48 protein-coding genes and 1 tRNA gene (2 of these 49 running past the window's edge) are annotated in these 57,671 nt (G+C 54.8%); 24 read left to right on the forward strand and 25 right to left on the reverse strand.

Annotation, left to right across the window (positions count from 1 at the left end; translation table 11 throughout):
• From mglA to A4308_RS19725, 6 genes are all read right to left on the reverse strand, one after another.
• On the reverse strand, positions 1-1,443 hold the 5' portion of the coding sequence (gene mglA / locus A4308_RS19700) for a galactose/methyl galactoside ABC transporter ATP-binding protein MglA (protein WP_014884563.1). Its footprint begins 78 nt before the window's first position; the window shows 1,443 of its 1,521 coding nt (coding positions 1-1,443); its start codon is at positions 1,441-1,443; the stop codon falls past the left edge of the window.
• 79 nt (positions 1,444-1,522) lie between these two features.
• Complete coding sequence (gene mglB, locus A4308_RS19705; RefSeq protein WP_014884564.1) at positions 1,523-2,521, reverse strand: galactose/glucose ABC transporter substrate-binding protein MglB; 999 nt, start codon at positions 2,519-2,521, stop codon at positions 1,523-1,525.
• Positions 2,522-2,816: 295 nt separating this feature from the next.
• Complete coding sequence (galS, locus tag A4308_RS19710) at positions 2,817-3,839, reverse strand: HTH-type transcriptional regulator GalS (protein ID WP_014884565.1); 1,023 nt, start codon at positions 3,837-3,839, stop codon at positions 2,817-2,819.
• Between the two features lie 155 nt (positions 3,840-3,994).
• Positions 3,995-5,152 carry a DUF418 domain-containing protein YeiB gene (gene yeiB, locus A4308_RS19715; RefSeq protein WP_023337545.1) on the reverse strand — a complete coding sequence of 386 codons (1,158 nt, stop codon included), beginning with the start codon at positions 5,150-5,152 and terminating at the stop codon, positions 3,995-3,997.
• An 18-nt stretch (positions 5,153-5,170) separates the two neighbouring features.
• Positions 5,171-5,839, reverse strand: a complete 669-nt coding sequence (folE, locus tag A4308_RS19720; RefSeq protein WP_014884567.1) for a GTP cyclohydrolase I FolE — start codon at positions 5,837-5,839, stop codon at positions 5,171-5,173.
• 102 nt (positions 5,840-5,941) lie between these two features.
• A complete protein-coding gene (locus tag A4308_RS19725) occupies positions 5,942-7,090 on the reverse strand; it encodes a YbfB/YjiJ family MFS transporter (RefSeq protein ID WP_045280981.1) in 1,149 nt (382 codons plus the stop codon).
• Positions 7,091-7,228: 138 nt separating this feature from the next.
• On the opposite strand from A4308_RS19725, the gene fghA reads away from it, so the two are divergent.
• On the forward strand, positions 7,229-8,056 hold the full coding sequence (gene fghA, locus A4308_RS19730; protein WP_045280980.1) for an S-formylglutathione hydrolase: 828 nt from the start codon (positions 7,229-7,231) through the stop codon (positions 8,054-8,056).
• A 259-nt stretch (positions 8,057-8,315) separates the two neighbouring features.
• Complete coding sequence (locus A4308_RS19735; protein WP_045268787.1) at positions 8,316-10,301, forward strand: ligand-gated channel protein; 1,986 nt, start codon at positions 8,316-8,318, stop codon at positions 10,299-10,301.
• Between the two features lie 53 nt (positions 10,302-10,354).
• Here the strand turns inward: A4308_RS19735 and lysP are convergent, their stop codons facing one another.
• Both lysP and yieE read right to left on the reverse strand, forming a co-directional pair.
• Positions 10,355-11,824: a lysine-specific permease gene (gene lysP, locus A4308_RS19740; RefSeq protein ID WP_014884571.1), complete on the reverse strand. Its 1,470-nt coding sequence runs from the start codon at positions 11,822-11,824 to the stop codon at positions 10,355-10,357.
• 169 nt (positions 11,825-11,993) lie between these two features.
• Positions 11,994-12,860, reverse strand: coding sequence for a DNA-binding transcriptional regulator YeiE (gene yieE, locus A4308_RS19745; protein ID WP_014884572.1), 867 nt, complete (start codon positions 12,858-12,860; stop codon positions 11,994-11,996).
• Positions 12,861-12,957: 97 nt separating this feature from the next.
• Here yieE and A4308_RS19750 point away from each other — a divergent pair, with 97 nt between their 5' ends.
• Positions 12,958-14,004: a YeiH family protein gene (locus A4308_RS19750; RefSeq protein WP_014884573.1), complete on the forward strand. Its 1,047-nt coding sequence runs from the start codon at positions 12,958-12,960 to the stop codon at positions 14,002-14,004.
• Positions 14,005-14,068: 64 nt separating this feature from the next.
• Complete coding sequence (gene nfo, locus A4308_RS19755; RefSeq protein WP_063308758.1) at positions 14,069-14,926, forward strand: deoxyribonuclease IV; 858 nt, start codon at positions 14,069-14,071, stop codon at positions 14,924-14,926.
• A 45-nt stretch (positions 14,927-14,971) separates the two neighbouring features.
• Here nfo and fruA read toward each other — a convergent pair whose 3' ends face one another.
• From fruA to fruB, 3 genes are read right to left on the reverse strand one after another with little or no spacing between them, the layout of a single operon-like run.
• Positions 14,972-16,663, reverse strand: a complete 1,692-nt coding sequence (fruA, locus tag A4308_RS19760; RefSeq protein ID WP_045280979.1) for a PTS fructose transporter subunit IIBC — start codon at positions 16,661-16,663, stop codon at positions 14,972-14,974.
• Between the two features lie 16 nt (positions 16,664-16,679).
• Complete coding sequence (gene fruK / locus A4308_RS19765; RefSeq protein WP_008500936.1) at positions 16,680-17,618, reverse strand: 1-phosphofructokinase; 939 nt, start codon at positions 17,616-17,618, stop codon at positions 16,680-16,682.
• The gene (gene fruB, locus A4308_RS19770) at positions 17,618-18,748 is read right to left on the reverse strand and encodes a fused PTS fructose transporter subunit IIA/HPr protein (protein WP_045280978.1); all 1,131 of its coding nucleotides are present in this window, start codon (positions 18,746-18,748) and stop codon (positions 17,618-17,620) included. Before fruB ends, fruK begins: the two co-directional genes overlap by 1 nt.
• Before the next feature lie 361 nt (positions 18,749-19,109).
• Here fruB and setB point away from each other — a divergent pair, with 361 nt between their 5' ends.
• On the forward strand, positions 19,110-20,291 hold the full coding sequence (setB, locus tag A4308_RS19780; RefSeq protein WP_045280977.1) for a sugar efflux transporter SetB: 1,182 nt from the start codon (positions 19,110-19,112) through the stop codon (positions 20,289-20,291).
• On the opposite strand, the gene A4308_RS19785 is transcribed toward setB, so the two are convergent.
• On the reverse strand, positions 20,288-20,542 hold the full coding sequence (locus A4308_RS19785) for a YkgJ family cysteine cluster protein (protein WP_023330932.1): 255 nt from the start codon (positions 20,540-20,542) through the stop codon (positions 20,288-20,290). The genes setB and A4308_RS19785 overlap by 4 nt on opposite strands.
• Before the next feature lie 161 nt (positions 20,543-20,703).
• On the opposite strand from A4308_RS19785, the gene yeiP reads away from it, so the two are divergent.
• Positions 20,704-21,276: an elongation factor P-like protein YeiP gene (yeiP, locus tag A4308_RS19790; protein ID WP_014884579.1), complete on the forward strand. Its 573-nt coding sequence runs from the start codon at positions 20,704-20,706 to the stop codon at positions 21,274-21,276.
• Positions 21,277-21,396: 120 nt separating this feature from the next.
• On the opposite strand, the gene uxuA is transcribed toward yeiP, so the two are convergent.
• A complete protein-coding gene (gene uxuA / locus A4308_RS19795) occupies positions 21,397-22,587 on the reverse strand; it encodes a mannonate dehydratase (protein WP_014884580.1) in 1,191 nt (396 codons plus the stop codon).
• A gap of 205 nt (positions 22,588-22,792) precedes the next feature.
• Between uxuA and A4308_RS19800 the strand changes: the two genes are divergently transcribed.
• The 9 genes from A4308_RS19800 (at position 22,793) to yejF (ending at position 34,385) form a co-directional block, all read left to right on the forward strand.
• Positions 22,793-24,259 carry a mannitol dehydrogenase family protein gene (locus A4308_RS19800; RefSeq protein WP_045281826.1) on the forward strand — a complete coding sequence of 489 codons (1,467 nt, stop codon included), beginning with the start codon at positions 22,793-22,795 and terminating at the stop codon, positions 24,257-24,259.
• Between the two features lie 123 nt (positions 24,260-24,382).
• The gene (locus A4308_RS19805) at positions 24,383-25,369 is read left to right on the forward strand and encodes a CobW family GTP-binding protein (RefSeq protein ID WP_045281825.1); all 987 of its coding nucleotides are present in this window, start codon (positions 24,383-24,385) and stop codon (positions 25,367-25,369) included.
• A 33-nt stretch (positions 25,370-25,402) separates the two neighbouring features.
• Positions 25,403-26,116, forward strand: a complete 714-nt coding sequence (locus A4308_RS19810) for a phosphatase PAP2 family protein (protein ID WP_014884583.1) — start codon at positions 25,403-25,405, stop codon at positions 26,114-26,116.
• Positions 26,117-26,531: 415 nt separating this feature from the next.
• The gene (gene mepS, locus A4308_RS19815; RefSeq protein ID WP_014884584.1) at positions 26,532-27,101 is read left to right on the forward strand and encodes a bifunctional murein DD-endopeptidase/murein LD-carboxypeptidase; all 570 of its coding nucleotides are present in this window, start codon (positions 26,532-26,534) and stop codon (positions 27,099-27,101) included.
• Between the two features lie 127 nt (positions 27,102-27,228).
• Positions 27,229-28,785 (forward strand): cyclic di-GMP phosphodiesterase, encoded by a 1,557-nt coding sequence (locus A4308_RS19820; protein WP_014884585.1) that lies wholly within the window; start codon positions 27,229-27,231, stop codon positions 28,783-28,785.
• Positions 28,786-28,859: 74 nt separating this feature from the next.
• Positions 28,860-30,665: an extracellular solute-binding protein gene (locus A4308_RS19825; protein WP_045281824.1), complete on the forward strand. Its 1,806-nt coding sequence runs from the start codon at positions 28,860-28,862 to the stop codon at positions 30,663-30,665.
• Positions 30,666-30,674: 9 nt separating this feature from the next.
• On the forward strand, positions 30,675-31,769 hold the full coding sequence (locus A4308_RS19830; RefSeq protein ID WP_032636009.1) for a microcin C ABC transporter permease YejB: 1,095 nt from the start codon (positions 30,675-30,677) through the stop codon (positions 31,767-31,769).
• Positions 31,769-32,794, forward strand: a complete 1,026-nt coding sequence (locus A4308_RS19835; protein WP_014884588.1) for an ABC transporter permease — start codon at positions 31,769-31,771, stop codon at positions 32,792-32,794. Before A4308_RS19830 ends, A4308_RS19835 begins: the two co-directional genes overlap by 1 nt.
• A gap of 1 nt (position 32,795) precedes the next feature.
• Entirely contained in the window at positions 32,796-34,385 is a 1,590-nt protein-coding gene (gene yejF, locus A4308_RS19840; protein ID WP_045281823.1) for a microcin C ABC transporter ATP-binding protein YejF, read from the forward strand.
• A gap of 3 nt (positions 34,386-34,388) precedes the next feature.
• On the opposite strand, the gene A4308_RS19845 is transcribed toward yejF, so the two are convergent.
• From A4308_RS19845 to rsuA, 3 genes are all read right to left on the reverse strand, one after another.
• Entirely contained in the window at positions 34,389-34,733 is a 345-nt protein-coding gene (locus A4308_RS19845; protein WP_014884590.1) for a YejG family protein, read from the reverse strand.
• A 279-nt stretch (positions 34,734-35,012) separates the two neighbouring features.
• On the reverse strand, positions 35,013-36,209 hold the full coding sequence (locus tag A4308_RS19850; protein WP_014884591.1) for a Bcr/CflA family multidrug efflux MFS transporter: 1,197 nt from the start codon (positions 36,207-36,209) through the stop codon (positions 35,013-35,015).
• 15 nt (positions 36,210-36,224) lie between these two features.
• Positions 36,225-36,932, reverse strand: a complete 708-nt coding sequence (gene rsuA, locus A4308_RS19855; protein ID WP_045281822.1) for a 16S rRNA pseudouridine(516) synthase RsuA — start codon at positions 36,930-36,932, stop codon at positions 36,225-36,227.
• Positions 36,933-37,083: 151 nt separating this feature from the next.
• On the opposite strand from rsuA, the gene A4308_RS19860 reads away from it, so the two are divergent.
• Together A4308_RS19860 and rplY are read left to right on the forward strand one after the other, a co-directional pair.
• Positions 37,084-38,844, forward strand: a complete 1,761-nt coding sequence (locus A4308_RS19860; RefSeq protein ID WP_045281821.1) for a DEAD/DEAH box helicase — start codon at positions 37,084-37,086, stop codon at positions 38,842-38,844.
• Positions 38,845-38,969: 125 nt separating this feature from the next.
• A complete protein-coding gene (gene rplY, locus A4308_RS19865; protein ID WP_014884594.1) occupies positions 38,970-39,254 on the forward strand; it encodes a 50S ribosomal protein L25 in 285 nt (94 codons plus the stop codon).
• A gap of 51 nt (positions 39,255-39,305) precedes the next feature.
• Here the strand turns inward: rplY and yejK are convergent, their stop codons facing one another.
• Positions 39,306-40,313 (reverse strand): nucleoid-associated protein YejK, encoded by a 1,008-nt coding sequence (yejK, locus tag A4308_RS19870; protein ID WP_014884595.1) that lies wholly within the window; start codon positions 40,311-40,313, stop codon positions 39,306-39,308.
• Positions 40,314-40,446: 133 nt separating this feature from the next.
• On the opposite strand from yejK, the gene A4308_RS19875 reads away from it, so the two are divergent.
• The 3 genes from A4308_RS19875 to A4308_RS19885 all read left to right on the forward strand — a co-directional run bounded on the left by A4308_RS19875 (position 40,447) and on the right by A4308_RS19885 (position 42,602).
• Entirely contained in the window at positions 40,447-40,674 is a 228-nt protein-coding gene (locus A4308_RS19875; RefSeq protein WP_014884596.1) for a YejL family protein, read from the forward strand.
• Positions 40,675-40,693: 19 nt separating this feature from the next.
• The gene (gene yejM, locus A4308_RS19880; protein ID WP_023330941.1) at positions 40,694-42,454 is read left to right on the forward strand and encodes an LPS biosynthesis-modulating metalloenzyme YejM; all 1,761 of its coding nucleotides are present in this window, start codon (positions 40,694-40,696) and stop codon (positions 42,452-42,454) included.
• 71 nt (positions 42,455-42,525) lie between these two features.
• Positions 42,526-42,602, forward strand: a tRNA-Pro gene (locus tag A4308_RS19885).
• Between the two features lie 92 nt (positions 42,603-42,694).
• On the opposite strand, the gene A4308_RS19890 is transcribed toward A4308_RS19885, so the two are convergent.
• Positions 42,695-42,955 (reverse strand): DUF2534 family protein, encoded by a 261-nt coding sequence (locus A4308_RS19890; RefSeq protein WP_008500962.1) that lies wholly within the window; start codon positions 42,953-42,955, stop codon positions 42,695-42,697.
• A 208-nt stretch (positions 42,956-43,163) separates the two neighbouring features.
• Between A4308_RS19890 and eco the strand changes: the two genes are divergently transcribed.
• Positions 43,164-43,664, forward strand: coding sequence for a serine protease inhibitor ecotin (eco, locus tag A4308_RS19895; RefSeq protein ID WP_014884598.1), 501 nt, complete (start codon positions 43,164-43,166; stop codon positions 43,662-43,664).
• Positions 43,665-43,744: 80 nt separating this feature from the next.
• On the opposite strand, the gene mqo is transcribed toward eco, so the two are convergent.
• Positions 43,745-45,394 (reverse strand): malate dehydrogenase (quinone), encoded by a 1,650-nt coding sequence (mqo, locus tag A4308_RS19900; protein ID WP_045281820.1) that lies wholly within the window; start codon positions 45,392-45,394, stop codon positions 43,745-43,747.
• Between the two features lie 187 nt (positions 45,395-45,581).
• Between mqo and A4308_RS19905 the strand changes: the two genes are divergently transcribed.
• Positions 45,582-46,871, forward strand: a complete 1,290-nt coding sequence (locus A4308_RS19905) for a SulP family inorganic anion transporter (RefSeq protein WP_045281819.1) — start codon at positions 45,582-45,584, stop codon at positions 46,869-46,871.
• On the opposite strand, the gene mgtE is transcribed toward A4308_RS19905, so the two are convergent.
• The 6 genes from mgtE to A4308_RS19935 form a co-directional block, all read right to left on the reverse strand.
• Complete coding sequence (gene mgtE, locus A4308_RS19910; RefSeq protein WP_014884601.1) at positions 46,834-48,270, reverse strand: magnesium transporter; 1,437 nt, start codon at positions 48,268-48,270, stop codon at positions 46,834-46,836. The genes A4308_RS19905 and mgtE overlap by 38 nt on opposite strands.
• A 148-nt stretch (positions 48,271-48,418) precedes the next feature.
• Positions 48,419-50,062 (reverse strand): multidrug ABC transporter permease/ATP-binding protein, encoded by a 1,644-nt coding sequence (locus A4308_RS19915; RefSeq protein WP_045281828.1) that lies wholly within the window; start codon positions 50,060-50,062, stop codon positions 48,419-48,421.
• 69 nt (positions 50,063-50,131) lie between these two features.
• Entirely contained in the window at positions 50,132-50,788 is a 657-nt protein-coding gene (gene alkB, locus A4308_RS19920) for a DNA oxidative demethylase AlkB (RefSeq protein ID WP_023330945.1), read from the reverse strand.
• The gene (gene ada, locus A4308_RS19925; protein WP_023330946.1) at positions 50,788-51,846 is read right to left on the reverse strand and encodes a bifunctional DNA-binding transcriptional regulator/O6-methylguanine-DNA methyltransferase Ada; all 1,059 of its coding nucleotides are present in this window, start codon (positions 51,844-51,846) and stop codon (positions 50,788-50,790) included. Before ada ends, alkB begins: the two co-directional genes overlap by 1 nt.
• A gap of 72 nt (positions 51,847-51,918) precedes the next feature.
• The gene (apbE, locus tag A4308_RS19930) at positions 51,919-52,974 is read right to left on the reverse strand and encodes an FAD:protein FMN transferase ApbE (RefSeq protein ID WP_023330947.1); all 1,056 of its coding nucleotides are present in this window, start codon (positions 52,972-52,974) and stop codon (positions 51,919-51,921) included.
• A 115-nt stretch (positions 52,975-53,089) separates the two neighbouring features.
• Entirely contained in the window at positions 53,090-54,205 is a 1,116-nt protein-coding gene (locus tag A4308_RS19935; RefSeq protein ID WP_014884606.1) for a porin OmpC, read from the reverse strand.
• 743 nt (positions 54,206-54,948) lie between these two features.
• Between A4308_RS19935 and rcsD the strand changes: the two genes are divergently transcribed.
• Positions 54,949-57,621, forward strand: a complete 2,673-nt coding sequence (gene rcsD, locus A4308_RS19940; RefSeq protein WP_014884607.1) for a phosphotransferase RcsD — start codon at positions 54,949-54,951, stop codon at positions 57,619-57,621.
• A 16-nt stretch (positions 57,622-57,637) separates the two neighbouring features.
• Positions 57,638-57,671: the 5' portion of a response regulator transcription factor RcsB gene (rcsB, locus tag A4308_RS19945; RefSeq protein ID WP_003859405.1), read on the forward strand. It continues 617 nt past the right edge of the window; the window shows 34 of its 651 coding nt (coding positions 1-34); it begins with the start codon at positions 57,638-57,640; its stop codon lies off the right edge, out of view.

Raw genomic sequence — 57,671 nt, forward strand, 5'->3', positions numbered from 1 at the left:
ATTGCTCATAACCAGAATACGGTCTGTGATCCCTAACAGTTCCGGCATTTCGGAAGAAATAATAATGATCCCTTTATTCTTTTTCGCCAGCTCGGCAATCAGCTGATAAATTTCAAACTTCGCGCCGACGTCAATGCCACGGGTAGGTTCATCCAGCATCAGAATTTCTGGCTGGGTTAATAACCAACGTCCGATAATGACTTTTTGCTGGTTACCCCCCGAAAGCGAACCAATTTGCGTGCGGTGGCCAGGCGTCTTCACGCGCATGGAGTCAATCACCCACTGGGTATCGCTCTTCATGCGGGAGTTATCCAGCAGTCCGACTTTATTTTTGTAATTACGAATATTAGAAATTAACGAGTTAAAGTTAATATCCAGATAAGCATAAATACCCGTAGAACGACGTTCTTCCGTTACCAGCGCAAAACCGTTATTAATGGCTTCGTTGGCATTGTGGTTGTTAATTTTCTTTCCGTGCAGCGTAATGGTGCCCTGGGCCTTCTCACGGATACCAAACAAGGTTTCCACAATGTCGGTACGCTTTGCCCCCACCAGACCGGCAATCCCCAGGATTTCGCCTTTGTGCAGGTCGAAGGAGACATCGCGGATGGACGGCTGACGCAGCGAGGTGAGATTGCGCACTTCAAGAATCACTTCACCCGGCTTGTTCTCTTTGTCCGGGAAGCGCTGGTTAAGGGAGCGGCCAACCATCATGGCGATGATCTTGTCCATATCCAGCCCTTCCAGCGGCTGCGTGGCAATCCACTGGCCGTCGCGCAGGATGGTAATCTCATCGCACAGCTGGAAGATCTCTTCCATTTTGTGAGAGATGTAGACAATGCCGCAGCCGCGTTCTTTCAGCTTACGAATAATGGTAAAAAGGTGATTAACCTCTTTTTCCGTTAATGACGATGTCGGTTCGTCCATGATGACGATTTTCGCATCATAGGAGAACGCTTTGGCAATTTCGATCATCTGCATTTGTGAGACGGATAAGGTTCCCACGCGAGCGCGCGGATCGATATCAATATCCAGCTCATCAAAAATCGCTTTGGTGTCACGATACATTTTGTCCTGATCGACAAAGACACCTTTGGTTGGATAACGCCCCAACCACATGTTATCCATAACGGAACGTTGCAGTACCAGGTTTAATTCCTGGTGAACCATCGAGATACCGTTTTCCAGTGCTTCTTTCGCTGAATGGAAATCGATCTCTTTCCCCTGAAAAAGAATGCTGCCAGAATCTTTTTGATAGATCCCAAAAAGACATTTTAATAATGTTGATTTACCCGCACCGTTCTCCCCCATTAATGCATGAATAGAGTGAGGACGGACTTTTAAATTAACATTATCGAGTGCCTTAACACCGGGAAATGACTTGTTAATACCGTTCATTTCCAACAAGTATTCACCGGTTGACTGAGTAGTTGTGCTGACCATAATTATACCTTGTTGGCCTCGCATATCGCGTTATAAAAGGGCGCAACGAATTGCGCCCAGTGGAGACAGGTTAACTCACTTATTTACCGATAAACTCAGCCAGGTTGGACTGGTCTACGCCCACGTAAGGTACGCGAACGATTTTGTTGTCAATTTTCCAGCTGGTGCCATCTGCCGCGCCTTTACCGTCAGCGAGGTTTTTCGCCAGATCGAAGGTGGCTTTCGCCTGGTTATTGGCATCGTTCAGAACGGTACCGGCCATCGCGCCAGATTTAACCAGCGCCAGCGCTTCTGGCAGGGCATCCACACCGAATACCGGAATGGACGATTTATTGTGGGCTTTCAGCGCTTCTACCGCACCCATTGCCATCGCATCGTTGTTGGCGATAACCACTTCGATTTTGTTCGCGTTAGGGCCGGACAGCCAGGCATCCATCTTATCTTTCGCCTGGGCGGTATCCCACATCGCGGTATCTAATGCCAGCTGCTGGGTTTTCAGGCCCTTATCATTCAGCTCTTTGATAACGTAAGTCGTACGCGCTTCAGCATCCGGGTGACCAGGTTCGCCTTTCAGCAGAACGAACTGGATCTGACCGTCTTTGTTCAGGTCCCAGTTCGGGTTCGCTGCCCAGTGTTTCGCGATCAGATCGCCCTGAATAATGCCGGACTCTTTGGAGTCAGTACCGACGTAATACGCTTTGTCATAGCTATCCAGCGCTTTACGGGAAGGTTCTTTGTTGAAGAAGACGATTGGCACATTCTGGCCGCGCGCTTTTTCAATTACCGTGCCTGCTGCAGCCGGGTCAACCAGGTTGATCGCCAGGGCTTTCACGCCTTTCGCCAGCAGAACGTCGATCTGGTCGTTCTGTTTGGACTGGTCATTCTGGGAGTCATTCATCAGCAGCTGTACGTCTGGCGCTGCTTTCGCATCTTTCTCGATAGCTTTACGTACAACAGACATGAAGTTGTCGTCGTATTTATAAATCGTCACACCAATACGGGTATCTGCAGCGTGCGCTGCTGCACCAAAAAGCATGCTTGCCATTACAGCAGACAGGGTCAACACCTTCTTATTCATGGTATCTCCGGTTTTTTTTATGCAGGGTAGTTCTGGTGAATAACGAGCGGCAGGCAGATGTTAATAAAACGTTACTGACAGCCGACGTTCACTTATAAAATTTCTCTCTTCCGTGGTCGGTAACGCTCCAGAAATGCGTTTTATTCGTTGTTTGCGGCACATTGGCTACTGTTAAAGTGAATAATCACCGTTACATAGCGTTTCAGCTGCTAAAACGCTGACATCATAGTCAGCGCCTTGTTAAGATACTGTGAATTTACTCACAGATTGAAAACGGTTACATCACCTCATGTAATCAGTTAGTGATCGGAGCCACAATTTGCCGCGACGCGACGGAATGTCGACGCACCAGGGTTGGCATGAAGCAATGCGTCGCCCCAGGATCCAGCAGCCCTGCGGCTCCCTGTAACGCCAGTTCAGTAGCCAGTTTTGCCATAGAAGCAATGGGATAGCGCACCGTGGTCAGCTGCGGGTCGGTGTAACGGGCGATCGGAATGTCGTCAAAGCCAATCAACGACAAATGCTGCGGCACCGCAATGCCGTTATCTTTCAGTGCCGTCAGCGCGCCTGCTGCCATGCTGTCGTTATACGCAAACACCGCAGAAAGCTGCAGATTGCGGCCCAGTAGCTCCACCATTGCCGCCTCACCGCCCTGCATGTCAGGCGTACCGGTGCCGATCCAGCTCTCTGATGCGGTAATGCCGTGTTCTTTCAGGGCGTTTTGCCAGCCCTCACGCCGGTACGCGTCATCTTCAATTTGATGGCTGGAGGCAAGATAACCGATCCGCTGATGGCCGTTATTGATAAGCATTTTGGTGGCCATCATGGCGCCGCTGACGTTATCCAGCCCAACACAGCGGTGGGCATAGCCCGGCACAATCCGGTTAATCAGCACCATGCCCGGTATCTGTTCCATAAACCCGGCAAGCTCTTCATCACTTAAGGCTTTGGAGTGAACAATCAGGGCGTTACAGCGCTGGCGAATCAGTACTTCGATGGCATGACGCTCTTTCTCCGCCTCATGATAGCTGTTGCCAATCAGCACATATTTTTGATGCTGCTGGGCAACCACATCGACCGCTTTCACCAGCGCACCGAAAAAGGCGTCTGAGACATCCATCACCACCACGCCGATGGTATCGCTGACCTGCGTGGCAAGCGCCTGCGCGTTGGCATTTGGCCGGTACCCGAGCTGGGTCACGGCTTTCATTACGGTTTCACGGGTTTCAGGGCTCACCAGCGCACTGTTGTTCAGTACGCGGGAGACGGTAGCCACAGAAACGCCCGCCAGACGGGCGACATCACGAATGGTGATCATATTCACCATCCTTCAAAGGATTGCAGCAACTCACAGACACCCCCTGTGTTTAGCAAGGTGGCTATTTTGGCAGCGAGAGAAAAGGGACTACGTGAAGAAGCTCACAGTCATGAAAACGCTTACATCCGTTTTGTTAATGATTGTGATCCAGATCGTTATCTGGATGTATTACTCAATGATACCCCTGAAGCATGTGCGGTTAACTGACGCCACACCCACTCCAGCGGCCCCTGACGGAAATAACGCAGCCAGATAACGGAAAACGCCAGATTAACCGCCCAGATCGGAATAACAAACGCCAGCAGCCCGAGGCGGTCGAATTTCATAAACAGGCCAAAGCGATAGAAAATCGTGGTGCATATCAACGTTTGCAGGAGGTAATTGCTTAACGCCATGCGCCCGACGCAGGCGACTGCGCTGACAAGCCACAGGCGAGAAAGCTGCGGCCAGAAGCCATATATTAGCGCCGCGTAGCCGATGGTCTGGAATGGCGCGCTCAGTTCACGCGGTACCTGGAGCAGGAAAGCGCACCAGCGATAATCCCAGTGAATGTGCCACTGTATCATCACCGACGGGAGGTTTATCAGCACACCGAGCAGAACCAGCCCCGCCCCGGTGCGACGATAATGACGCAGGCTGAACTCCCCTTTCAGCCACCCGGTGCGCATCAATGACGCCCCCATCAGCATCATCCCTGCCAGCTGCCAGCCGTATTGCGCCCCCAGCGCAAGAAGGTTATCCCCCAGCATATCCGCCCGGTTGCTAATGGCTTCCGTACCGCCTTTTAGCTTCCAGAACTGCTCGTACTGGAGGTTTGCAGCATCCGGGATCCAGGAACGGTTGGTCGCTTCGCCAGAGATCATCCCCAGCAGCAGCAGCACCCCAAGCCCCATGAGGTAGAGCATCACGCCGGTGTTAAACAGGCTTTTCACGCTGTGCGCATCACGAATGAGACGCCAGCAGATAAGCCCGACTAACCCATATGCGAGAAGAATATCGCCGTCCCAGAAGAACAGACCGTGGATAAAACCGAGGATCACCAGCAGGGTTAAGCGCGACTGGATCCAGCGGGTGCCGCGTTTAAGCAGAAGCTGTAGTCCTGCGCCAAACAGCAGGGCAAAGAGCGTGAGGAATTTAACCTGGGCAAACAGATCAAGGATTGCCCAGGTCCAGGCATCGCTTCGGGTGATATCGCCGTACCAGGCGGGATTGAGATAAGCGGCCTTCGGCAGACCGAAGGCGCTGATATTCAGCAGCAGGATACCCAGTATGGCGACGCCGCGAACAAAATCGAGCGTGACGTTTCGCTCCATGGTCCCTGCCCTGTGAGATTAGTTGTGGTGACGCACGGCGCGCAGGAACTCCTGGCGGGTGTTCTGGCTCGATTTAAACAGACCGCCCAGCGAAGTGGTGGTGGTTGCACTGGTCGCATCACGTACGCCGCGGGCTTTCACGCAGTAGTGAACGGCATCGATGGAGACCGCCACGTTATTGGTGCCCAGCAGCGTTTGCAGGGCAATCAGGATCTGCTGCGTCAGACGCTCCTGAACCTGAGGACGCTGCGCGAAGAACTGCACAATACGGTTGATCTTCGACAGACCAATCACCGTATCTTTCGGAATGTAAGCCACGGTCGCTTTACCGTCGATAGTAACGAAGTGATGTTCGCAGGTGCTGGTCAGCGTGATATCACGTACCGTGACCATCTCGTCCACCTTCATCTTATTCTCGATAACGGTAATTTTCGGGAAGTTGGCGTAATCCAGGCCAGAGAAAATTTCGTCGACGTACATTTTCGCGATGCGCTTAGGCGTCTCCATCAGACTGTCATCGCTCAGATCGAGATTCAGCAGTTGCATGATCTCGGTCATATGCCCGGAAATCAGACTTTTACGGGTTTCATTGTCCATATCCTCAACGGGCGGACGCAATGGCGTTTCGAGACCGCGCGCAAGCAGGGCTTCATGGACCAGGGCAGCTTCTTTACTGAGTGATGACATTTTCTTCTCCTGCAGGTGTGGCGTCTTTCGCCCTCGTTGTGGCAAAAGTATGCGCTCATTGTGCGTGAGGCGACGCACATAATCCAGTATTCACGACGATAATTATTGCAATTGCTGTTGCCTTTCAGCGTGACGATTCCAGACCAGCGCGCCGCCGATGAACAACGCGACGCCCGCCAGCCCCAGCGCAGGCTCCAGCCGCTGGGTTAGCCAGGTCGATAATGCCGACGTCACCGGGCCAATCAACTGCCCGATGGCATACCCGGTGGTGAGCAGTCCCGCCATATAACGCGTGTGGTTCGGTGCCAGCTCTCGGCCGTATAAAAGAGAGAGCTGCACGGCGCAAAGGAACCCACCACCTACCAGCAGCCCGCCCGTCAGCAAACCGCCGATGCCCGGCAGCAGCCAGGCCGCCAGGACACCCGCGCCCTGAAGCCACAGCACGATAGCCAGCCTGCGGTTAGCCGTGGAGATATGTCGCAAGGCAATGCTGAGCGCAATCCCCACCACAGCGGCGAGACCAAAAATCGGCCAGACAAACTGGGCAAACAGGCTGCCAGGAAAGCGCACGGCGGCCATTTGCGATAAAAAGGTCGCCGGAAGGATATAGCCAAATCCCGCCAGGCTGTAGCTCCAGACCAGGCGCTTTAAATCCGCGGTCAGCCGCAACGGCTCAGGCGCAGTCCCCGGGCGATGAAGCTGGCCCGCACGCGGCAGATAGCGTGCCACCAGCGCAATCAACACGAGCGCCAGCACGCCGTAGATCTGCCACGCCGCACCGGCCGAAAGGGATTTCGCCTGAATATAGACCGCGAGCAGGCCGCTCAGGGCGATACCCGCGCCGGGGCCGGCAAACACCGCAGCACTGAGCCCCGGTTTACCCAGTTGCCCCAGCCGCTCGTTGGTCCAGGCGGCAATGAGTACCATTGACCAGCCACTCATGCAGCCGATCGCAAAGCGCAGCAGGCCATGTACGACGGCGTTATCCGCCGCCGCGGAGAGCAGCGTCAATGCAACCGCACCCGTAATGCCGAGCCAGAGCCGCGTTTCAACAAAGCGGTGCGCGCGCATGGCATCCCATGCTCCCACCAGATAGCCAAGATAATTCATCGCCGCCACCAGGCCTGCGCTGGTGAGCGTGAGTTGCCCGGCGGCAATCATCAGCGGTACCTGAGGCGTAAAGGCAAAGCGCCCTATCCCCATCGCCACCACCAGAACGACAAACCCACTAAGCGCGATACGCAGCGCCATGACCGCTCCAATTGTTAAAGAAAAGTAAATTTATGATGCAACATCTTGCCGTTCCGCGAAAGTGAAAGTTGCTCACAGGTAAATGAAAACGCTGTATTATGATGCCAATGAATAGCTATTCTCATTAAGGAGCCTTGCATGGAACTGCTCGAAGAGCACCGTTGTTTTGAAGGTCGACAGCAGCGCTGGCGGCACGACTCCACCACGCTGAACTGCGCCATGACGTTCAGTATTTTCCTGCCTCCGGCAGACAATCCGCCTGTTCTGTTCTGGCTTTCTGGCCTGACCTGCAACGACGAAAACTTCACAACCAAAGCCGGTGCGCAGCGTATTGCGGCCGAGCTGAGTATCGCGCTGGTGATGCCCGATACCAGCCCCCGTGGGGACGATGTGGCGGATGATGCAGGATACGACCTGGGTAAAGGCGCCGGGTTTTACCTGAATGCGACCGAGCAGCCGTGGGCGAGTCACTATCGTATGTATGACTACATCCGTGACGAGCTGCCTGCGCTGATTCAGGCCGAATTCGCGGTAAACGATCGCTGCGCCATCAGCGGACATTCCATGGGCGGACACGGGGCGCTAATCATGGCGCTGAAAAACCCCGAGAAATATACCAGCGTCTCTGCGTTCGCGCCGATTGTTAACCCAACGCAGGTACCGTGGGGACAAAAAGCCTTCACCCACTATCTGGGCAAAGATGAAACTAAATGGCAGGAATGGGACAGCTGTGCGCTGATGCTGGCGAGCGACTCAGCGAATGCGATCCCGATGCTTATCGATCAGGGCGATGCGGATCAGTTCCTCGCCGGGCAACTCCAGCCCGCCGTTTTAGCTGAAGCGGCACGCCAGAAGGACTGGCCGCTCACGCTGCGCATTCAGCCAGGATATGACCACAGCTATTACTTTATGGCCTCCTTTATTGAGGATCATCTCCGCTTCCACGCGGCGCATTTGTTCGCGTAATTTTCGCTATTTGCCCGATAGCCTCTCGCCTGTCGGGCTTTTACCCTTATTGACATAATCCTATCCGCTTGAATCCAGGCTATTTTCTTGCCAACACATCAAACACAAATGATTTCAATTATCATTTGTGTTTACAATTATACATTCTTTTGTACAATTCCAGACTCTTCTCCATCACAAAGAGTTCTTACAAGACAAATACATACAGTTCTCAGGGTTATCCCGATGGAGTTTTTTTCTTTTTATATGGAATGTACAAATGACAATACCACGCGTTAAATTGCTGGCCGCTGCCATTGGCGCCGCCACACTTTCCTCCTTCGTTCACGCAGCCGATCAGGACACCGTTGTCGTCACTGCGACGGGTTTTGAACAAAAAATCCAGAATGCCCCCGCCTCCATCTCGGTGATTTCAAAACAGCAGATTGAAGATAAAGCCTACCGTGATGTCACGGATGCCCTGAAAGACGTCCCGGGCGTCGTCGTTACTGGCGGCGGGAGCAGCAGTGATATCAGTATTCGCGGCATGGCATCGCAGTACACGCTGTTCCTGGTGAACGGCAAACGCGTGAGTACGCGCAGTACCCGCCCAAACAGCGACAACTCGGGCATTGAACAAGGCTGGCTGCCGCCGCTGGAGTCCATTGAGCGTATCGAGGTTATCCGTGGCCCGATGTCCTCACTTTACGGTTCTGATGCTATGGGTGGAGTCATCAACGTCATTACCAAAAAAGTGTCGAACACCAAGGCCTGGACAGGTTCGTTGCATGGCGATGCAACCTTCCAGGAAAACAATGATTCCGGTGATATCTTTCAGACCAACGCCTACGCTTCAGGTCCCCTGATTGACGGGCTGCTTGGCGCAAAAGTGACGGGGCTTTTGTCACGCCGCGCAGAAGATAAGATTGTAAACGGGTATAACGAGCAGAAAATGCGTAACGGCGGTATTACGTTGAATTTCACGCCGGACGAGCAAAATGATTTCGACCTCGACTTTGCCCGTGAACTTCAGGACAGAAACAGCACGCCGGGGATGTCGAAAGCGACGGAAACCTGCCGTGGAACGACCTGTACGCCAAATACCAAAAGCGAAACCCGCTATGAACATACCACCTACTCATTAACCCACAGCGGTTATTACGACGACTTCAATACCACCAGCTATATCCAACAGGAAGAGACGAATAATCCGGATCGTGAAATGCGCTCGTACAACACCACCTTCAACAACCAGAACCAGATCTTCCTCGCCGATCATACCCTGACTCTCGGCGGGCAATATCGCTATGAGAAACTGCGCGACAACGGCAATCAGCTGGAGGCTGCCGATGGCCTGAACAAACTGACACGCTGGAGTTGGGCACTGTTTGCCGAAGATGAATGGGCAATGACGGAAAGCTTTACGTTAACCGGCGGCCTGCGCATGGACAAAGACCAAAACTATGGTACTAACTGGACGCCACGTGGTTACGGTGTATGGCACCTCGCCGATCAGTGGACATTGAAAGGCGGGGTTTCTGCGGGCTACCGTGCACCGGACCTGCGTCAGTCGTCTGCCAGCTGGGGGCAGGTAACGGGTGGTGGCCGTCTTGACGGTATCATCGTTGGCAACCCGGACCTGAAACCAGAGAAGAGTCTGAGTGAAGAGATCGCCCTGCTCTGGGATAATAACGACAATCTTAATGCCGGTGTGACGCTGTTCAATACCGACTTCAAAGACAAAATTACTGAAGTTCGCCGCTGTAACAGCAGTTCCGATCCCGCCTGTACGATTGGCGATCACAGCTATGATTTCGTGAGCGACCGCGTCAACGTGGACAAAGCCAACATGCGCGGCGTGGAGTCTACCTTCGGCTGGAAAATCACGCGCGATGTGAACTGGACTGCCAACTACACTTATACGGAATCCGAGCAGAAGAGCGGCCAGTTCTCCGGTAAGCCGTTGAACAAAATGCCAAAACATATGTTCAATACCACCCTGGACTGGCAGGCGACACCAGACGTCGGCTTCTGGAGTCGTCTGAACCTGCGCGGTAAAACGTCTGAGTATCTGAGCCGTACATCGATGTCCCAGGGTACACCGTCCTATACCCAGGTGGATGTGGGTCTGCGCTACAACGCGAACAAAAACCTGCTTGTGACTGCCGGTGTGTATAACGTGCTCGATAAGCAAATTGATTACGATACGTATGACACCGTGCTTGATGGACGTCGTTATACCGTGGGCATGACTTACAGCTTCTAACCGCCCATAAAAAAGCCCGCTCAGTTGAGCGGGCTGAAAGAGAGGAATTGCGGTTATTGTTTAAATCGTTCCGGGAATTCCATTTCACTGTAGCGAACGAAGTGTGTTCCTTTCGTCAGTTTGTAACCAAACCAGATGATCAGGAACAGCGGAATACCAATGTAGGTTGCCGTGACGGCGCCCCAGTCGATAGTATCCGCGAGGAACGCTTCATAGTTCTGACCCAGCGTAATAATCAGACACAGAATGAAGGCGAAAATTGGCCCCAGCGGGAAGAACCCTGAGCGATACGGCAGGTCGTTCAGATCATGACCTTGCATTACGTAACCGCGACGGAAGCGATAGTGGCTGATGGCAATGCCCAGCCAGGCGATAAAGCCCGTCATCCCGGAGGTGTTAAGCAGCCACAGGTAAACCGTCTGGTTGCCGAACATGGAGGTCAGGAAGCACAGACCGGCAATCACCGTGGTGGCGTACAGAGCGTTACGTGGCACACCACCGCGAGACAGTTTAGCGAAGATGCGCGGCGCTTTACCGTCGCAGGCCAGGGTGTAAAGCATACGGGTGGACGCGTACATACCGGAGTTACCCGCAGACAGCACTGCCGTCAGGATCACCGCATTCATTACCGCCGCCGCAGAGAGCAATCCCGCGTGCTGGAAGACCAGAGTGAACGGGCTAACGCTGATGTCTTTCACATCGTTACGCAGCAGGCTTGGATCGGTATACGGAATGATCAGGCTGATAATCAGGATCGCGAACACGTAGAACAGCAGGATACGCCAGAAGACCTGACGCACCGCGCGCGGAATGTTCTTCTCCGGGTTTTCAGATTCACCGGCCGCAATACCAATCAGCTCGGTGCCCTGGAAGGAGAAGCCGACAATCATCGCCACGCCAATCATGGCCGAGAACCCACCGGCAAACGGCGCATCGCCTATTGTCCAGTTGCTCCAGCCCGCAGGCTCTGCCCCTTTGAAAATACCAACGATCATCGCCACACCGACGACGATAAAGATGATGACGGTTGCCACTTTGATCAAAGAGAACCAGTATTCCGCTTCACCAAACCCGCGTACGGAGATGTAGTTCAGCAGGAAAATGACGACCAGGAACAACGCGCTCCAGATCCAGCCCGGCGTGTCCGGGAACCACCAGGTCATCACCAGCTGTGCGGCGACGAGGTCAACGGCGATGGTAACAGCCCAGTTGTACCAGTAGTTCCAGCCCAGCGCGAAGCCGAAGCCTTCTTCCACGTATTTTTGTCCGTAGGTCGAAAACGAACCGGATACCGGCATGTATGCCGCCAGTTCACCCAGGCTGGTCATCAGGAAGTAGACCATCAGGCCAATCAGGATATAAGAGAATAATGCCCCACCCGGGCCAGCTGCCGAAATCGTTGCGCCAGAGGCAACGAAAAGACCTGTACCGATGGAGCCGCCAATGGCGATCATCGTCAGGTGACGCGCCTTGAGTTCACGACGTAGCGTGGGCGCTTCTGTGGTTTTAGTTTCTGAAACCATGTGAAAATGCTGTCCATTCAATAAATGAGGCGCGATTGTAGCAGACGATCGGCGTTCCTTCCGGCAGAAATACTCAGTTATAAGAGAGCTTCATGACGCGGCCAGGATTATAAGTAAAGCATCATTTTTCCCTCCCCTCTTGGGGAGAGGGCCAGGATGAGGGGCAATTTCACATCTCGCAATAGCGCAGAAAACGCTGCAGCGAACTGGAAAGGTGTTTCTGACGATGATGGATGCACCACAGCGTGCGCACCAGTTTAGGCAATGGAACAGGAATTTCCACCAGCGATCCCGTCTCAAGCTGTTCGGCAATCACGCGTCGGGAAAGGCAGCTGATACCCAGTCCATGACGCACCGCATGCTTAATCGCCTCCGAGTTCCCCAGCTCCATTCCCAGCTGGAAATGCGGCAAATGAGACAGCAGCAGGTAATCGACAATTTCACGCGTGCCGGAACCCTGCTCGCGCAGGATCCACTGAGCCTGCGCCAGGCGCTCCAGCGTCACCTCGCCCTGTAATAAAGAAGAGGCCGGGGAGGCAAACACTACCAGCTCGTCTTCCAGCCAGGGCTCGGCGATGATATCGACGTTGTGGCACGGACCTTCAATGAGACCGATATCCACGCGAAAATCGATCACCGCGTTGATGACGTCCTGGCTGTTACCCACGCTCATCTCCAGCGGCAACGAGGGAAAATCCCGGCGATAGCGGGCAATCACTTCCGGCAGGATGTAGTTACCGATGGTACTGCTGGCAAAAACGCGGATCGCGCCGTTGTCTTCGCGGAACAGCTGTTCAATTTCGATAGCCTGCTCCAGCAGGGCCAGCGCGCGCGGGTAAAGCAGGCGGCCATGCTCATTGACCACCAGACGCTTCCCTACCCTGTCGAAAAGCTGAACGCCTAACTGTCCTTCAAGATCGGTCAACGCCGCGCTAACGGCAGACTGAGAGAGCGCCAGCATTTGTGACGCCTGAGTCGTAGAGCCGCTCTTCAGCACTTCGGCAAACACTTCCAGCTGACGCAATGTAATGTGCATGGTCACTTACCACTTATATAGATTGATTATAAGTATATAATCAATTTTATTTTTAAGCCAGATCGCCGTAACCTTTAGCCAGACAAAGGAGAAGGTTATGTCAGAACTCACCTTACAACATCATCGTACAGTGTGGCACTTCGTGCCGGGTCTCGCTCTCAGCGCCGTCGTCACCGGTGTGGCCTTATGGGGCGGCAGTATACCGGCAGTGGCCGGTGCCGGGTTTAGTGCCTTAACGCTGGCTATTTTGCTCGGCATGGTGGTCGGGAATACCGTCTACCCGCACATCTGGAAATCCTGCGACGGGGGCGTCATTTTCGCCAAACAACATTTATTACGTCTGGGCATTATTCTTTACGGTTTCCGCCTGACCTTTTCGCAGATTGCGGATGTCGGCGTGAGCGGGATTGCCATTGATGTCCTGACCCTTTCGAGCACCTTTATGCTGGCGTGCTTTATCGGCCAGAAGGTGTTTGGCCTGGACAAGCAGACCAGCTGGTTAATTGGCGCAGGCAGCAGCATTTGCGGTGCGGCAGCGGTACTGGCAACGGAACCGGTCGTTAAAGCTGAAGCCAGTAAAGTGACGGTGGCCGTCGCGACGGTGGTCATCTTCGGTACGCTGGCGATCTTCCTTTATCCGGCTATGTATCCGCTGGTGGCGCACTGGTTTAGCCCGGAAACCTACGGCATCTATATCGGTTCGACGATGCACGAGGTGGCGCAGGTGGTCGCGGCAGGTCACGCCATCAATCCGGAAGCGGAAAATGCCGCGGTCATCGCCAAAATGCTGCGCGTCATGATGCTGGCCCCGTTCCTGATTTTCCTGGCCGCGCGGGTTAAGCAGCTGGCTCCGGCAGGTGGCAGCGAGAAAAGCAAAATCACCATTCCGTGGTTTGCGATCCTGTTCATCGTGGTCGCTATCTTTAACTCGTTCCACCTGCTGCCAAAAGCGGTCGTGGATATGCTGGTGACGCTGGATACGGTGCTGCTGGCCATGGCGATGGCGGCTCTGGGTGTGACCACGCACGTCAGCGCCCTGAAAAAAGCCGGCGCAAAACCGCTGCTGATGGCGCTGGTGCTCTTTATCTGGCTGATTGTGGGCGGCGGCGCGATTAACCTCGCCGTACACAGCCTGATGGCATAAACCCTCTCGTCGTTCTCCTGTTAACCCGTTATGATAAGCGTTTCGGGTTAACAGGAGTCTTTTTATGAAATATGTTGGAGCGCACGTCAGCGCTGCAGGTGGCCTTGCAAACGCCGCCATTCGCGCCGCCGAAATCGAGGCAACCGCTTTCGCCCTGTTCACCAAAAATCAGCGCCAGTGGCGCGCCGCACCGCTCACCACCGACGTGATTGATGATTTCAAAGCCGCCTGTGAAAAATACCACTACGGGCCGGGCCAGATCCTTCCCCACGACAGCTATCTGATTAACCTCGGTCATCCGGTTCAGGAAGCGCTGGATAAATCCCGCGAGGCGTTCCTTGATGAAGTGCAGCGCTGTGAACAGCTGGGGCTGACGCTGCTGAACTTCCATCCGGGTAGCCATCTGATGCAGATCGACGAAGACGCCTGTCTGGCGCGTATTGCTGAGTCCATCAACATCACCCTGGAGAAAACCAACGGCGTGACCGCGGTGATCGAAAACACCGCCGGTCAGGGCAGCAATCTCGGTTTTAAGTTCGAACATCTGGCGGCGATCATCGACGGCGTGGAAGATAAATCCCGCGTGGGCGTGTGCATTGATACCTGTCACGCGTTTGCGGCCGGTTACGATCTGCGTACAACCGAGGCAACGAAAAACACGTTCGATGAGTTTGAGCGCATCGTGGGCTTCAAGTACCTGCGCGGTATGCACCTCAACGATGCGAAAAGCGCCTTTGGTAGCCGGGTTGACCGCCACCACAGCCTGGGCGAAGGCAATATCGGTCACGATGCATTTCGCTTTATTACGCAGGATGCCCGTTTCGACGGTATCCCCATGGTGCTGGAAACCATCAATCCGGATATCTGGGCGGAAGAGATCGCGTGGCTCAAGGCACAGCAGACCGCTGAACAGGCGGCATAAAAAAAGCCGGGTTGCTTAGCACCCGGCTTTTTTGTTGCTTATCGCTTACGCTGCTTTTGCAACCACTTCCGCTTCCGGACGTTTCAGCACCGCGTAAGAGAGACCCGCCACCAGCGTACCGGCAATGATAGCCAGCAGGTAACCCAGTACCGGGGTGATTGCGCCTGGGATCAGCAGGACGAACAGACCACCATGTGGTGCCATCAGCTTCGCGCCAATCGCCATGGAGATGGCCCCCGTCACCGCACCGCCCACGATACAGCATGGCAGTACACGCATTGGGTCACGCGCCGCGAACGGGATTGCACCTTCGGTGATGAAGCACAGACCCAGCACCAGCGCCGCTTTACCACCTTCCTGCTGCGCTTTGTCGAACTTACGACGGGCGATAATGGTCGCCAGGCCGAGCGCCAGAGGTGGCACCATACCGGCCGCCATGATCGCCGCCATCGGCGCGTAGGTCTGGGTACTCAGCAGGCCAACGCCAAACGCGTATGCCGCTTTGTTCACCGGACCGCCCATATCGGTACACATCATACCGCCGAGGATTGCGCCCAGCAGAACCGCGTTCGCCGTACCCATGGTTTGCAGCCAGTGGGTCAGACCCGTCAGGATGCCCGCTACCGGTTTACCGATGAGGTAAATCATCGCCAGACCCACCACCAGGCTGGAAATCAGCGGGATGATGAGAATCGGTTTCAGCGCTTCCATACTCTGCGGCAGCTTCAGCTTCGAGCTGATCAGCTTCGCGACGTAACCGGCCAGGAAACCGGCAATGATACCGCCGATAAAGCCGGAACCGGTGCTGACAGCCAGCATACCGCCGATAAGACCCGGCGTCAGACCAGGACGATCAGCGATGGAGAAAGCGATAAAGCCTGCCAGAACCGGCACCATCAGCGCGAACGCTGACCCCCCGCCGATCTGCATCAGCGCAGCCGCAAGCGTACCTTCTTCTTTAAATGCTGTAATACCAAACGCAAACGAGAGCGCGATACACAGACCACCCGCCACCACCATCGGCAGCATGTAAGACACACCCGTCAGCAGGTGACGGTAGGCCCCCGCAGACTCTTTCTTCCCTTCGGTGGCGGTTTTAGCCGCACCGGTAGCCTGGTAAGGTTTGGCTTCCGCCAGCGCTTTATCAAATTCCTGAGCGGTCTTTTTCAGCGCCAGGCCGGTTGAGGTGCGGTACATCGGCTTACCGGCAAACTTCGCCAGATCGACTTCGATATCGGCCGCCACAATCACCAGATCGGCTTCCGCCACTTCTTCCGGGGTGATGGCGTTACCGGCACCCACGGATCCACGGGTTTCGACTTTTACCCACCAGCCGCGTTTTTTCGCTTCGGTTTCAATGGCTTCAGCCGCCATAAAGGTATGCGCTACCCCGGTTGGACACGCCGTTACCGCCACAATGCGTTTCGGCCCGGTGGCTGCAGCCGCGGTCGGTGCTGTCGCGACAGGTGCGCTGTAAACCGACGCGTGGCCTTTCGCTTCACTCAGGAACAGTTCTGGATGTGCCACCGCGCGATTAATATCGCCCAGCCACACTTTTTTGCCGTTCAGCGCACTGTCCGCAGGGATTTTATCACCCAGAACAATCGCCAGTTCAGCATCACCCGGGTTATCAATGATGTCCAGGTGTGCTTTTTGTGCCGCCGCGCCCAGCAGGGTCTTCGCCATATAGGCGCGAGCCTGTCCGAGACCGGAGTCAATGATCAGCAGCGTTTTCATTATTCCTCTCCTGCTGTTAGTTAAAAGGTTTTAAGTCAACGCGCGCCATCATCGCGGCTAACTGGGTACGATCGGTAATACCGACATTGCTCTGGCTCACGGCCAGGGCTGCAACGGCGGTGGCAAGACGTAACGTATGTTCACTGGATTCACGCATCAGCAGGCCGTAAATCAGGCCGCCAACCATCGAATCCCCAGCGCCAACGGTACTCACAACTTCCATTGACGGCGGTTTGGCAATCCATTCGCCAGAAGCGTTAACCCACAACGCGCCTTCTGCACCCAGCGAGATCACGACGTGAGCGATACCCTGCTCACGCAGCGCATGGGCTGCATCAATCACATCTTTTAATTCTGGCAGCTTACGGCCAGCCCAAATCTCCAGTTCGCGGCGATTCGGCTTCACCAGCCATGGAGACGCTTTCAGACCCGCAACCAGTGCGTCACGGCTGCTGTCGAAAATAATGCATGGGCACTGGCTACGCAGGCGCGTCATCCAGTCGGTAAACGCTTCCGGGCTCACGCCGGACGGCAGGCTGCCGCTGACGCACACCATGTCGAACTGACCGAGCCAGGTGAGGGAGTCGTTAACAAAGCGCTCCCAGTCTGACGGGGTGACTTCGAAGCCAGAGAAGTTCAGGTCGGTCACTTCACCGTCTTTCTCCGTCAGCTTGACGTTGATACGGGTACGGCCCTGAACGACCTGGAAGCGGTTAGCAATGCCCAGCTCGCTGAACAGCTGCTGGAAACCGTCCTGGTTATCTTTACCGAGGAATCCACCCACGGTGACATCGATACCGAGATCCTTGAGCACTTTCGCGACGTTAATCCCTTTGCCCGCAGCATGCAGGCCAGTGGTACGCACGAGGTTTACTTCGCCGCGCTCAATCTCCGGGCAAAACCCCACCAGGTCATATGCCGGGTTCAGCGTAATAGTCGCAACACGTCTGCTCATTATGCGCCCTCCCCCAGACCTGCCGCGATGGCGTCGCCAATCGCTTTCAGCGCCTGTTCAGCATCAGCACCCTGCGCGGTGAAACGCAGACGGTGACCTTTCTTCACGCCCAGCGCGACCACTTTCATCAGACTACGGCCGTTGGCCGGTTTGCCCGTGCCATCAAGGTTAGCCACGGTGATCTCACTTTCGAATTGTTTAATGGTATTCACCAGCATGGTGCCTGGACGGGCGTGCAGGCCGTGTTCGTTACGTACCACGAACTCAGCGGTCAGCAGGTCATCCGTCAGCGCATCATCACTGGTCAGCAGAGCCAGCACGGTGGCAGCATCCGCGTTCAGCAATTTTTCAGCTTTATTATTCAGCAGCAGATCGCCCAGACGCTTCAGCACCGACACTGGCTGCTCATCGTTCATCGTCACGGTGACCAGCATGGCGGCAGGCTCACCCTCAACGTCAAACGCTGTGGCTGCACGGCTCACCGCGATAGCACTGCGCAGGTTGCCTTCAGCACTGTCGTTCAGCCAGATACCCTGGCCAAGATTCAACGGTTTGTCGTTAATCACGCGCGTCACGAAGGTGGCATCAGCCGCCCCGGCTTCTTTAAGACGACCCGCATTCAGCGCCTGCAGCGTGACCAGATCCGAAGCCACTACATCCAGCGTCAGCGTGTCATTATCCAGTTTCAGCGCTTCACTCTGTTTTTCACCCATCAGCAAGGCACGCAGCTCTTCAGCGGTTGTCGCAGACTTCAGCTGTTCCGCCACGGCGTCATCACTCAGGACATGCGTTAGCTGACGCAGCAGACCCAAATGTTCGTCGCTGCTGGCCGCAATGCCGATAGCCACATACGCTACCTGACCTTCGCCCCAGAGCACGCCCTGCGGGAACTGATAAACCTTCACGCCGGTTTTCAGCACCTGGTCGCGGGTGTCTGTTGTACCGTGCGGAATGGCAATCCCATTACCGAGGAAGGTGGAGGTCTGCTGCTCGCGCGCCAGCATACCGTTTACGTAGCCGTCCGCGACGTTGCCTGCCTGCACAAGGGCAGCGGCGACCTGACGAATAGCCTCTTCTTTATCCCCGGCCTGAGCGCCTGGGTGAATATCCTGAACAGATAACTGGAACATGGTTCTCCTCTCCTGCTGAAAGTGAATCGTTTCAGCTTACATGAGAAAAAATACGCTAGCCTGCTCCGTTTGCTAAAACAAGATAGCGCTGAAACGTTTCAAAAAGTCTTGCGCTTTCTGCAATGTCTTGCAAGAAAAGTCGTATTTCCGATCTCAGAATTTAGAGATGCAGCACATTTCTTCCGCATTCAGCTGAATTTTGCTGAAGTTCAGCAAATCAGTTTCAGCTAAGTTCAGCCAGCAGGGTGAGAAGTTGAAATGCCATTTTGATTTTTCGTGGCATCATTGACCTCGTCCACTGTTTATTTTTTAGCTAACGGCGTAAACTCCGCCCCTCTCTGTTACTCGCTAATTATAAAACATGCATAACACCCCTGCGGCCACCTCGCCGAAGCCCTTCGATTTGACGTCAACGGCGTTCCTGATTGTTGCCTTCTTCACGGGCATTGCTGGCGCGTTGCAAACCCCAACGCTGAGCTTATTCCTGACCAACGAGGTTCACGCCCGTCCTGCGATGGTTGGCTTCTTTTTTACCGGGAGCGCCATTATCGGCATCCTGGTAAGCCAGTTCCTGGCGGGCCGTTCCGACCGAAAAGGCGATCGTAAAAGCCTGATCGTTTTCTGCTGCCTGATGGGCGTCCTGGCCTGCGTTTTGTTTGCCTGGAACCGTAGCTACTTCATTTTATTGTTCGTGGGGGTTTTTCTGAGCAGCTTTGGCTCAACCGCCAACCCGCAGCTGTTTGCCCTCGCCCGCGAGCATGCCGACCATACCGGGCGTGAAGCGGTGATGTTCAGCTCGGTCCTACGTGCTCAGGTGTCGCTGGCGTGGGTGATTGGCCCGCCGCTGGCTTACGCGCTGGCGATGGGGTTTGGCTTTACGGTGATGTACCTGAGCGCGGCGGTCGCGTTTGTGGCGTGCGGTGCGATGGTGTGGTGCTTCCTGCCGTCAATGCGCAAAGAGCCCAAAGTGGCGACAGGCGTCCTGGAGGCCCCGCGCCGTAATCGTCGCGATGCCCTGCTGCTGTTTATTATCTGCACGCTGATGTGGGGCACCAACAGCCTGTATATCATTAACATGCCGCTGTTTATTATTGATGAACTGCATCTGCCGGAGAAACTGGCCGGCATAATGATGGGCACCGCTGCTGGTCTGGAGATCCCAACCATGCTGATAGCGGGCTATTACGCGAAGCGTTTCGGAAAACGTTTTTTGATGCGCATCGCGGCCGTCGCCGGGCTGCTGTTCTACGTTGGTATGCTGACGGTCCATACGCCGGAGTTGCTGCTGGCTTTACAGCTGCTGAACGCCATCTATATCGGGATTCTGGCGGGGATTGGCATGCTCTACTTCCAGGATCTGATGCCGGGCCAGGCAGGCTCAGCGACCACCCTTTATACTAATACCACGCGCGTGGGCTGGATTATTGCAGGCTCCATGGCCGGGATCGTTGCTGAGATCTGGAACTACCACACGGTGTTCTGGATTGCGCTGGTGATGTGTACGCTGACCATTGGCTGTCTGGCGAGAATCAAAGACGTTTAAGGCGCGGTGAGCGCTTCCAGCTCAAGCAGATAGAGCATCGCCTGCGCGCGCGAACTGCCGCACATCTCGACCCCAGGCTGCAGCCCGGAGCAGACCTTCGGGCGCAGGGGCGAACCAAAGATCATACACAGGTTGGATTCAGAGAGCTGAACACAGCGGGTATTGGCGGGCTTGCCCTCCGGCATTCCGGGTATCGGGCTTGAAATGGACGGAGCGGTACAGCACGCGCCGCAATCTGGACGACAATCCATACATGCTCTCTCAGTGACGAAGCCCGTGCAGTCGGGCATCGGGCGCACAGTAACACCTTTTGTGCATTGATAGCAAAAGCCACGAATTCCGCTTGCCTGAAAGGCCGCGCACGAGTAATTTGGCGCGATATTTTTTACCTCCCGTAAACAGGATTATTGCAATGCCAAGAGCGAACGAAATTAAGAAAGGTATGGTACTGAATTACAACGGCAAACTGCTGATTGTGAAAGACATCGACATTCAGGCTCCCAGCGCCCGTGGTGCTGCCACGCTGTACAAAATGCGTTTTGCCGATGTGCGTACCGGCCTGAAAGTGGAAGAGCGCTTTAAAGGTGACGATATTGTCGATACCGTGACCCTGACCCGTCGCTATGTTGATTTCTCTTACGTCGACGGCAACGAGTACGTGTTCATGGATAAAGAAGATTACACCCCGTATATCTTCACCAAAGATCAGATTGAAGAAGAGCTGCTGTTCATCCCTGAAGGCGGTATGCCTGACATGCAGGTTCTGACATGGGATGGCGTGCTGCTGGCGCTGGAACTGCCTCAGACCGTCGATCTGGAAATCGTTGAGACGGCACCTGGCATCAAGGGCGCATCCGCAAGTGCCCGCAACAAACCTGCCACTCTGACCACCGGTCTGGTTGTGCAGGTGCCGGAATACCTCTCCGCAGGCGAGAAAATCCGCATCCATATCGAAGAAAAACGCTATATGGGTCGCGCTGACTGATAGCGTATCGTGCTTTTCGCCCGGTGGCGCTACGCTTACCGGGCCTACGAAACCAGCTCTGAAGCTGGTTTTTTGTTTCTGTAGGCCGGGTAAGGCGAAGCCGCCACCCGGCAATTCCGGTTACAGAAGCTCCGGATACTTCGTCATCTTCAGCGCCAGCTCAACGCCGCGCACTTCCGCCATCCCTTTCAGTCGGCCTATCGCCGAATAGCCTGGGTTGGTTTTCTTGCGCAGATCGTCCAGCATCTGGTGCCCGTGGTCCGGGCGGAACGGAATAGGACGGACATCGCCAGCCTGCTTACGACGCGCCTCTTCTGCCAGGATGGCATCGACCACCGCGACCATATTGACGTCTCCGCCCAGGTGCGCGGCTTCGTGGAAGGTCTTAGGATTATCCTCCCGGCAGGTTGCGCGCAAATGCGTGAAGTGAATGCGATCGCCAAAGGCTTCAATCATCTGCACCAGGTCGTTATCCGCGCGAACACCGTAGGAACCCGTACACATGGTAAAGCCGTTATAGATGCTGTTGACCGTCTCTTTCAGCCACTGCATATCTTCAATAGTGGAAACGATGCGCGGCAGACCGAGGATAGGACGCGGTGGATCGTCCGGATGCACGGCCAGACGCACGCCGACTTCTTCCGCAACCGGTACGATAGCGCGCAGGAAATAAGCCATGTTTTCACGCAGCTGGTTCTTATCAATATCGCCGTATTCCGCCAGACGCGCGCGGAACTGGTCCAGCGTGTATCCCTCTTCTGCGCCCGGCAGGCCCGCAATGATGTTGCGGGTCAGCTTTTCAATATCCGCTGCACTCGCGTCATTAAACCATTGAAGCGCCTGCTGCTGCTCTTCAGCGGTGTAATCCGCGTCGGCGCCAGGGCGTTTCAGGATGTGCAGCTCAAATGCCGCAAAGGCAATCTGGTCGAAACGCAGCGCTTTTGAGCCGTCCGGCATCGGGTATTCCAGATCGGTCCGCGTCCAGTCCAGAATAGGCATGAAGTTATAGCAAACCGTATCAATGCCGCAGGCCGCCAGGTTGCGAATGCTCTGCTGGTAGTTCGCAATCCAGGTCTGGTAATCCCCGGAATGGGTTTTGATATCTTCGTGGACCGGAATGCTCTCCACGACAGACCAGGTTAATCCCTTCTCCGCCAGCAGCGCCTGGCGCTGTTGAATTTCCTCAACCGGCCAGACCTGGCCGTTAGGAATGTGATGCAGCGCCGTCACGACACCCGTTGCGCCAGCCTGACGCACATCATCAAGAGAAACCGGATCGTTCGGCCCGTACCAACGCCAGGTTTGTTCCATTGCCTCACCCTCTAAAGTTGTTATACCAATATGTGTTACCGCAATGACGACTACCATACATGTTTAGCGTACAGGGTCAACATACCGCCACACGTTGATTGATCTAACTCACAGAACGGGGATATTTACGGCTCACCAATTTTATTTGCTGTCATATAACTTTACACTGGCATTGTTAATTAATGGTTAATCAGGTGTGTATTTCATGAAGACAATTGCCTCCACCTCGCTTCCTGCCCATGTTCAGCAACCTCGCTACGATCGCAAGCAATTACGCTCCCGGATCGTCCATTTTGGCTTTGGCGCATTTCACCGCGCGCACCAGGCGCTGTTAACAAACCGGGTGTTGAATGAAAAAGGCGGCGACTGGGGGATTTGTGAAATTAGCCTCTTTAGCGGCGATGTGCTGATGGGCCAGCTACGCGGGCAGGATCATCTGTTTACCGTGCTGGAGAAAGGTGCTGAAGGAAATCAGCCAATCATTGTCGGCGCCGTTCATGAATGCCTGAATGCAAAGCTTGATTCCCTGTCCGCCATTATTGAGAAATTTTGTGAGCCCCAGGTGGCGATTGTATCGCTCACCATCACCGAGAAAGGCTACTGCATCGATCCCGCGACCGGTAAGCTGGATCGACAAAACGCGCGGATCCAGCACGACCTGGACAACCCCGCCGAACCGCATTCTGCGCCTGGGATCCTGGTCGAGGCGCTACATCGCCGCCGCGAGCGAGGTTTGCCAGCGTTTACCGTGCTTTCCTGTGACAATATTCCTGACAATGGCCACGTGGTGAAAAATGCCGTGCTTGGCATGGCGCAGAAACGTTCCCCGGCGCTGGCGGAGTGGATCGAAGGCCACGTGAGTTTTCCGGGCACGATGGTCGACAGAATTGTTCCCGCGGCGACGGAGGCCTCGCTTGCAGAAATCGCCGATGCGCTCGGCGTCGACGATCCGTGTGCCATCAGCTGCGAGCCGTTTATTCAGTGGGTGGTGGAAGATAATTTTGTTGCCGGGCGTCCGGAGTGGGAAGTGGCAGGTGTCCAGATGGTGCAGGACGTTCTGCCGTGGGAGCAGATGAAATTACGCATGCTCAACGGCAGCCACTCTTTCCTGGCGTATCTGGGATACCTCACCGGGTACGCGCATATTAATGAATGTATGGAGGATGCCGCCTTCCGTGAAGCCGCCCGGCGGTTAATGCTGGAGGAGCAGGCGCCTACGCTGCGTATAAAGGATGTGGACCTGACCGCCTATGCCGACAGCCTGATTGCGCGCTTCGCCAACCCGGCGCTGCAACACCGGACCTGGCAGATTGCGATGGACGGTAGCCAGAAACTGCCGCAACGGATGCTGGATGGCATCCGCATCCACCTTGAGCGAAACACCGACTGGCCTCTTCTGGCACTGGGCGTTGCCGGCTGGATACGGTACGTCAGCGGTACCGACGAACGCGGCAACGCGATTGATGTTCGCGATCCCCTCAGCGATAAAATTCGCGCGATTGTCGGGGCCAGCCGCGACGCTGACCGCGTTAACGCGCTGCTGGGGCTGAGCGAGGTCTTTGGCCACGATCTCCCCCAGAATAGCGTATTTGTTGAGGCGGTAAGCGAGGCATACGCGCGCATCACCCGCCACGGCGCCCGTCAGGCTGTTATAGAAACGTTAAATATTTAACGATTATTGCGCTTAACGCGAACGGACGTCGCCGCCGTTCGCCCTTCCCCTTCTCATTGGGTACGTTTTTCGCCAGGATAAGAGAATAGTGTTATAGCATCACAATTCTCGTCTGGAGTGCATGTGACCAAAACGAACCTCATCACCGGTTTTCTCGGCAGCGGTAAAACCACCTCAATTCTCCATCTGCTGGCGAATAAAGATCCTGCAGAGAAATGGGCCGTACTGGTCAATGAATTTGGCGAAGTGGGCATTGATGGTGCGCTGCTGTCAGAGAGTGGCGCAATGATTAAAGAGATCCCCGGCGGGTGCATGTGCTGCGTCAATGGCCTGCCGATGCAGGTCGGGCTCAATACGCTACTGCGTCAGGGTAAACCGGACCGCCTGCTGATTGAGCCTACCGGTCTGGGCCATCCGAAGCAGATCCTCGATTTGCTGACCGCACCGGTCTACGAGCCGTGGATTGATCTGCGCGCCACCCTGTGTCTGCTCGACCCGCGTTTGCTGCTTGATGAAAAAGCGGTGGCCAATGAGAACTTCCGCGATCAGCTCGCCTCGGCGGACGTTATTGTCGCTAATAAAGAAGATCGCGCCACGGCGGAAAGCCAGGCCGCGCTGGAGGCGTGGTGGCAACATTTCGGCGGCAATCGTACCCGCGTGCAGAGCACCCAGGGAAAAATCGATAGCGCCCTGCTCGACCTTCCTCGCCAGAATCTGGCGGAACTCCCGGCCAGCGCGGAGCATGCTCATCACCATCCCGTTAAACAGGGACTGGCGGCGCTTAGCCTGCCAGAGCACCAGCGCTGGCGGCGTAATCTGAATAGCGGCCAGGGATATCAGGCCTGCGGATGGATTTTCGATGCCGATACGGTTTTCGACACCATAGGCACCCTTGAGTGGGCCAGACTTGCGCCGGTTGATCGCGTAAAAGGCATTATGCGCACGCCAGACGGGCTGGTGCGAATCAACCGCCAGGGCGAGGATTTCTTTATCGAAACGCAAAACGTCGCGCCGCCGGATAGCCGAATAGAGTTAATTAGTGCGGTTAACGCCGACTGGAATGCCCTGCAGTCCAGCCTGTTGAAGCTTCGTTTAAGTTCAGGCGGCTAACGTTGCCCCAGTTTTCACTCTATGCTGAACGTTATGACAACTCGATTTCCCCTGATATTACTGCTTAATGTCGCCGGTCTGGCGCTGTTTTTCTCCTGGTATATCCCGGCGAATCACGGTTTCTGGTTCCCGCTGGATTCAGGCCTGTTTCATTTCTTCAACCAGGCGCTGGTGAAGAGCGATGCGTTTCTGTGGCTGGTGGCAATCACCAACAACCGCGCCTTCGACGGCATTTCCTTGCTGGCGATGGGCGGTCTGATGCTCTCTTTCTGGCTCAAAGAGGATGGCACAGGGCGTCGCCGTATCCTGATCATCGGTCTGGTGATGCTTCTGGCTGCGGTGGTTATTAATCAGCTGGCGCAACATCTGATGCCGGTAAAACGCGCCAGCCCGTCGCTCTCTTTCCCGAATATTTACCGCGTCAGCGAATTGCTGCATATTCCAACGAAAGATGCGTCGAAAGACAGTTTTCCGGGCGATCACGGCATGATGCTGCTTATTTTTTCGGGTTTCATGCTGCGCTATTTCGGCAAGAAGGCATTCACTATTGCCCTGCTTATTGTGGTGATATTTGCCTTCCCGCGCGTGATGATTGGCGCTCACTGGCTGACGGATATTGTCGTGGGTTCTCTTTCAGCAGTGCTGATTGGTCTGCCGTGGGTGCTGATGACCCCCTTGAGCGATCGCCTGATTGCCGTTTTTGATCGCTATCTCCCGCGCAGAAAGCAACAAGTATTAAACAAATAACTACCGTTTTTTAACGTTAACCGTCAGGGATCATTGCGATCCCTGATAGATCACGTCCCCCGATCCTTTCACGCTGTCATATTCTCGTCATCGTATTCATGATAAAAATGAAGCAATTGCGCGATAACGCTGCGGATCTGCCGCTATTTTGAGCAATTGCCCATTTTTACTTTCTGTATCACAATTTCTTATAAAAAAAACGGTTTTTTTACTCGCAATACCCCAGGCAATCGGTTAATCTCGAACTCGTTTTGCCCCATAGGGATAATTATTTCGATGGTGAATAATTTTGTGCGCTGTGCCACAAATGTCATCAGAAACAATTGTCTCATTGTGTACAGATAATTAGTCTCGTCACGTTTGGCATTTTTATAACGATATTTGTCGTTAAGGACTTCAAGGGAAAATAAACAAAATGGTCAAATCTCAACCGTTTCTGAGATATATCTTACGGGGGATCCCGGCGATAGCAGTCGCGGTACTGTTATCTGCATGTAGTACATCGAACACCGCAAAGAATATGCATCCTGAGACGCGTGTTGTGGGAACGGAAGATTCCTCTTCACTGCAAGCTTCTCAGGATGAATTTGAAAATATGGTACGTAATCTGGACGTGAAGTCCCGTATTATGGACCAGTATGCTGACTGGAAAGGCGTGCGTTATCGTCTTGGCGGCAATACTAAAAAAGGTATTGACTGTTCCAGTTTTGTACAACGTACGTTCCGTGAGCAATTTGGATTAGATCTTCCGCGTTCGACCTACGAACAGCAGGAGATGGGCAAGTCAATTTCCCGCACCAAGCTGCGCACCGGTGACTTAGTTCTGTTCCGTGCTGGTTCAACAGGTCGACACGTTGGCATTTACATTGGTAATGACCAGTTTGTACATGCCTCCACCAGCAGCGGCGTCACCATCTCCAGCATGAACGAACCGTACTGGAAGAAGCGCTACAACGAAGCGCGCCGCGTACTGACACGCAGTTAATATCATGATTGTATCGCTGGTTATCCCTTGGCTGGCGATATAATAAAAAAAAGCACTGCTTAGGCGGTGCTTTTTTTTGCCCGTTACACTGAATATAATCAGCGGCAATTCAGGAATCACGACGTTTATGCTCACCCGCTACTTCGCCAGTCATCGCAAGATACTGTTCTTCAGCATTATTACCGGCCTGATCGCGGCTATCCTACTGGGCTCATTGCAATTTTTCTGGAGCTACCATAAGCGGGAAATCCGATTCGATACGCTAATTAAGGATGTGAGCATCTACATGGAGAACTATTTCGAGGAGCTGAAAACCTCGATCGACGTACTCCAGCCGCTCACGCTGAATAATTGCCAGGACGTTAACGCGGAGCTTACCTCGCGCGCGGCCTTCAGCATCAACGTGCGCGCCTTTCTGCTGGTCAGAAACAAAATGGCGTTCTGCTCGTCAGCCACAGGGCCGATGAATACGCCGATGGAGGAGCTGATACCCGAACTGCACATCAACAAGCAGATTGATATCGCACTGCTGCCCGGCACGCCCATGCTGCCCAACAGACCCGCCATTGCCATCTGGTATCGTAATCCGTTAGTGAAGGACGGCGGCGTATTCACCTCGGTGAATCTCAACCTGACGCCGTACCTGCTTTATACCGCGCGCCAGGAAGAGTTTGCCGGCATCGCGATTATCATCGGCGACAATGCATTATCCACCGCCTCAAGCACCCTCGTCAGGGCGCGTGATTTACATCAAACGCCTGCGCGCACCGCGACGCTCACAGAGGTCCCTCTGACCATCAAACTGTACGCCAGGGAGTGGACGAGCGACGAGATCCTCTTCGCCCTGTTCTTCGGACTGTTATGCGGGATTGCGGCAGGGTCGCTTAACTTCTACATCCTCACCCTGCGTCTCAACCCGGGCAAAGAAATTCTGAGCGCCATCAAGCGCGGTCAGTTTTATGTGGTTTATCAGCCAGTGGTGGATACGGATGCACTGCAGATGCGGGGCGTTGAAGTGCTGATGCGCTGGAAACACCCGACCATGGGTGAGATCCCACCGGACGCCTTTATCAATTTTGCCGAAGCGCAAAAGCTGATTGTCCCGCTGACGCTGCATCTGTTTGACCTCATCATTCGCGATGCGCCGGTGTTACAAACCGTGCTGCCGCCGGGCGCAAAACTGGGGATCAATATCGCGCCGGGGCATCTGCATGCGGAAAGCTTCAAAGATGATATGCGCACCTTCAAAAGCTTACTGCCGCCAGATTACTTCCAGATCGTGCTGGAGATCACCGAGCGCGACATGCTTAACCATCGGGAAGCCAGCAGCCTCTTCGAATGGCTACATAACGAAGGATTCGAAATCGCCATTGATGATTTCGGTACCGGCCACAGTGCGCTGATCTATCTTGAACATTTCACCATGGACTACCTGAAAATCGACCGTGGGTTTGTCAACGCAATTGGCACCGAAACCGTCACCTCTCCGGTGCTGGATGCTGTGCTGACGCTGGCAAGAAAGCTGAATATGTTAACCGTTGCGGAAGGGGTGGAAACGCCGGAACAGGCAGCCTGGCTGCGTGAGCATGGCGTCCACTTCCTGCAGGGATACTGGATTAGCCGTCCTATGCCGCTGGAACAGTTCCGCACCTGGCAAAATAAGGTGTCGTCTCAGGCCGAATAATTTCACATTGCCTGTGACGTCACTTATTATTCAGCTTAACTGAGCCGGTCTGTAAAAAAGGGAGCCGCCGCGAGATGTTTATGCGCTTCATGTTGCTTTTGTTGGTATTAGCAAGCCTGTCGAGCCAGGCGCAAACCATCAAAGAAAACATCGCGTTCGCCGTGATTGGCGAGCCAAAGTACGCGGTCAATTTTACGCACTTCGATTACGTCAATCCTGCCGCCCCCAAAGGCGGAAAGGTCACGCTCTCCGCCACGGGAACATTTGACAATTTTAACCGCTTCGCCCTGCGTGGCGTCGCGGCGGCGCGAACGGAATCCCTTTACGATACGCTTTTTGTGACCTCCGATGATGAACCCGGCAGCTACTATCCGCTGATTGCTGATAATGTCCGCTATGCGGATAACTTCGCCTGGGCCGAAATTTCGCTCAACCCTCGGGCCCGTTTTCACGATGGCTCGCCGGTTAAGGCCAGCGACGTGGCCTTTACGTTTCATAAATTTATGACCGAAGGCGTACCCCAGTTCCGCATTGTGTATAAAGGCGCAACGGTGCGCGCCATTGCCCCCCTGACCGTGCGCATCGAGCTGAGCGAGCCGAATAAAGAGAATATGCTCAGCCTGTTTTCGCTGCCGGTTATGCCTGAATCGTTCTGGAAAAAGCATAAGCTCAGCGACCCGCTCTCCACGCCGCCGCTGGCCGGCGGCCCCTACCGCATCACCGACTGGCGCATGGGGCAGTACGTGGTCTATTCCCGGGTGAAAGATTACTGGGCGGCAAACCTGCCGGTAAACCGTGGGCGCTGGAATTTCGACATCCTTCGCTATGATTACTACCTTGACGATAATGTCGCATTTGAAGCGTTCAAAGCGGGCGCCTTCGATTTACGCGTGGAGAGCAGCGCGAAAAACTGGGCGACCCGTTATATCGGCAAGAATTTCGCGAAAGGCTATATCGTCAAAGACGAGCATAAAAACGAATCCGCCCAGGACACGCGCTGGCTGGCGTTTAATATTCAGCGTCCGGTATTCGCTGACCGCCGCGTTCGGGAAGCGATTTCCCTGGCCTTTGATTTTGAATGGATGAACAAAGCGCTGTTTTACGGGGCTTACAGCCGTGCGAACAGCTATTTCCAGAATACGGAATATGCCGCGCGTGATTATCCGAAAGCCGACGAACTGGTTCTGCTGGCCCCGCTGAAGGCGGAAGTGCCGCCGGAGGTGTTTACCACGGTCTTTCAGCCCCCGGCCTCAAACGGTGACGGCTACGACCGCGACAACCTGCTTAAGGCCAGCAAGCTGCTGGATGAGGCGGGCTGGCACCTTAAAAATCAAAAGCGCGTGGATGCCAAAACGGGTAAGCCTCTCAGCTTTGAGCTGCTGCTCTCATCCGGGGGCAACGATCAGTGGGTACTGCCGTTTAAGCACAACCTGGAGCGACTGGGGATTACCATGAACATTCGCCAGGTCGATAACGCGCAGATCACCAACCGCATGCGCAACCGTGATTACGACATGATGCAGCGTCTGTGGCCGGCTCAGCCGTGGCCGAGCTCGGACCTGCAAATTTCCTGGGCTTCCAGCTACATCGACTCCTCATACAATGCGCCAGGCGTAAAAAGCCCGGCGATTGATGCGCTGATTGCGAAAATTGTGGCGGCGCAGGGCGATAAAGAAAAACTCCTGCCGCTCGGCCGTGCCCTCGACAGGGTCTTAACCTGGAACTACTACATGCTGCCCATGTGGTATATGGGCGAAGACCGCCTGGCTCGCTGGGATAAATTCTCCGTACCTGCCGTGCGCCCTGTCTACTCGCTGGGCTTTGACACCTGGTGGTATGACGTTAATAAAGCCGCCAGACTGCCCGCTGAGCGGCGATAAGGAATCATCATGGGTGCCTATCTGATTCGCCGTCTGCTGCTGGTCATTCCCACGCTGTGGGCCATCATCACCATTAACTTTTTTATCGTGCAAATCGCCCCCGGCGGCCCGGTGGATCAGGCGATTGCTGCTATTGAGTTTGGTAACAACGGCGGCATGCCCGGCGGCGGCGGAGAAGGCATGGGCGCGAGCCATGCGCGTACCGGCGTGGGGAATATCAGTGAAAGCCACTATCGCGGCGGGCGCGGGCTTGATCCTGAGGTGATCGCCGAGATCACCCACCGCTACGGCTTCGATAAGCCCATTCACGAGCGCTATTTCAAGATGCTCTGGGATTATATCCGCTTTGATTTTGGCGATAGCCTGTTTCGCAGTGCGTCAGTGTTAACGTTGATCAAGCAAAGCCTGCCGGTTTCGGTCACGCTGGGGCTGTGGGGAACGCTGATTATCTACCTGGTCTCTATCCCGCTCGGGATCCGTAAAGCGGTTTACAACGGCAGCCGCTTCGATATCTGGAGCAGCACCTTCATCATCATCGGCTATGCCATCCCGGCGTTCCTGTTTGCCGTCCTGCTGATCGTCTTCTTTGCCGGGGGCAGCTATTTCGACATCTTCCCGCTACGAGGTTTAGTCTCCGCCGATTTCAGCACGCTGCCGTGGTATCAGAAAATCACCGACTATCTCTGGCATATCACGCTGCCGGTTCTGGCAACGGTGATCGGTGGGTTTGCCGCTCTGACCATGCTGACCAAAAACGCGTTTCTCGATGAAATCCGCAAGCAGTATGTTGTCACGGCCCGCGCCAAAGGGGTCAGCGAGAAGCAAATTATGTGGAAACACGTCTTCCGCAACGCCATGCTGCTGGTGATTGCCGGATTTCCCGCCACGTTCATCAGTATGTTTTTTACCGGCTCACTGTTGATAGAGGTGATGTTCTCGCTCAACGGTCTGGGGCTGCTGGGCTATGAGGCCACCGTGTCGCGTGATTATCCGGTGATGTTTGGCACACTCTATATTTTCACCCTGATTGGCCTGCTGCTGAATATCGTCAGCGATATCAGCTATACGCTGGTCGATCCCCGAATTGATTTTGAGGGCCGCTGATGCCGCGTTTAAGCCCCGTCAACCAGGCCCGCTGGGCCCGTTTTCGCCACAACCGTCGCGGCTACTGGTCGCTGTGGATTTTTGCCGTCCTGTTTGTCCTGAGCATGTGTTCGGAGCTTATCGCCAACGACAAACCGCTGCTGGTGCATTTTAACGACCGCTGGTATGTGCCGGTGCTGGCTAACTACAGTGAAAGCGACTTTGGTGGCCCGTTTGCAACACCGGCGGAGTATCAGGATCCGTGGCTGCGCCAGCAGATTGAGCAGCACGGCTGGGCCCTCTGGGCGCCGGTGCGTTTTGGTGCGAACAGCATAAACTTTGCCACCACGACCCCCTTCCCTTCCCCGCCCTCGACGCAAAACTGGCTGGGGACGGACGCTAACGGTGGCGATGTGCTGGCACGCATCCTCTATGGCACACGGATTTCAATTCTCTTTGGGCTGATGCTGACACTCTTCTCCAGCGTGATGGGCGTGGTGGCGGGTGCCGTTCAGGGCTACTACGGCGGGAAAATCGACCTGTGGGGCCAGCGTATCATCGAAGTCTGGTCCGGTATGCCAACGCTATTTTTGATCATCCTGCTGTCCAGCGTGGTACAGCCGAACTTCTGGTGGCTGCTCGGCATCACCGTTCTGTTCGGCTGGATGGCGCTGGTGGGTGTCGTGCGGGCGGAGTTCCTGCGCACCCGCAATTTCGACTATATTCGCGCCGCGCAGGCGCTTGGGGTGAGCGACCGGGGGATCATCTTCCGCCATATGCTGCCTAATGCCGTCGTGGCCACGCTCACCTTCCTGCCGTTTATTCTGTGCAGCTCCATTACCACCCTCACCTCGCTGGATTTTCTGGGCTTTGGCCTGCCGTTGGGCTCACCGTCGCTCGGCGAACTGCTGCTGCAGGGCAAGAATAACCTTCAGGCACCGTGGTTAGGCATCACCGCCTTTCTTTCCGTGGCCGTGCTGCTTTCGCTGCTGATTTTTATTGGCGAAGCCGTGCGCGATGCCTTTGACCCCAATAAGGCGGTATAAGATGACCCAGCCTCTTCTCAGTATTGATAACCTGTCGATTGCTTTCTCGAAACAGGGTGAGACGCGCACCGTGGTCACCGATTTGTCGCTGCAGATCCAGCGCGGTGAAACGCTGGCCCTGGTGGGGGAATCCGGTTCAGGTAAGAGTGTTTCAGCGCTCTCTATCCTGCGGCTGCTGCCTTCACCACCGGCGAGCTATCCGCAGGGGGATATTCTTTTTCACGGCAGTTCACTGCTTCATGCCGACGAACATACCCTGCGCGGTATTCGCGGCAATAAAATTGCCATGATCTTCCAGGAGCCCATGGTCTCTCTCAACCCCCTGCATACCCTAGAGAAACAGCTCTATGAAGTCTTGTCTCTGCACCGGGGCATGCGCAAAGAGGCTGCGCGGGGGGAAATACTGGATTGTCTTGAACGGACGGGCATACGCAATGCGGCCAAACGGCTGAATGATTTTCCGCATCAGCTCTCCGGCGGTGAACGCCAGCGAGTGATGATTGCTATGGCTCTGCTCACCCGGCCCGAACTGTTAATTGCCGACGAGCCGACGACGGCGCTGGACGTGACGGTGCAGGGGCAAATATTGACGCTGCTGCGGGAGCTGCGCGACGAGCTGAACATGAGCCTGCTGTTTATCACGCACAACCTGAGTATTGTGAAAAAGCTGGCGGACAGCGTCGCGGTCATGCAAAACGGCCGAGGCGTTGAACAGAATAGCGCATCCACGCTGCTAAACGCGCCACAGCACCCTTATACGCAACGTCTGCTCAACAGCGAACCTTCCGGCGACCCGGTTCCGCTCACGGCGGACAGCACTCCGCTGCTGCGCGTTGAGGATTTGTCCGTCTCCTTCCCGATCCGCAAAGGCATTCTGCGGCGTATCGTCGACCCAAACCCGGTCCTGAAAAATATCCGCTTCTCGCTGCGTCCCGGTGAATCCCTGGGGCTGGTGGGCGAATCCGGTTCGGGTAAAAGCACCACCGGTCTGGCACTGCTGCGCTTAATTGCCTCTCAGGGCGAGATCCTTTTTGACGACATGCCGCTGCACCGCTGGAACCGCCGCCAGATGCTGCCGGTGCGCCCGCGTATGCAGGTGGTGTTTCAGGATCCCAACTCCTCGCTTAACCCGCGGCTCAGCGTATTGCAGATTGTCGAAGAGGGTTTGCGCGTTCACCAGCCCGGCCTGAACGCGCAGCAGCGTGAGCAGGAGGTCATACAGGCGATGGCCGAAGTGGGCTTAGATCCCGATACCCGTCACCGTTATCCTGCGGAATTTTCCGGCGGGCAGCGCCAGCGTATCGCCATCGCCCGTGCGCTGATCCTGAAACCGGAGCTGATTATTCTGGATGAACCCACCTCCTCTTTGGACAGAACCGTCCAGGCGCAGATTCTGGCATTGCTGAAAGGACTACAGGAAAAGCATCGGCTGGCCTATATCTTCATCAGCCACGATCTGCAGGTGGTGCGGGCGCTATGCCATCAGGTGATTGTTTTGCGACAGGGTGAGGTGGTCGAACAGGGGGAATGCCAGCGCGTATTTACTGCGCCAACGCAGAGCTACACGCGCCAGCTGCTGGCAGCAGACTAGCGCTCAGAACGGGTACTGGCCGGAAAAAGGCTCAGCAATCGCAACACCAAAGTTTTTCAGACGGCAGGTGGCGGCAAATTCATCCTGGCTTTTAACAAACAGGCACGGCTCGCCTTCGCACTCCAGTACGGAGCTGTCCACTTCGATATCCGTCAGGGCCTGACTGAGACGCTCCATCACCCGCCACGCATTTTCGTCGCTTGGGCTCAACAGTTTGAGCGCCACGAGGCAATTGTCACTGCCCGCGCCGTTTTGCGGAATCGGTTCAACTTTCGAACCTGCAAAACCCGCCGACCAGCGATAGCTCTGGGGCAAGCGATGGACAATGGAGAGTTGTAATGTATTCACGTTCGTTCCCCGGAAGCAAAATTTACTTCACAATTTATTTACATTTATAGTAACACATCATCGCTAACCTGCACTATTCAGCGCTTTTTTATCGGTATAGAGGTTCGCGTCGGCGCTATATGTACCCGTTTCTGCGATCTAACTCAACCTTTTTGAATACAATGATGTGACTTTTTACATAAATAGATTTTACATAAAATAAACAAACACGGGATAAACGAACGCGGGTTTGGTTGATATGTATCAACAAAAAAGGCCCTGTCGGGCCTTATCTGCTCATCAATGAGCCGCTTTCCGTGGCCGGCTGGCATAAAGACAGAAGAGGACGGAGCTGGTTGCGCAAAACGCCATCGCCCATAGCATAGGCCAGGCCGTGGTGAAGGTCGCCATAGACAGTAATGCCCCGACGATGGCGCCAATGCCGAAGCGGAACGTCCCCGCCAGTGACGATGCGGTTCCCGCCATATGCGGGAATTCATCGAGGATCACCGCCATCGCATTTGAGGATATCATCGACACGCAGCCCACAAAGGCCGCCACGCCAATCACCAGCGCCCAGAAGCCCACGCCCAGGAATGCACTGACCACCAGCCAGACAGCCATCACAAACTGGATCCACAGCCCGGCGCGGAACATGTTCAGCGCGCCGACCCGCCGGACAAAGCGGCTGTTAATAATAGTCAGTACAAACAGGAAGACGATATTGAGCGCAAAATAATAGCCGAAGTGCTGCGGAGAAACATGGTTCAGCTCGATATAAACAAACGGCCCGGCGCTCAGGAAGGAGAACATCCCGGCGAAGCTGAATCCGCTTGCCAGCATATAGCTCAGCACGCGCTTGTGGCGAAACAGCGAGGCAAAGTTACCTATTGTGGTGCGAATGTGGAATTTCTGGCGGTGCTCGGCAGGAAGCGTTTCATCAATAAAGAAGAAAATCATTGCAGAGGCCAGCAGTGCAGCCAGCGCCAGGATCCAGAAAATCGCATGCCAGCTAAACCACACCAGAACCGCCCCACCGGCCATCGGAGCCACCAGCGGCGCAATCGTCGTCACCAGCATGACAAACGACATCATGCGGGAGAACTCTTCTTTCGGGTAGATATCACGCATCAGGGCGTTGATCACCACACTCGCTGCAGCAGCGGCCAGACCGTGCAAAAATCGCATGAAAATCAGATGATCGATGGTTTGCGCCAGCGCGCAGGCCACCGCCGCCCCGGCAAAGACCAGCGTTCCGCCCAGAATAACCGGTTTGCGCCCCAGGCTGTCGGCCATCGGGCCGTACAATAACTGGCCGAGAGCAAAGCCGAGAATATAGGTGCTGAGCGTCATCTGTGCGCTGCCAGCCGGTACCCCAAACTGCGCGGAAATGACCGGCAGCGCGGGCAGATACATATCTATAGACAGCGGCATCAACATGGCCAGCAGGCCAAGAATGAAGACAATTTTGAACGACGAGTGTGGCCTGGTGGTCACAGAAATCTCCTGAAATTAGTGCGAAGGCAGACCGACGCTGGCGATCTCTTCTTCCGTCAGCGGGCGATATTCGCCAGGCGCCAGGTCGGGATCGAGCGCGATTGCGCCAATACGTTCGCGATGCAGACCGACAACGCGGTTACCCACTGCGGCAAACATGCGTTTAACCTGATGGTAACGCCCTTCGCTGATGGTAAGACGGACTTTCGTCGGCGTGATCACGTCCAGCACCGCCGGTTTAGTCAGGTCTTTTTCATTATGCAGCTGAACGCCTTTCGCGAATTGCTCTGCCGTGTCATCCGCAACCGGCGACTCCAGCGTGACCAGATAGGTTTTCTCGCAGTGGTGACGTGGGGAAGTAATACGGTGTGACCACTGCCCGTCGTCGGTCATCAGCACCAGCCCGGTGGTGTCGATGTCGAGGCGGCCCGCGGCATGCAGCTTATGCGCCACCGGTTCGTCGAGGAAATAGAGTACCGTCGGGTGATCGGGATCGTCCGTTGAGCAGACGTAGCCTTCCGGCTTGTGGAGCATGAAGTAGCGCGGGCCGTTCTGCTGGGTCAGCGGATTGCCGTCGTATTCAACCTGATGCTCAGGTTGAAGTTTGAAAGCGCTGTCTCTCACAATGTCGCCATCCACGGTAACGCGGCTGGCGCGAATTTCGCGCCCGGCAATAGCGCGGCTTACGCCGAGTTGCTGAGCGATAAACTTATCAAGTCGCATGAAATCTTTTTAGCCTTAATGGTGCTGGAAGTCGGACCGTGCGTCCGAAAAAGAAGCAGTCAGGAACGGTTCAGTATAATGGTCTGGTTGCGCCACTCAAGGGAAAAAGTTTCGTGGCATACTATATGCGGATTAACGAAACTGAGACACCATGACTTTTACACTTCGTCCCTATCAGCAGGAAGCCGTTGACGCCACCCTCGCCTGGTTTCGCAAACACCGGGAACCGGCGGCGATTGTCCTCCCGACCGGCGCAGGCAAAAGCCTGGTCATTGCCGAGCTGGCCCGCCTGGCGCGTGGCCGCGTGCTGGTGCTGGCGCACGTCAAAGAGCTGGTCGCGCAGAACCACGCCAAGTATTGCGCGCTGGGGCTGGAGGCCGATATTTTCGCCGCCGGGCTCAAGCGTAAAGAGAGCCACGGTAAGGTTGTCTTTGGCAGCGTGCAGTCGGTCGCCCGCAACCTGGATCTGTTTCGCAGCGAATTTTCGCTGCTGATTGTCGACGAGTGTCACCGCATCAGCGATGACGACGACAGCCAGTATCAGCAAATCCTCACGCACCTGAAAGAGGTGAACCCTCACTTACGCCTGCTGGGCCTGACGGCAACCCCGTTTCGCCTGGGCAAAGGCTGGATTTACCGCTTTCATTATCACGGCATGGTGCGTGGCGATGAAAAAGCGCTGTTCAGCGACTGTATCTACGAACTTCCGCTGCGCTACATGATTAAACACGGCTACCTGACGCCGCCCGAGCGGCTGGATATGCCGGTGGTACAGTACGACTTCAGCCGGTTACAGGCGCAGAGCAACGGCTTATTCAGCGAAGCGGATCTCAACCAGGAGTTGAATAAGCAAAAGCGCATAACGCCGCATATCATCAGCCAGATTGAGGAGTTTGCCGCGACGCGCAAAGGGGTGATGATCTTTGCCGCGACAGTCGAGCACGCGCGAGAAATTACCGGACTGCTCCCCGCTGACGACGCCGCGTTAATTACCGGCGAAACGCCCGGCCCTGAGCGTGACAGACTGATTGAGGCGTTTAAAGCCCAGCAGTTCCGCTATCTGGTGAATGTTTCCGTGCTAACCACCGGTTTTGACGCCCCGCACGTCGACCTGATTGCGATTTTGCGCCCGACGGAATCCGTCAGCCTGTATCAGCAGATTGTCGGTCGTGGTCTGCGCCTGGCACCGGGCAAAACTGACTGTCTGATCCTCGATTACGCCGGTAACCCGCACGATCTTTACTCTCCCGAAGTGGGCACGCCAAAAGGCAAAAGTGACAACGTGCCGGTACAGGTGTTTTGTCCAGCCTGCGGGTTTGCCAACACCTTCTGGGGGAAAACCACCGCCGACGGCACGCTGATCGAACACTTTGGCCGCCGCTGTCAGGGCTGGTTTGAAGATGATGACGGGCATCGCGAGCAGTGCGATTTCCGTTTTCGTTTCAAAAACTGTCCACAGTGCAACGCCGAAAATGACATTGCCGCCCGCCGCTGCCGTGAGTGCGACACGGTGCTGGTCGACCCGGACGACATGCTGAAAGCGGCGCTGAAGCTGAAAGATGCGCTGGTGCTGCGCTGTTCCGGCATGGCCTTACAGCCGGGCGCGGATGAAAAAGGCGAGTGGCTAAAAATTACCTATTACGACGAGGACGGCGCTGACGTCAGCGAGCGGTTCCGGGTACAGACGCCAGCCCAGCGCACGGCATTTGAGCAACTGTTTATCCGCCCGCATACCCGCACGCCTGGCGTGCCGCTGCGCTGGATCACTGTGGCGGATATCGTGCATCAGCAGGCGCTGCTGCGCCATCCGGATTTTGTTGTCGCCCGCAAAAAAGGCCAGTTCTGGCAGGTACGTGAGAAGGTCTTTGACTATGAAGGTCGCTATCGTCGGGCAAACGAATTGCGTGGTTAGCAGGACTTTTCATTGATGTGAGCGGCGTTTGAGTATAAAATGCCGCCCGCTTCACATCCGTGGGGCAGAACACTCACCTGCTGCTGGGTCGCCTGTAGTAGGGTTTTAAATACAGAGAGAAATCAATGTTCACTATCGAAGCAGAAGTACGTAACGTGCAGGGTAAGGGTGCGAGCCGCCGCCTGCGTACCGCTAACAAGTTCCCGGCTATCGTTTACGGTGGCGAAGCTGCTCCAGTTGCAATCGAACTGGATCACGACAAAGTATGGAACCTGCAGACCAAAGCTGAATTCTACAGCGAAGTTCTGACCATCGTTGTTGGCGGTAAAGAAGAAAAAGTGAAAGTTCAGGCTGTTCAGCGTCACGCGTTCAAGCCAAAACTGACTCACATCGACTTCGTTCGCGCGTAATCGCAAACCTGTCGAGAAAAACCCCGCTTCGGCGGGGTTTTTTTATGGCGATTATTTACCGCCTGAGGTGCGACGCTGAAGCTGATCGCGCAGGTTTGGAGGCGTGCCTTTGATGGTCAGCGTATCGGTGGCAGGATCCCAGAAGATACGTTCCCCCAGCAGCATGGCATCGAAGTTGATGGTTAACCCACCGCCGCTCCCGGCAAATTTGGTTAACTGACGCAGCGTACTGCGATCCGCCGGGAAGCTTTCTTCAAGCTCATAGCCTTTCTCTGCGGTGAACGCCTGGAAGCTGACTTCACTAACGCCCGCCAGCTCTTTTGACAGCGACTCCAGCTCAATCTCTTCCCCCGCCTGCAGCTGTTCGTTGCAGTAGCTGTAAACCTGCTGACGCACGTTCTGGCGTTCTGATTTATCGAGCTGCGCCTCAGCCGTAAAGTCATCTACCGCCTGCAACAGCCCTTTGTTCTGCGCTTTGGCGTTAAGTCCTTCGCTGGCGCCGAGGAAATCCATAAAGAAATCGGCCACTTTGCGGCCCACACGCCCTTTCAGGAAGGTCAGGTAGCGGGTCGATTCCGGGTTGGTTTCCCACTCGGTCAAATCAATCCGCGCCACAATATCCGCATGGTTGATATCCAGATAATGCGTCGAGCTGATATCCAGTTGCTCATTCACGCGCATGCTGCTCAAGTTATTCAGCACGGTAACCAGCAGATACTCTACCGCCAGGTAGCGATAGTGGCAGAACAGGACGATGCCGCCGTCGGCGAAGGGATATTTTGCCAGCTCGTCGCGCAGACGCCCGGTGGCCGCGCGGCTAAACGCCAGGAAATCCTCTTCCCCCTGACGCTGCAGGCGCAGGCTATCAGCCAGTTCACTCTCTTCGCTGAACAGACCATAGGCTTTATTTTTGGCGCTGTAGACGCGATGCAACTCAGCCATCATTTCCACAACGGTCGCCGTGGGTTCCAGTAACGAATCGCGTAGCACCACTTCAAGGGTTTGCTCATCACGCTTGATAAGCTGGTGCAAGGCAATCTGGTTGATTTCCAGACTCATGATAAACTCTCCTTTTAGACCGGGCGGTATTCAACCACCACCAGGACATGTGTGCAACAACAGATAAAAAGGGGAAAAAAAGCTGTTGCTACGGTAATATGTTGCCCTTTCATCAACAAACTGATTTTGATTTATGCCACAACATTCCCGCTACAGTGATGAACACGTTGAACAACTGCTCAGTGAGCTGGTCAACGTACTGGAAAAACATAAAACGCCGACCGATCTCTCCCTGATGGTTTTGGGAAATATGGTCACCAACCTTATCAACACCAGCGTTGCTCCGGCTCAGCGTCAGGCGATCGCAAAATCTTTCGCCCAGGCGTTACAGTCATCCGTCAGCAACGACCAGGCCCATTAAGGGAAACGAACAACAGTTTATGGTGACGAATCGTCAGCGCTACCGTGAAAAAGTCTCCCAGATGGTCAGCTGGGGACACTGGTTTGCCCTGTTTAACATTCTGTTAGCGGCGGTGATTGGCTGTCGTTATCTGTTTGTCGCAGACTGGCCAACCACGCTAACCGGGCGTATCTACTCCTGGATAAGCGTTGTCGGTCACTTTAGCTTTTTGGTATTCGCCACCTATCTGCTGATCCTGTTTCCTCTGACGTTTATCGTCATGTCGCAGCGTCTGATGCGGTTCTTATCCGCAATCCTTGCCACAGCAGGGATGACGCTGCTGCTTATCGACAGTGAAGTGTTCACCCGTTTCCACCTGCATCTTAACCCTATCGTCTGGGAACTGGTGATCAACCCTGACCAGAACGAAACGGCTCGTGACTGGCAGCTGATGTTTATCAGCGTCCCGGTGATCCTGCTGATTGAGATGTTGTTCGCCACCTGGAGCTGGCAAAAGCTCCGCAGCCTGACCCGACGCCGCCACTACGCGAAACCCGTCGCCGCACTCTTTTTCATCTCATTTATCAGTTCGCACATCATGTACATCTGGGCGGATGCGAACTTCTATCGCCCCATTACGATGCAGCGTGCCAACCTGCCGCTCTCGTACCCAATGACGGCCCGTCGTTTCCTTGAGAAACACGGCCTGTTAGATGCCCAGGAGTATCAGCGTCGTCTGGTCGAACAAGGTAATCCGGAAGCGGTCAGCGTTCAGTATCCGCTGAGTGAACTGCGCTATCGCGATATGGGCCGCGGACAAAACGTCCTGCTGATTACCGTCGATGGTCTGAACTATTCCCGTTACGAGAAGCAGATGCCTGCGCTGGCCGATTTCGCGAGTCAAAACGTCTCGTTCACCCAGCATATGAGTTCCGGGAACACTACCGATGCGGGCATCTTTGGCCTGTTCTATGGCATTTCTGCCGGATACATGGATGGCGTACTGGCTGCGCGCATTCCTGCGGCGCTTATTACCGGACTGAATCAGCAAGGCTATCAGTTAGGGTTGTTCTCATCCGATGGCTTTAACAGCCCACTCTACCGCCAGGCGCTGTTGTCTGATTTCTCGCTGCCTGCTGCGCAGAGCCAGTCTGATACCCAGACCGCAAACCAGTGGATAAACTGGCTGCAGCGCTACGCCCAGGAAGATAACCGCTGGTTCTCGTGGGTGGCCTTTAACGGCACCACGCTTGACGACAGCAACCAGACTGGCTTTGCCCGCCGATACAGCCGTGCGGCCAGCAATGTTGACGCGCAGATCGGCCGCGTTCTTGACGCGCTACGCGAATCAGGCAAGCTCGATAACACTGTCGTGATTGTGACCGCAGGCCATGGTGTACCGCTCGGCGACGAAACGAAGAGCATGAGCTGGTCACGCCCGAACCTGCATGTACCGCTGGTGATCCACTGGCCGGGAACGCCGGCGCAGCGCATCAATATGCTCACTGAACATAAAGATGTTATGACGACCCTGATGCAACGCCTGCTGCACGTCAGTACGCCAGCAAACGAGTATTCGCAGGGGCAGGATCTCTTCAGCGCCGCGCGCCGCCATAATTGGGTGACATCAGCAGACGGTAACACGCTGGCGGTGACCACACCGACGCTGACGCTGGTGCTGAACAGTAACGGAAATTACCAGACGTATAATCTACAGGGTGAACGGTTGAAGGACCAGAAACCGCAGCTGAGCCTGTTGCTGCAGGTCCTGACGGATGAGAAGCGCTTTATCGCTAACTGATTAATTATAAACCAGTTAGCGACAGATTCTCTTGCATTCGAAACGGAATCGAGTAGTATCTTTTTATGCGTCGGCACGTAGCGCAGCCTGGTAGCGCACCGTCATGGGGTGTCGGGGGTCGGAGGTTCAAATCCTCTCGTGCCGACCAAAAATACATTGAAAACCAGCCTCTTATGGCTGGTTTTTTTTATGCATAAAAAAGCCACCCCGCAGGATGGCTTCCTTATCGCACGTCGGCGCTTAGTGCTTCTCACGTCCACCCAGGAAGAAAATACCCAGCGGGATGGCAAGCAGAACGGTGAAGACAAGGCTGTAAACGAAGATCATCGCCGATTGCAGAACATACATGCTGGTGGTCCAGGCGGAGAGAGGAATGTTGTACTGTTCGATAACGCCAACAATGGTTGCCCGCCCCACGCACGCGGCCGCAATCATAAACACAACCAGTAGCGCCAGGAGGAACTTGCGGCCTTCAGGTGTTTTCAGTTTTGCACGAACCATCTCTCTTCCCTTTACAGATGAATAACATTATGTGGCATTCAAAATAACACGATCTGCCGCCAGATACCATTTCAGCACAAAAAACTGGATTTATAGTGTAAGTCAGGTTTATTACACCACTTACATTGAAAATGTAAGTAAATGACGCTAATCATTCATAAGTGTTATGCTAATCTGATTCGGCTCGTTTTGACATAAAGGAATGACAATGAAAAACGCACCTAAATTTGCCATCGCCCTGATTGCCGCGTGCATCAGTACCGGCGCTTTCGCCAGCGAAACCCAAAAAGAGCAGCCGCTGGAAAAAGTTGCCCCCTATCCGAAAGCGGACAAAGGGATGAAACGTCAGGTGATTCAGCTACCGGTTCTGCAGGACGAAGCGAACTACAAAGTGGAGCTGTTGATTGGTAAAACGCTGGAAGTGGATTGTAACCAGCACCGACTGGGCGGCCAACTGGAGAGCAAAACGCTGGAAGGCTGGGGCTACGATTACTACATCTTCGACAAAGTGACCTCCCCCGTCTCCACCATGATGGCGTGCCCGGACGGCAAGAAAGAGAAGAAATTTGTAACGGCATATCTGGGTGATAACAGTCTGCTGCGCTATAACAGCAAGTTGCCTGTCGTGGTGTATACGCCTGAAAACGTAGAAGTGAAATACCGCGTATGGAAAGCGGATGAGAATGTCGGACAAGCGGTAGTACGTTGAAATTAAGTCGGGTGGCGGCTTCGCCTTACCCGACCTACAACACTAAAAACGGTAACGAATGTTACCGTTTTGCTTTTACCTTACAGGGCGATATCCGCAACTGTTTTGTTTTCAGCCTGAGGCTTCAGTTCCGCCTTTGGCGCAGCATCCGCTGCCTGCGGCTTCACATATTGCAACTGCAATACGCGGCTGGTGTATTCCAGCTCCTGCTCCGTCGCGTCGACATTCCCGTTCAGCTTCGTACCGTAGGATGGAATGATCGTTTTCAGCTTCGCCTGCCATTCCGGGCTGGCAACTTTATCTTTAAACACTTTTTCCATCAGGTGCAGCATGATTGGCGCAGCAGTAGATGCACCCGGTGACGCGCCCAGCAGCGCGGCAATCGTGCCATCCTTATCGCTCACCACTTCCGTACCCAGACGCAGCACGCCGCCCTCTTTCGGGTCACGCTTGATGATCTGAACGCGCTGTCCCGCCTGCCACAGACGCCAGTCTTCTTTCTTCGCCTGCGGATAGTACTCTTTCAGCGCCTCGAAGCGTTCCTCGTCAGAGAGCATCACCTGGCTGATGAGATATTTCACCAGATCGAAGTTATCCAGACCCACGTCCATCATCGGCTTGACGTTAGAGGTGGTCGTGGCGCTGAGCAGATCCCACAGGGAGCCATTTTTCAGGAACTTGGTGGAGAAAGTCGCGAACGGTCCGAACAGCACCACGCGCTTACCGTCAAGCATACGGGTGTCGATGTGCGGAACAGACATCGGCGGTGCACCGACGGAAGCCTGACCGTACACTTTTGCCAGATGACGATTCACCACTTCCGGGTTCTCGGATACCAGGAACTGACCGCCAACCGGGAAGCCAGCATAGTCGTCAGCTTCAGGAATACCGGACTCCTGCAGCAGTTTCAGCGCCGCCCCACCGGCACCAATAAAGACAAACTTCGCCTTGATGACGTGCTCGGCTTCGTTGTTTTTCAGATCGGCAACGGTCACGCTCCAGCTGTTATCCGCGTTGCGCTTAAAACCACGCACTTCGGTGCTGAGCTGCAGGTTGAAGTTCTCTTTCTTCTTCAAAGACGTCACCAGCTGACGGGTAATTTCGCCATAGTTAACGTCGGTACCAATTTCGGTCCGGGTCGCGGCCACTTTCTGGTTCGGGTCACGACCTTCCATCACCAGCGGCGCCCACTCTTTGATCTGAGCGTGGTCTTCAGAGTATTTCATCCCACGGAAGAGCGTGCTCTGCTGCAGCGCAGCGTAACGCGCGCGCAGGAAGTTGACGTTCTGCTCGCCCCACACAAAGCTCATGTGCGGTACGGTGTTAATGAAGGAGTGCGGGTCATGCATCACGCCGCTGTTGACCTGGTGAGACCAGAACTGGCGTGAGATCTGAAACGCTTCGTTGATCTCTACCGCCTTCTCGATACTAATGGAACCGTCCTTTTTCTGCGGCGTATAGTTCAGTTCCATGAGTGCCGAATGTCCGGTACCGGCGTTGTTCCAGCCGTTCGAACTTTCCTGCGCCACGCCATCAAGGCGCTCGACCATGGTCATGGACCAGTCCGGCTGAAGTTCTTGCAGATAGGTTCCCAGCGTGGCGCTCATGATACCGCCACCAATTAAAAGGACGTCCGTTTCCTGCTCTTTAGGGGTGTCAGCTTTCGCCGCCATAGAGACGGTGTTAAGCCCCACGGCCAGAGAAAAGAGCATGGCAGTCATTTTTTTCATAATTTATGCCTTAGTGTAAAAGTGCTTGATGCGTGGAAATTGCAGGTGAAAAAAGCTGCGGAAGCACGGTAACAACTTTTAAATATTGTTTAAAGGTTACGAAATTATTGTAATTGTGAAATTTAATGGTGGGTTGTTTGTAAGGAATTATCGATGTGGCTGGTAAATCGTGGGTTTACTGGCTAGTATGTGGCGTTTTGTGATCGCGCGCACGGAAGCCTGCCCTAATCTGCGAAAAGTTATGTCCTTACCCCATTCTGCTGTACCCGGCGAAGACCGCGTCACCACGGTCCTTAGCTCGCCAAAACTTCTGATGCGTGAAACGCTGGCGGGCGTCATTACCGCCCTGGCCCTGGTCCCTGAAGTGATCTCATTTTCGGTGGTTGCAGGCGTTGATCCCAAAGTCAGCCTGATCGCCTCCGTGGTGTTGTGTTTTGCTTTGTCTGTGCTGGGCGGTCGTCCGGCGATGGTCACGGCGGCGGCCGGTTCCGTGGCGCTGGTTATTGGCCCGATGGTGCACCAGCACGGCGTGCAGTACATTCTTCCGGCGGTTCTCATGGCGGGGGTGATCCAAATACTGTTTGGCACACTGGGCATGGCAAGGCTGATGCGCTTTATCCCTCAGTCGGTGATGACCGGGTTTGTTAACGCCCTCGGCATCTTAATTTTCTTTGCTCAGGTTCCGCACTTCTGGAGCCGAAGCCCGTTAATCGTCGGCCTGTTCGTGCTCACGCTGCTTATCGTGCTGTGGGTGCCGCGCTATATCAAAAGCATCCCTTCCCCGCTGATTGCGATAGTGGTGCTCACGTTGTTCACCGTTACCAGCGGGCAAATTCTGCCGACGGTGGGTGATGAAGGCTCGATGAGTGGCGGGTTACCGGGACTGACGCAACTGCTGGTCCCCCTGAACATAGAAACGTTAAGCATTATCTGGCCGTGCGCGTTAAGCATTGCGTTCGTCGGGCTGCTGGAGTCACTGCTGACGGCGAAGCTGGTGGATGAACTGACCGTCACCCCGTCCAGTAAACGCCGTGAAAGCATCGGGTTGGGCGTGGGCAATATCCTGGCCGGGCTCTATGGAGGGATCGCTGGCTGCGCGATGATTGGACAAACCATCGTCAACGTGGAGATGGGGAAAGGCCGAAGCCGTATTTCAACGTTAGCGGCTGGTATCGTTTTGCTGGTGCTGGTGACGGCGCTGAGCGACGTGATGGCTAAAATTCCGATGGCGGTGCTGGCAGGCATTATGGCGATAGTCGCCATCAAAACCTTCAGCTGGCACAGCATTCAGCCCGCAACGGTAAAAAATGCACCTGTTGCGGAAACCGTCGTGATGCTGGTGACGGTCGCCGCAACGGTATCAACCGGTAACCTGGCGATTGGCGTGCTGGGGGGGATTATCGTCATGGCACTGCTTCCCGCCCGCATTAAACGTCGTCTTAAAGCAGAAAAAGCGTTGCAAGCCCAAGAAAAATAAAGAAACCACCGGTATCGGTGATGGCAGTGATCATCACGCTCGACCCCACCGCGGGGTCGCGCCCCAGCTTGGTCATGGTCAGTGGAATAATGACCCCCATCATCGATGCCACCAGTAAATTCAGCACCATCGCCAGCATCATCACCCCGCCTAAGGCCATATCGTCATACAGCCACCAGGTGATGCCCCCCATAATGCCGCCCCACACCAGGCCGTTGATCAGCGCCACCCCCATCTCCCTGAAGATCAGAAAGGCGAAATTGCCGGGCTGAATATTTTCCAGCGCCAGCGCGCGGACGATCATCGTGATGGTCTGGTTTCCGGTGTTGCCGCCAATCCCGGCCACAATCGGCATTAATGACGCCAGGGCCACCAGCTGTGAAATGGTGTGTTCAAAGCCATCGATTACGCGGGAGGCGATAAAGGCGGTACACAAATTAATGGCAAGCCACGCCCAGCGCGTTTTCACCGCCTTACCGACGGAGGCGTGGACGTCATCTTCGGCGCTGATCCCCCCGAGCGCGCGCAGGTCGTTATCGGTCTCTTCGTAGACCACGTCAACGATCTCATCAACCGTCAGACGGCCCATCAGCTTGCCGACGGAATCCACGACGGCCGCACTCACGAGGTCGTCACGTTCGAAGGTACGTGCCGCTTTTTCAGCATCGTCTTCCGGAGAGAAGACCATCGGCTCGTTTTCCATCACCTCACTGACTCGCCGCTGGGTGCTGTTAAGCAGGATCGTTTTCAGCTCCAGCTCGCCCAGCAGGGTTTTATCCCGCGAGGTGACGAACAGTTTATCGGTGTTATCCGGCATCTTGCCCAGGCGACGCAGGTAGCGCTGCACGGTACCGAGCGTGACGTCCGGACGCACCGTGATAACGCCAAACTCCATGATCGCGCCGACGCTATTTTTCTCGTAGTGCATCACCTGACGAACGCGCGCGCGCTCATCGGCAGGCAGGGAGGCCAGCAGGCGACCGGTCAGGTTACGCGGCAGGTGTTGTACAAGGTAAATCTGTTCGTCGATATCCAGCGTTTGCAGCGCATCGAGGATGTCCCGGTCGCTCATCTCGTCGATCAGGTCATCCCAGACGTTTTCCGAAGCTTCAAGCAGTACCTGCCCGCGCTCGTGATCCTGCACCAGACGCCACAGGGCGTGACGCTCTTCGGAGGGAAGTGCTTCGAGCGTATCCGCCAGATCCGGCGGGGGTAAATGAGCAACCAGCGCACCTACCTCAGCAATATCGTCGGCTAAAGTGCCGACATCATATTGCTCAGCCAGGGTCAGTTTGCCTAATAACGTAGAAGTGACCGCTTTATCGGTCGTGAGAAGCCAGATGAGTCGCGCACGCTCCTGATCGCGCTGCCTGGCGCTGTTTTTCTTTAATACCGACATCAATCATAAATCCATTAAATGAGTTGGCGTTAAGCATAGCGCGAGGATATGTAAATAAGAATAAACAACGGGACGGGATGAAGAAAAAAACGGCATTAGGGCCACGATCTATCCCCTCTCCCTGTGGGAGAGGGTTAAGGTGAGGGCATCAGGCCGTGCGCGCCACCGCATCACGCGAGGCCGCCGCACGCTCGTCACCGGTCAATTCGCTCAGCTTGCCATCGCGCATCTCCAGCAGACGGTCGGCGTGAATGAAGTAGTGATCGTCGTGGCTAATGGCGAAAATGGTTTTGCCCATCTCCTGCATCAGCGGCAGCAGCACCTGATAGAACTCACGGCGGAAGTGGGGATCCTGATCCGCCGCCCATTCGTCCAGCAGAATGATATCGCGCTCTTCCGCCAGCGCCAGCAGCAGCGCCACGCGCTTCTTCTGCCCTTTAGAGAGCTTCAGGTTGAGAATTTTACCGTCCTGAAGCTCCAGCTTGTGCGACATCTGCAGCTGTGCCAGCCATTTTTCCACCAGCACAGGATTGGCCTGCTGCCCTTCAGGGCCGAGCAGCCGATCGAACAGCCAGACGTCGGTAAATACCGCCGAAAAGAGCTTGCGGTAGTCCTCAGGTTTCCCGGCACTCAGCGCCTTACCGTCCAGCAAAATCTCGCCCGACTGCGGCTGGTAGAGTCCGGTGAGCAACATCGCCAGCGTGGATTTACCGCTGCCGTTACCGCCGATGAGGAACAGCAGTTCACCGCGGTGAATCGTCAGGTTGACCGGCCCCACGGAGAAGGCGTTGTCCTGATAGCGGAACGTCACGTCGCGCAGCTCCAGCGTATGCCAGTCCGGGAAGGCTTGCGGGCGCGGGAATTCCGCCTTAAATGGCGCGAGGTCGAATTTTTTGAGCTTGTTAAACGCCACCTGTGCGCTCAGCAAGGTGGGCAATGCGCCGACCGCCGAGAGCAGCGGCGTGCGTAAAAACAGCAGCGTCAGTGAGTAGGTTGCCGCCACGTTGGTGTCCGCCCAGCCCAGGCTGTTCGCCATCCAGAATACCAGGCCAATGGCACCCAGCATCATGATATTTGACCAGTTCACCGCGCTCAGGTGGTAAGTATCGGCGCGGATGATGTGATGCCGATATTCGCGCGCGTCCGGGATATAGAGGTGATTGAAGATATACTCGGCGCGCTCGCGGTTCAGGGTCAGCTCCTTGCGCCCTTCCAGCACCGTCTGGTAATCGTTATACAGTTTATCTTCCGTTTCGCGCAGCACCGCCATGTGTTTATAGACGCGTGACACCAGCACAAAGCCGCCCCAGATGGTAATGGCAATCCACAGAGCGGTCACCGCCAGCATTTTACTGGAGAGCCAGGCAAGATAAGCCGCCGAGCCAAAGGTCAGAATGATCCCCTGCACCAGCTCCGGCAGACGAACAAACGCGATGGTGATAGCCCGCACGTCGCTGGTCAGCCCCGCCAGCAGGGAGGCGCTGCCAAGTTGCTCCACCCGTTCAACCTGAGTGTCCAGGATCCGCTTGATAAATTCGCTGCGCAAACGGAAAACGAAATGGTGGCCGAGCGCGGTTAGCGCCAGCTGAGAGCCAAGCGTAACCGCCATCAACAGCAGCAGCAGGCCGAGAAACTCTGGCAAAACAGAGAGTGAGGTATCGACCATTTCAATCAACCGCACGTTAATAAACGCGATCAGGCCAATACCCAATGCGGCGCTGGCAAGGCTTAACGCCATGACGGCAATGAAGGGCCAGCGATACTGACGCCAGACAAGGAGAAGTAGTTGCATGCAGGCAATCCGGACAATAAAAATCAGCCAGCAGTGTAAACTGCCCGGCGTGTACATCAAGAATAATTCTTATTTTTGTTTACTAAACCCTGCCTGGCGAAACGTCAGGTTAAAACGGTACTCGCCAGTGAGGGGATGCACCCCGGGTTTCAGAGGCTGAATGCCGTGATAATACAGCCGCGATTCCCTGCCCCACACCACCACGTCGCCATGCTCCAGCATAATGCGTTTGAGCGGATCGTTACGGCGTAATCCGCCAAACTGGAAGACGGCAGGAAGCCCTAACGATACCGAGACGATGGGCGCGCGGAGATCGGGTTCATCTTTATCCTGATGCAGGGAGAGTTTCGCGCCAACGGCGTAGCGGTTAATCAGGCAGGCATCCGGTCGGAAGTCAGGATAATCAGCGGCAACGGCAGCCTCGTGGCAGAGAGCCTGAAAAACCGCAGGCATCGGGGGCCACGGCTGGCCGGTCGCGGGATCGTTAGGCGCATACAGGTAGCCTCGTTCATTCGTCGCCCACCCTAATTCGCCGCAGTTCGCCATGGCCACCGACATCGTGTAACCGCCCGGCGTGACCATATGGCGAAACGGGGAAACCGCCGTCACCTCTTCTATACCCGCAAGCAGCGCCGCCGCACGGGAGAGCGCGAAGCGACGCAAAATAACCGCCCCCGGTGCCAGTGGTTCCTGCCAGGGTTCCGCATCTGCAAAAAGATCGAGCATTATCCCTCCTGGCGTTTCGCCTCACGTTTTAGCAATAGCGCTTTTCGCGCCGTCCCCCATCGGTAACCCGACAGTGCGCCATCGTTACGGACAACGCGGTGACAGGGGATCACAATCGCCAGCCTGTTTGCCGCACAGGCTCCCGCGACGGCACGTACCGCGTTGGGTTGTCCAATCGCCTGCGCCACCTGCTGATAACTTGCCGTTTCACCGCAGGGAATTTCACGAAGGGCCTGCCAGACTCGCTGCTGGAACGCGGTTCCGCGTATATCCAGCGGCAGTTCAAGCGGCGCTGCGCGGTTATCAATACTGGCAATCACCTGGCGGATACGCTGCGCGAAGGCATCTTCCTGCGGCGCGGGCTCTGCTTTTGGAAACAGCGTCGCCAGCTCCCCGGCTAATTCGGCATCGTCATCACCGAGCAGTATTGCGCAAATCCCCCGCTCGCTTTCAGCAACCAGACAGCGTCCTAATGAGCAGTCATCGATGGCGTACTGCACCGCCACGTCGCCTTTGCGGTACTGTTTCGCCGTCATACCCAGCGCATCCGTGGCTTTACGATAATAGCTGCTGCTGTCGGGAAAGCCCGCGGCCAGCACGGCATCGGTAACGGTATCCCCCTGGGCAAGCGCCGTGCGCAGACGTTGACCGCGCGCCGCCTGCTGCCAGGCTTTTGGCGTCATTCCGGTGACGGACTTAAACAGCCGGTGGAAGTGAAAAGGACTCATGGCCACCTGCTGCGCCAGACCGTCCAGCGTTAACGCAGGATCCTGCTCCAGAAGGCGACAGGCGTGCTCCACTTTCGCCAGCTTCTGCTGCTGCGGATCGCGTTTATCCGGCATACAGCGCTTGCACGGGCGAAACCCTGCCTCAATGGCATGGTGAACATCAGGATAAAAGTGGACGTTTTTACGCAGGGCGTGACGTGCCCGGCAGGACGGACGACAGACAATCCCCGTCGTTTGCACGGCAAAGACAAACTGATCGTCAGCACGCGGATCGCGAGCCAGTACAGCCTGCCAGCGATCCTCATCGGTCATATAGGTTGGATTTTTCATCATCAGCTCCTCTTACAAGCATACCTGTAGCGTGCCTGAGTGCCACTGATAAAAAACCCGCAACCTTGCTTTTTAATTTTTGTCGCCCACCAGGAAACTGTTGAACTGCGGCGAGCTCCAGGTTTTAAACTCGTCGCCCTCTTTGGTGATCATGTACACCGCCAGCCCTTCCTGACGAACCACCTCTTTCGCTTTTTCCGGGCCGAGGACCATTAAGCCGGTATCCCAGGCATCGGCTTCCAGTGCCGTCGGCGCAATCACCGTCACCGAGACCAGATTATGCGCGATCGGCCGCCCGGTCTGCGGATCAATAACATGCGAGATGCGCTTCCCGTCAAGCTCGTAATAGTTGCGGTAACTCCCGGAGGTGCTGATGCCATGTCCGTTGATATCGACTATCGCCTGCACGGCATTTTGCCGATCGGTCGGTTTTTGAATCGCTACGCGCCACGGTTTATCGCTGGCGTTCATGCCCCGGCTGACTAACGCGCCGCCCACGGAGACCAGATAGCGCGAAATGCCTTCCTGCGTCATCAGCGCGGCAAGGTGATCCGCCGCGTAGCCTTCCCCCACCGTCGACAGATCGACAAACAGATCGGGGATATCTTTTTGCAGGTACTGTTGGCCGTACTGATTGATCACCGTCAGATGCTGCAGCCCTGTCCGGGCACGGGCATCATCAATAGCCGCCTGATCGGGCGTCGCCACCGGCTGTTTATTCGGGCCAAATCCCCAGAGGTTCACCAGCGGCCCGACGGTCACGTCCATCGCACCGTTGGTTTTATATCCCACGCGAATGGACTCGGTGACGATATCAGCCATCGCTTCACTCACCGGCCACAGAGACGTACTGGTGGAGAGGTTAAAGCGCATCAGCGCCGAGTCATTTTTGTAGGTCGACAGCAGCTGATCGTCGGCGTCCAGCTGAGCCTGGATTTTGCCGCGAAGCTCTTCCGTGCGCGTTTTATCGAGGTTCATCACGCTGACGCGCCAGAAGGTGCCCATCGTTTTGCCTTCGAGCACCGTGGCAGCGGGTGCGTCGGTTTTCGCCACGGGGGCGGGATCGTTACATGCGGTCAGGAAAAAAAGCATAGCCAGAAAGCTGGCGCGTAAAAAAGTCATATCCATTCATTATTATCCTCATGCCAGGGCGGCAAGAGTACACCAAAACGGGTCAATTGTGAGATCCAAAAACACGCACAAAAAAGGGGCCATCAGGCCCCTGAGTCATACTACGACGCGATTAGAACTGGTAAACCAGACCCAGCGCGACAATATCATCAGTACCGATACCGGCCTGACGGGTGAACTCATTTTCATCAACCAGGTTGATTTTGTAATCCACGTAGGTAGACATGTTTTTGTTGAAGTAGTAAGTCGCACCCACATCAACATATTTCAGCAGATCCTGGTCGCCATACCCTTCGATGTCCTTACCTTTAGACTGCAGGTAAGCCACGGATGGACGCAGGCCGAAGTCGAACTGGTACTGAGCAACCACTTCGAAGTTCTGCGCTTTGTTAGCGAAACCGTAGATATCGCTGCTGCTCTGAGAGTTGCCGAAACGTGTTGCGTTATAAGTCTGAGAGTACTGCGCGGCCAGATAGATGTTGTTGGCATCGTATTTCAGGCCACCCGTATAGACTTCGGCATGATCGCCTTCGCCTTTCAGGGCTGGGTTAGCCGTGTTGTTCTGATCGGCGGTACGTTTGGAAGAAGACATTGCACCACCGATGCTGAAGCCTTCGCCCAGGTTATAGGTCAGGGACGCACCGTAACCGTCGCCGTTCTGTTTCAGGGTGCTACGACCGGTGTCGTTTTCACCGCTTACGCTACCGTTTTTACCCTGATACTGCAGAGCAAAGTTCAGGCCATCCACCAGACCAAAGAAGTCCTGGTTACGGTAGGTTGCCACGCCGTTAGCACGAGATTGCAGGAAGTTGTCTGCACCGTAGGTATCACCACCAAATTCTGGCAGCACGTCAGTCCAGGATGTTACGTCGTAGATCACACCGTAGTTACGACCGTAATCGAAAGAACCCGCTTCAGCGAATTTCAGACCAGCAAACGCCACACGGGTCCAGGCCTGGTTGTCGCTTTCTGTTGTGTTGCCCTGGATCTGGTATTCCCACTGGCCGTAACCGGTCAGCTGATCGTTAACCTGAGTTTCGCCTTTGAAGCCAAGACGCATGTAGGTCTGGTCACCGTCAGCACTCTTGTCGTCAGAGAAATAGTGCAGACCATCAACTTTGCCGTACAGATCTAATTTGTTGCCATCTTTGTTATAAATTTCAGCCGCATTTGCTGCGCCTGCTACCAGCAGTGCTGGTACCAGGAGGGACAGTACTTTAACTTTCATTTTATTAACCCTCTGTTATATGCCTTATAATTGCCACTGCTTACTGGCTAACCCTCATTAACCAGTCGGCAATTTCATTCTCCGCAAAATTACAGAATAATCCAATGCGAATATGATACGAAAACTTTGAAGATGTTTCATACATCCATCAACATGTTTCAAAATGTTAATATCAAGGAACTTTTACAAAGCACAAATAGCTTAGAAAATTAGCATTTATTATCAAAATTAATATTATTCCATTAAATTTCAATTTGTTGTGATATAAATCGTTACAGCACTGAATGACAAAACAAGATCGCACCTAATCTCTAAAATAACTCTCGCTATCATCATTAACTTTATTTATTACCGTCATTCAGTTTTGAATGTCTGTTTATCCCTAATTGAGCCGAATGCATCGCATTCGGTTTTTTTTTACCCTTCTTTACGTAACTTTTCTTTTTATGTGCTACCAGCACGAAATTGTAACGACTATTAACTAATCCCGTTACGAGGGTCAACCAACGTGCAAAAATTCAGCAGAAACTTAATTTCTTGTTAATTCGTGCTATTTACTGGCGAGAAGTTTCTTTTATTTGTACACGCATCGTGAACTTGTACACTTTTAACGCACATCGCCTCTTCCTCAGTGTTCCCTGAAAAAGTCGCCTGTTCCAGGCCAGTGGCGCTGGAAATTCAGGTATTACCCTTTATACTGCCCTATCGCCACAGAGCACGACCATTACGGGTTAAAGATATCAATGAGTCAGACTGAAACTACCGCCCCGAGCAAATTCTCCCTTCTTCCCGGGAGCATCACCCGTTTCTTTCTTCTTTTGATCGTTGTGTTATTAGTCACCCTGGGCGTGATGGTGCAGAGCGCGGTAAACGCCTGGCTGAAGGACAAGAGCTACCAGGTGGTTGATATCACTCATGCCGTCCACAAGCGCATTGATACCTGGCGCTACGCCACCTGGCAGATTTACGACAATATTGCCGCAGCGCCTGCAAGCGCATCGGGGGATGGGCTTCAGGAGACCCGGCTTAAGCAGGATGTCTACTATCTCGAAAAACCGCAGCGTAAGACTGAGGCGCTTATCTTTGGCTCTCACGACAGCGCAACGCTTGAGATGACGCAGCGTATTTCAACCTATCTGGATACCCTCTGGGGTGCCGAGACGGTGCCGTGGTCGATGTACTATCTGAATGGTCAGGACAACAGCATGATCCTGATCTCGACGCTGCCATTGAAAGATCTCTCTTCTGGTTTTAAAGAGACGACCGTTGGCGGCATTGTCGATTCCCGCCGTGCAGAAATGCTGCAGCAGGCGAATGCCCTTGATGAGCGTGAAAGTTTCTCATCGCTGCGCCGCCTGGCCTGGCAAAATGGTCACTATTTTACCCTGCGTACCACGTTCAACCAGCCGGGACATCTGGCGACGGTCGTGGCGTTTGATTTGCCTATTAATGATTTGATCCCGCCGGATATGCCGCTCGACAGCTTCCGTATGGAGCCAGACAGCAGTACCCAGAACATGCGCGCGGCGTCCGACAAAGAGGCCGCAGAGAGCGTCACCATCTCCTTTAACGGCTCGAAAATTGAAATTGCCTCGTCACTGAACTCAACCGGCATGCGCCTGGTGTGGCAGGTACCGTTTGGCACCCTGCTGCTCGATACCCTGCAAAATATTTTGCTGCCGTTGCTGCTGAATATCGGCCTGCTGGCGCTGGCCCTGTTTGGCTACAGCACCTTTCGCTTCCAGCCGGGACGTCAGAGCGACGCCTCTGCGGTCACCGCGGGCAACACGAATGAACTTCGCGTGTTACGCGCGCTCAATGAAGAGATTGTTTCCGTACTGCCGCTGGGCGTATTAGTCCACGATCAGGAAGCGAACCGCACGGTGATGAGCAATAAAATTGCAGACCATCTGCTGCCGCATCTTAACCTGCAGAACATCACCACCATGGCGGATCAGCACCAGGGGGTTATTCAGGCCACCATCAATAATGAACTGTACGAGATCCGTCAGTTCCGCAGTCAGGTAGCCCCACGCACGCAAATCTTCATTATCCGCGACCAGGATCGCGAAGTGCTGGTGAATAAGAAACTCAAGCAGGCGCAAAGGCTGTATGAGAAGAACCAGCAGGGGCGCGCCGCCTTTATGCAGAATATTGGCGACGCCTTCAAACAGCCATTAAAAACGCTGGCAACCCAGGCGGCGGCGTTAAACACCTCTGAAAGCCACCAGCTTGCCTGCCAGGCCGACTCGCTGGTTCGTATGGTGGATGAGATCCAGTTAGCGAACATGCTGGAGAATGATTTCTGGAAAGGTACGCCTTCCCTCTTCTCCATTCAGGATCTGATCGATGAAGTGGTTCCGGAAGTCCTGCCGGTGATCAAGCGTAAAGGTCTGCAGCTGCTGATCAACAACCATTTACCGGCAAATGACGAACGCCATGGCGATCGCGAAGCGCTACGTCGCATTCTGCTGATGATTATTCAGTATGCCGTGACCACCACGCAGATCGGCAAGATCACCCTCGAAGTGAGCACCGACGAGTCGGCAGAAGATCGCCTGACGTTCCGCATTCTGGACACCGGGGAAGGCGTCACGACGAGTGAAATTGATAATCTGCACTTCCCGTTCCTGAATGACACACAAAGCGATCATTACGGTAAGGCTAACGCCCTGACCTTCTGGCTGTGCGATCAGCTGGCGCGTAAGCTCGGCGGCCACCTGAATATCAAAGCACGTGAATCGCTCGGCACCCGCTACTCTCTGCACGTGAAAATGGCCGTCAATCCGCAGGAAGAAGATGAAGAGCGCCTGCTGGATGACGTGGTGGCGATGGTGGATGTGACCTCAAACGAGATCCGCAACATCGTGGTGCGTCAGTTAGAAAACTGGGGCGCGGCCTGCATCACGCCGGATGAACGACTGGCAAGTCAAGAATTTGATCTGTTTTTAACGGATAATCCGTCTAATCTTACTGCCTCGGGCTTGCTTTTAAGCGATGATGAGTCAGGCGTGCGGAAAATCGGCCCTGGCCAGCTGCGCGTCAACTTTAATATAAGCAATGCGATGCAGGAAGCTGTACTACAACTAATAGAAGAGCAGCTGGCGCAGGATGAGATAACGGAATCCCCGTTAGGCGGCAATGAAAACGCCGAGCTTCACGCCAGCGGATACTATTCACTCTTTGTTGATACAGTACCAGATGATGTTAAGCGGTTGTATACTGAGTCCGCTGCGAATGATTTTGCAGCGCTGGCGCAGACAGCACACCGGCTTAAAGGGGTGTTTGCCATGCTTAATCTGGTTCCCGGCAAGCAGTTATGTGAAACGCTGGAACATCTAATTCGTGAGAAAGATGCCTCTGGCATTGAAAAATACATCAGCGACATTGACGACTACGTCAAAAGCTTGCTGTAGCAAGGTAGCCTTATACATGAACAATATGAACGTAATTATTGCCGATGACC

This window comes from Enterobacter sp. ODB01 (assembly GCF_001623605.1).
GTDB classification, from domain to species: domain Bacteria; phylum Pseudomonadota; class Gammaproteobacteria; order Enterobacterales; family Enterobacteriaceae; genus Enterobacter; species Enterobacter kobei.

Coding starts and splice junctions, on each gene's coding strand:
- mepS (WP_014884584.1), top strand. CDS start 26,532: ATGGTCAAATCTCAACCGTTTCTGAGATATATCTTACGGGGGATCCCG.
- fruB (WP_045280978.1), bottom strand. CDS start 18,748: ATGTTCCAGTTATCTGTTCAGGATATTCACCCAGGCGCTCAGGCCGGG.
- ada (WP_023330946.1), bottom strand. CDS start 51,846: ATGAAAAATCCAACCTATATGACCGATGAGGATCGCTGGCAGGCTGTA.
- mqo (WP_045281820.1), bottom strand. CDS start 45,394: ATGAAAAAAATGACTGCCATGCTCTTTTCTCTGGCCGTGGGGCTTAAC.
- A4308_RS19835 (WP_014884588.1), top strand. CDS start 31,769: ATGCCGCGTTTAAGCCCCGTCAACCAGGCCCGCTGGGCCCGTTTTCGC.
- nfo (WP_063308758.1), top strand. CDS start 14,069: ATGAAATATGTTGGAGCGCACGTCAGCGCTGCAGGTGGCCTTGCAAAC.
- alkB (WP_023330945.1), bottom strand. CDS start 50,788: ATGCTCGATCTTTTTGCAGATGCGGAACCCTGGCAGGAACCACTGGCA.
- rsuA (WP_045281822.1), bottom strand. CDS start 36,932: ATGCGACTTGATAAGTTTATCGCTCAGCAACTCGGCGTAAGCCGCGCT.
- A4308_RS19830 (WP_032636009.1), top strand. CDS start 30,675: ATGGGTGCCTATCTGATTCGCCGTCTGCTGCTGGTCATTCCCACGCTG.
- fruA (WP_045280979.1), bottom strand. CDS start 16,663: ATGAAAACGCTGCTGATCATTGACTCCGGTCTCGGACAGGCTCGCGCC.
- rcsD (WP_014884607.1), top strand. CDS start 54,949: ATGAGTCAGACTGAAACTACCGCCCCGAGCAAATTCTCCCTTCTTCCC.
- A4308_RS19825 (WP_045281824.1), top strand. CDS start 28,860: ATGTTTATGCGCTTCATGTTGCTTTTGTTGGTATTAGCAAGCCTGTCG.
- A4308_RS19905 (WP_045281819.1), top strand. CDS start 45,582: ATGTGGCGTTTTGTGATCGCGCGCACGGAAGCCTGCCCTAATCTGCGA.
- yejM (WP_023330941.1), top strand. CDS start 40,694: ATGGTGACGAATCGTCAGCGCTACCGTGAAAAAGTCTCCCAGATGGTC.
- yeiP (WP_014884579.1), top strand. CDS start 20,704: ATGCCAAGAGCGAACGAAATTAAGAAAGGTATGGTACTGAATTACAAC.
- fghA (WP_045280980.1), top strand. CDS start 7,229: ATGGAACTGCTCGAAGAGCACCGTTGTTTTGAAGGTCGACAGCAGCGC.
- uxuA (WP_014884580.1), bottom strand. CDS start 22,587: ATGGAACAAACCTGGCGTTGGTACGGGCCGAACGATCCGGTTTCTCTT.
- yeiB (WP_023337545.1), bottom strand. CDS start 5,152: ATGGAGCGAAACGTCACGCTCGATTTTGTTCGCGGCGTCGCCATACTG.
- A4308_RS19820 (WP_014884585.1), top strand. CDS start 27,229: ATGCTCACCCGCTACTTCGCCAGTCATCGCAAGATACTGTTCTTCAGC.
- mgtE (WP_014884601.1), bottom strand. CDS start 48,270: ATGTCGGTATTAAAGAAAAACAGCGCCAGGCAGCGCGATCAGGAGCGT.
- lysP (WP_014884571.1), bottom strand. CDS start 11,824: ATGGTTTCAGAAACTAAAACCACAGAAGCGCCCACGCTACGTCGTGAA.
- eco (WP_014884598.1), top strand. CDS start 43,164: ATGAAAAACGCACCTAAATTTGCCATCGCCCTGATTGCCGCGTGCATC.
- mglB (WP_014884564.1), bottom strand. CDS start 2,521: ATGAATAAGAAGGTGTTGACCCTGTCTGCTGTAATGGCAAGCATGCTT.
- A4308_RS19800 (WP_045281826.1), top strand. CDS start 22,793: ATGAAGACAATTGCCTCCACCTCGCTTCCTGCCCATGTTCAGCAACCT.
- A4308_RS19915 (WP_045281828.1), bottom strand. CDS start 50,062: ATGCAACTACTTCTCCTTGTCTGGCGTCAGTATCGCTGGCCCTTCATT.
- A4308_RS19750 (WP_014884573.1), top strand. CDS start 12,958: ATGTCAGAACTCACCTTACAACATCATCGTACAGTGTGGCACTTCGTG.
- yejK (WP_014884595.1), bottom strand. CDS start 40,313: ATGAGTCTGGAAATCAACCAGATTGCCTTGCACCAGCTTATCAAGCGT.
- A4308_RS19875 (WP_014884596.1), top strand. CDS start 40,447: ATGCCACAACATTCCCGCTACAGTGATGAACACGTTGAACAACTGCTC.
- folE (WP_014884567.1), bottom strand. CDS start 5,839: ATGTCATCACTCAGTAAAGAAGCTGCCCTGGTCCATGAAGCCCTGCTT.
- setB (WP_045280977.1), top strand. CDS start 19,110: ATGCATAACACCCCTGCGGCCACCTCGCCGAAGCCCTTCGATTTGACG.
- yejF (WP_045281823.1), top strand. CDS start 32,796: ATGACCCAGCCTCTTCTCAGTATTGATAACCTGTCGATTGCTTTCTCG.
- A4308_RS19810 (WP_014884583.1), top strand. CDS start 25,403: ATGACAACTCGATTTCCCCTGATATTACTGCTTAATGTCGCCGGTCTG.
- A4308_RS19860 (WP_045281821.1), top strand. CDS start 37,084: ATGACTTTTACACTTCGTCCCTATCAGCAGGAAGCCGTTGACGCCACC.
- rplY (WP_014884594.1), top strand. CDS start 38,970: ATGTTCACTATCGAAGCAGAAGTACGTAACGTGCAGGGTAAGGGTGCG.
- A4308_RS19725 (WP_045280981.1), bottom strand. CDS start 7,090: ATGGCGCTGCGTATCGCGCTTAGTGGGTTTGTCGTTCTGGTGGTGGCG.
- A4308_RS19735 (WP_045268787.1), top strand. CDS start 8,316: ATGACAATACCACGCGTTAAATTGCTGGCCGCTGCCATTGGCGCCGCC.
- apbE (WP_023330947.1), bottom strand. CDS start 52,974: ATGGATATGACTTTTTTACGCGCCAGCTTTCTGGCTATGCTTTTTTTC.
- yieE (WP_014884572.1), bottom strand. CDS start 12,860: ATGCACATTACATTGCGTCAGCTGGAAGTGTTTGCCGAAGTGCTGAAG.
- fruK (WP_008500936.1), bottom strand. CDS start 17,618: ATGAGCAGACGTGTTGCGACTATTACGCTGAACCCGGCATATGACCTG.
- galS (WP_014884565.1), bottom strand. CDS start 3,839: ATGATCACCATTCGTGATGTCGCCCGTCTGGCGGGCGTTTCTGTGGCT.
- A4308_RS19890 (WP_008500962.1), bottom strand. CDS start 42,955: ATGGTTCGTGCAAAACTGAAAACACCTGAAGGCCGCAAGTTCCTCCTG.
- A4308_RS19935 (WP_014884606.1), bottom strand. CDS start 54,205: ATGAAAGTTAAAGTACTGTCCCTCCTGGTACCAGCACTGCTGGTAGCA.
- A4308_RS19785 (WP_023330932.1), bottom strand. CDS start 20,542: ATGGATTGTCGTCCAGATTGCGGCGCGTGCTGTACCGCTCCGTCCATT.